The sequence below is a fragment of the Streptomyces sp. NBC_00353 genome (assembly GCF_036108815.1).
Classification (GTDB): domain Bacteria; phylum Actinomycetota; class Actinomycetes; order Streptomycetales; family Streptomycetaceae; genus Streptomyces.
The window spans coordinates 6,255,172-6,312,371 of record NZ_CP107985.1; the positions used below are offsets into that span (position 1 = coordinate 6,255,172).

51 protein-coding genes, 2 tRNA genes and 1 other RNA gene (2 of these 54 only partly in view) are annotated in these 57,200 nt (G+C 69.9%); 38 read left to right on the plus strand and 16 right to left on the minus strand.

What is annotated here, in order from left to right:
* Together prfB and OHA88_RS28240 are read left to right on the plus strand one after the other, a co-directional pair.
* A protein-coding gene (prfB, locus tag OHA88_RS28235; protein WP_328627559.1) for a peptide chain release factor 2 crosses the window boundary here: on the plus strand, positions 1 to 713 show its 3' portion. Its footprint begins 394 nt before the window's first position; the window shows 713 of its 1,107 coding nt (coding positions 395–1,107); the start codon falls outside the window, past its left edge; its stop codon occupies positions 711 to 713.
* A 407-nt stretch (positions 714 to 1,120) separates the two neighbouring features.
* Positions 1,121 to 1,972, plus strand: coding sequence for a hypothetical protein (locus OHA88_RS28240; RefSeq protein ID WP_328627560.1), 852 nt, complete (start codon positions 1,121 to 1,123; stop codon positions 1,970 to 1,972).
* Positions 1,973 to 2,113: 141 nt separating this feature from the next.
* On the opposite strand, the gene OHA88_RS28245 is transcribed toward OHA88_RS28240, so the two are convergent.
* Positions 2,114 to 2,317, minus strand: a complete 204-nt coding sequence (locus tag OHA88_RS28245; RefSeq protein WP_030922919.1) for a hypothetical protein — start codon at positions 2,315 to 2,317, stop codon at positions 2,114 to 2,116.
* A gap of 268 nt (positions 2,318 to 2,585) precedes the next feature.
* Between OHA88_RS28245 and ftsE the strand changes: the two genes are divergently transcribed.
* The 5 genes from ftsE to ssrA all read left to right on the plus strand — a co-directional run bounded on the left by ftsE (position 2,586) and on the right by ssrA (position 6,478).
* Positions 2,586 to 3,275: a cell division ATP-binding protein FtsE gene (gene ftsE / locus OHA88_RS28250; RefSeq protein WP_014046319.1), complete on the plus strand. Its 690-nt coding sequence runs from the start codon at positions 2,586 to 2,588 to the stop codon at positions 3,273 to 3,275.
* A gap of 51 nt (positions 3,276 to 3,326) precedes the next feature.
* The gene (gene ftsX / locus OHA88_RS28255; RefSeq protein WP_326604011.1) at positions 3,327 to 4,244 is read left to right on the plus strand and encodes a permease-like cell division protein FtsX; all 918 of its coding nucleotides are present in this window, start codon (positions 3,327 to 3,329) and stop codon (positions 4,242 to 4,244) included.
* A 68-nt stretch (positions 4,245 to 4,312) separates the two neighbouring features.
* Positions 4,313 to 5,506 (plus strand): S41 family peptidase, encoded by a 1,194-nt coding sequence (locus tag OHA88_RS28260; RefSeq protein WP_328627561.1) that lies wholly within the window; start codon positions 4,313 to 4,315, stop codon positions 5,504 to 5,506.
* An 18-nt stretch (positions 5,507 to 5,524) separates the two neighbouring features.
* A complete protein-coding gene (smpB, locus tag OHA88_RS28265) occupies positions 5,525 to 6,013 on the plus strand; it encodes an SsrA-binding protein SmpB (RefSeq protein ID WP_030922931.1) in 489 nt (162 codons plus the stop codon).
* 95 nt (positions 6,014 to 6,108) lie between these two features.
* Positions 6,109 to 6,478, plus strand: a transfer-messenger RNA (tmRNA) gene (ssrA, locus tag OHA88_RS28270).
* 61 nt (positions 6,479 to 6,539) lie between these two features.
* Here the strand turns inward: ssrA and OHA88_RS28275 are convergent.
* Positions 6,540 to 7,787 (minus strand): MFS transporter, encoded by a 1,248-nt coding sequence (locus OHA88_RS28275; protein ID WP_328627562.1) that lies wholly within the window; start codon positions 7,785 to 7,787, stop codon positions 6,540 to 6,542.
* 84 nt (positions 7,788 to 7,871) lie between these two features.
* Here OHA88_RS28275 and OHA88_RS28280 point away from each other — a divergent pair, with 84 nt between their 5' ends.
* From OHA88_RS28280 to OHA88_RS28310, 7 genes are all read left to right on the plus strand, one after another.
* Entirely contained in the window at positions 7,872 to 8,831 is a 960-nt protein-coding gene (locus OHA88_RS28280; protein ID WP_328627563.1) for a LysR family transcriptional regulator, read from the plus strand.
* Between the two features lie 322 nt (positions 8,832 to 9,153).
* Positions 9,154 to 9,819, plus strand: a complete 666-nt coding sequence (locus OHA88_RS28285) for a hypothetical protein (RefSeq protein WP_328627564.1) — start codon at positions 9,154 to 9,156, stop codon at positions 9,817 to 9,819.
* Positions 9,820 to 12,012: a bifunctional polysaccharide deacetylase/glycosyltransferase family 2 protein gene (locus OHA88_RS28290; protein WP_328627565.1), complete on the plus strand. Its 2,193-nt coding sequence runs from the start codon at positions 9,820 to 9,822 to the stop codon at positions 12,010 to 12,012.
* Positions 12,009 to 13,250: an acyltransferase family protein gene (locus OHA88_RS28295; RefSeq protein WP_328627566.1), complete on the plus strand. Its 1,242-nt coding sequence runs from the start codon at positions 12,009 to 12,011 to the stop codon at positions 13,248 to 13,250. Before OHA88_RS28290 ends, OHA88_RS28295 begins: the two co-directional genes overlap by 4 nt.
* Positions 13,251 to 13,395: 145 nt before the next feature.
* On the plus strand, positions 13,396 to 14,727 hold the full coding sequence (locus OHA88_RS28300; RefSeq protein ID WP_328627567.1) for a nitrate/nitrite transporter: 1,332 nt from the start codon (positions 13,396 to 13,398) through the stop codon (positions 14,725 to 14,727).
* Positions 14,728 to 14,853: 126 nt separating this feature from the next.
* Positions 14,854 to 15,999 (plus strand): uroporphyrinogen-III synthase, encoded by a 1,146-nt coding sequence (locus tag OHA88_RS28305; protein ID WP_326604002.1) that lies wholly within the window; start codon positions 14,854 to 14,856, stop codon positions 15,997 to 15,999.
* 17 nt (positions 16,000 to 16,016) lie between these two features.
* Positions 16,017 to 16,604 carry a GNAT family N-acetyltransferase gene (locus tag OHA88_RS28310; RefSeq protein WP_328627568.1) on the plus strand — a complete coding sequence of 196 codons (588 nt, stop codon included), beginning with the start codon at positions 16,017 to 16,019 and terminating at the stop codon, positions 16,602 to 16,604.
* 19 nt (positions 16,605 to 16,623) lie between these two features.
* On the opposite strand, the gene OHA88_RS28315 is transcribed toward OHA88_RS28310, so the two are convergent.
* Complete coding sequence (locus tag OHA88_RS28315) at positions 16,624 to 17,166, minus strand: GNAT family N-acetyltransferase (RefSeq protein WP_328627569.1); 543 nt, start codon at positions 17,164 to 17,166, stop codon at positions 16,624 to 16,626.
* 118 nt (positions 17,167 to 17,284) lie between these two features.
* Here OHA88_RS28315 and OHA88_RS28320 point away from each other — a divergent pair, with 118 nt between their 5' ends.
* The 6 genes from OHA88_RS28320 (at position 17,285) to OHA88_RS28345 (ending at position 24,581) form a co-directional block, all read left to right on the plus strand.
* Positions 17,285 to 17,896, plus strand: coding sequence for a CGNR zinc finger domain-containing protein (locus OHA88_RS28320; protein ID WP_328629817.1), 612 nt, complete (start codon positions 17,285 to 17,287; stop codon positions 17,894 to 17,896).
* 89 nt (positions 17,897 to 17,985) lie between these two features.
* A complete protein-coding gene (locus OHA88_RS28325; protein ID WP_078852676.1) occupies positions 17,986 to 18,573 on the plus strand; it encodes a sigma-70 family RNA polymerase sigma factor in 588 nt (195 codons plus the stop codon).
* Positions 18,570 to 19,499, plus strand: coding sequence for an anti-sigma factor family protein (locus OHA88_RS28330; RefSeq protein WP_328627570.1), 930 nt, complete (start codon positions 18,570 to 18,572; stop codon positions 19,497 to 19,499). Before OHA88_RS28325 ends, OHA88_RS28330 begins: the two co-directional genes overlap by 4 nt.
* A gap of 129 nt (positions 19,500 to 19,628) precedes the next feature.
* The gene (locus OHA88_RS28335) at positions 19,629 to 22,037 is read left to right on the plus strand and encodes a HelD family protein (protein WP_328627571.1); all 2,409 of its coding nucleotides are present in this window, start codon (positions 19,629 to 19,631) and stop codon (positions 22,035 to 22,037) included.
* 404 nt (positions 22,038 to 22,441) lie between these two features.
* Positions 22,442 to 23,878: an NAD-dependent malic enzyme gene (locus OHA88_RS28340; protein WP_267004905.1), complete on the plus strand. Its 1,437-nt coding sequence runs from the start codon at positions 22,442 to 22,444 to the stop codon at positions 23,876 to 23,878.
* 421 nt (positions 23,879 to 24,299) lie between these two features.
* Positions 24,300 to 24,581 carry an HU family DNA-binding protein gene (locus OHA88_RS28345; RefSeq protein ID WP_003968811.1) on the plus strand — a complete coding sequence of 94 codons (282 nt, stop codon included), beginning with the start codon at positions 24,300 to 24,302 and terminating at the stop codon, positions 24,579 to 24,581.
* Between the two features lie 258 nt (positions 24,582 to 24,839).
* Here OHA88_RS28345 and murA read toward each other — a convergent pair whose 3' ends face one another.
* A complete protein-coding gene (murA, locus tag OHA88_RS28350; RefSeq protein ID WP_030922987.1) occupies positions 24,840 to 26,180 on the minus strand; it encodes a UDP-N-acetylglucosamine 1-carboxyvinyltransferase in 1,341 nt (446 codons plus the stop codon).
* Between the two features lie 277 nt (positions 26,181 to 26,457).
* Between murA and OHA88_RS28355 the strand changes: the two genes are divergently transcribed.
* From OHA88_RS28355 to OHA88_RS28400, 10 genes are all read left to right on the plus strand, one after another.
* Complete coding sequence (locus tag OHA88_RS28355) at positions 26,458 to 27,018, plus strand: YqgE/AlgH family protein (protein WP_328627572.1); 561 nt, start codon at positions 26,458 to 26,460, stop codon at positions 27,016 to 27,018.
* A gap of 29 nt (positions 27,019 to 27,047) precedes the next feature.
* A complete protein-coding gene (locus OHA88_RS28360) occupies positions 27,048 to 27,341 on the plus strand; it encodes a DUF3039 domain-containing protein (protein WP_063756076.1) in 294 nt (97 codons plus the stop codon).
* 231 nt (positions 27,342 to 27,572) lie between these two features.
* Positions 27,573 to 28,877: an extracellular solute-binding protein gene (locus OHA88_RS28365; RefSeq protein WP_328627573.1), complete on the plus strand. Its 1,305-nt coding sequence runs from the start codon at positions 27,573 to 27,575 to the stop codon at positions 28,875 to 28,877.
* Positions 28,878 to 28,879: 2 nt separating this feature from the next.
* Positions 28,880 to 29,842 (plus strand): carbohydrate ABC transporter permease, encoded by a 963-nt coding sequence (locus OHA88_RS28370; RefSeq protein WP_327240225.1) that lies wholly within the window; start codon positions 28,880 to 28,882, stop codon positions 29,840 to 29,842.
* Positions 29,839 to 30,678 (plus strand): carbohydrate ABC transporter permease, encoded by an 840-nt coding sequence (locus tag OHA88_RS28375; RefSeq protein ID WP_328627574.1) that lies wholly within the window; start codon positions 29,839 to 29,841, stop codon positions 30,676 to 30,678. The genes OHA88_RS28370 and OHA88_RS28375 overlap by 4 nt, the downstream gene beginning before the upstream one ends.
* Before the next feature lie 4 nt (positions 30,679 to 30,682).
* Positions 30,683 to 32,317, plus strand: a complete 1,635-nt coding sequence (locus OHA88_RS28380; RefSeq protein ID WP_328627575.1) for a beta-N-acetylhexosaminidase — start codon at positions 30,683 to 30,685, stop codon at positions 32,315 to 32,317.
* Positions 32,318 to 32,612: 295 nt separating this feature from the next.
* Complete coding sequence (locus OHA88_RS28385; RefSeq protein WP_326629912.1) at positions 32,613 to 33,509, plus strand: FAD binding domain-containing protein; 897 nt, start codon at positions 32,613 to 32,615, stop codon at positions 33,507 to 33,509.
* Positions 33,506 to 35,122, plus strand: coding sequence for a 2Fe-2S iron-sulfur cluster-binding protein (locus OHA88_RS28390; RefSeq protein WP_328627576.1), 1,617 nt, complete (start codon positions 33,506 to 33,508; stop codon positions 35,120 to 35,122). Before OHA88_RS28385 ends, OHA88_RS28390 begins: the two co-directional genes overlap by 4 nt.
* Entirely contained in the window at positions 35,119 to 37,455 is a 2,337-nt protein-coding gene (locus OHA88_RS28395) for a xanthine dehydrogenase family protein molybdopterin-binding subunit (protein ID WP_328627577.1), read from the plus strand. The genes OHA88_RS28390 and OHA88_RS28395 overlap by 4 nt, the downstream gene beginning before the upstream one ends.
* A gap of 101 nt (positions 37,456 to 37,556) precedes the next feature.
* Complete coding sequence (locus tag OHA88_RS28400; protein ID WP_328627578.1) at positions 37,557 to 38,081, plus strand: hypothetical protein; 525 nt, start codon at positions 37,557 to 37,559, stop codon at positions 38,079 to 38,081.
* A 309-nt stretch (positions 38,082 to 38,390) separates the two neighbouring features.
* Here OHA88_RS28400 and OHA88_RS28405 read toward each other — a convergent pair whose 3' ends face one another.
* The gene (locus OHA88_RS28405) at positions 38,391 to 38,774 is read right to left on the minus strand and encodes a hypothetical protein (protein WP_328627579.1); all 384 of its coding nucleotides are present in this window, start codon (positions 38,772 to 38,774) and stop codon (positions 38,391 to 38,393) included.
* Positions 38,775 to 39,657: 883 nt separating this feature from the next.
* Here OHA88_RS28405 and mycP point away from each other — a divergent pair.
* Both mycP and OHA88_RS28415 read left to right on the plus strand, forming a co-directional pair.
* A complete protein-coding gene (mycP, locus tag OHA88_RS28410) occupies positions 39,658 to 41,031 on the plus strand; it encodes a type VII secretion-associated serine protease mycosin (protein WP_328627580.1) in 1,374 nt (457 codons plus the stop codon).
* A gap of 127 nt (positions 41,032 to 41,158) precedes the next feature.
* Complete coding sequence (locus OHA88_RS28415) at positions 41,159 to 41,857, plus strand: hypothetical protein (protein WP_328627581.1); 699 nt, start codon at positions 41,159 to 41,161, stop codon at positions 41,855 to 41,857.
* Between the two features lie 80 nt (positions 41,858 to 41,937).
* Here OHA88_RS28415 and OHA88_RS28420 read toward each other — a convergent pair.
* A tRNA-Cys gene (locus OHA88_RS28420) sits at positions 41,938 to 42,009 on the minus strand.
* A 19-nt stretch (positions 42,010 to 42,028) separates the two neighbouring features.
* Positions 42,029 to 43,201: an acyltransferase family protein gene (locus tag OHA88_RS28425; RefSeq protein WP_328627582.1), complete on the minus strand. Its 1,173-nt coding sequence runs from the start codon at positions 43,199 to 43,201 to the stop codon at positions 42,029 to 42,031.
* A 381-nt stretch (positions 43,202 to 43,582) separates the two neighbouring features.
* Here OHA88_RS28425 and OHA88_RS28430 point away from each other — a divergent pair, with 381 nt between their 5' ends.
* Complete coding sequence (locus tag OHA88_RS28430) at positions 43,583 to 43,822, plus strand: GntR family transcriptional regulator (protein WP_328627583.1); 240 nt, start codon at positions 43,583 to 43,585, stop codon at positions 43,820 to 43,822.
* Positions 43,823 to 43,947: 125 nt separating this feature from the next.
* Here OHA88_RS28430 and OHA88_RS28435 read toward each other — a convergent pair.
* Positions 43,948 to 44,019, minus strand: a tRNA-Cys gene (locus OHA88_RS28435).
* A 218-nt stretch (positions 44,020 to 44,237) separates the two neighbouring features.
* Between OHA88_RS28435 and OHA88_RS28440 the strand changes: the two genes are divergently transcribed.
* The 4 genes from OHA88_RS28440 to OHA88_RS28455 all read left to right on the plus strand — a co-directional run bounded on the left by OHA88_RS28440 (position 44,238) and on the right by OHA88_RS28455 (position 49,850).
* Entirely contained in the window at positions 44,238 to 45,701 is a 1,464-nt protein-coding gene (locus OHA88_RS28440; protein WP_328627584.1) for an MFS transporter, read from the plus strand.
* Positions 45,702 to 45,988: 287 nt separating this feature from the next.
* Positions 45,989 to 47,770, plus strand: a complete 1,782-nt coding sequence (locus OHA88_RS28445; protein WP_037822492.1) for a DEAD/DEAH box helicase — start codon at positions 45,989 to 45,991, stop codon at positions 47,768 to 47,770.
* Positions 47,771 to 48,265: 495 nt separating this feature from the next.
* Entirely contained in the window at positions 48,266 to 48,907 is a 642-nt protein-coding gene (locus tag OHA88_RS28450) for an IclR family transcriptional regulator (protein WP_030923018.1), read from the plus strand.
* 154 nt (positions 48,908 to 49,061) lie between these two features.
* Positions 49,062 to 49,850, plus strand: a complete 789-nt coding sequence (locus OHA88_RS28455; RefSeq protein ID WP_328627585.1) for a S16 family serine protease — start codon at positions 49,062 to 49,064, stop codon at positions 49,848 to 49,850.
* A 106-nt stretch (positions 49,851 to 49,956) separates the two neighbouring features.
* Here OHA88_RS28455 and OHA88_RS28460 read toward each other — a convergent pair whose 3' ends face one another.
* The 8 genes from OHA88_RS28460 to OHA88_RS28495 form a co-directional block, all read right to left on the minus strand.
* On the minus strand, positions 49,957 to 51,249 hold the full coding sequence (locus tag OHA88_RS28460; RefSeq protein ID WP_328627586.1) for an MFS transporter: 1,293 nt from the start codon (positions 51,247 to 51,249) through the stop codon (positions 49,957 to 49,959).
* A gap of 2 nt (positions 51,250 to 51,251) precedes the next feature.
* Positions 51,252 to 51,461 carry a hypothetical protein gene (locus tag OHA88_RS28465; protein WP_328627587.1) on the minus strand — a complete coding sequence of 70 codons (210 nt, stop codon included), beginning with the start codon at positions 51,459 to 51,461 and terminating at the stop codon, positions 51,252 to 51,254.
* Positions 51,462 to 51,538: 77 nt separating this feature from the next.
* Positions 51,539 to 52,147, minus strand: coding sequence for a winged helix-turn-helix domain-containing protein (locus OHA88_RS28470; RefSeq protein WP_328627588.1), 609 nt, complete (start codon positions 52,145 to 52,147; stop codon positions 51,539 to 51,541).
* Between the two features lie 83 nt (positions 52,148 to 52,230).
* Positions 52,231 to 53,223, minus strand: a complete 993-nt coding sequence (locus tag OHA88_RS28475) for a glycine betaine ABC transporter substrate-binding protein (RefSeq protein WP_328627589.1) — start codon at positions 53,221 to 53,223, stop codon at positions 52,231 to 52,233.
* Positions 53,223 to 54,050 carry an ABC transporter permease gene (locus tag OHA88_RS28480; RefSeq protein ID WP_328629818.1) on the minus strand — a complete coding sequence of 276 codons (828 nt, stop codon included), beginning with the start codon at positions 54,048 to 54,050 and terminating at the stop codon, positions 53,223 to 53,225. Before OHA88_RS28480 ends, OHA88_RS28475 begins: the two co-directional genes overlap by 1 nt.
* A gap of 95 nt (positions 54,051 to 54,145) precedes the next feature.
* Positions 54,146 to 55,402, minus strand: coding sequence for an ABC transporter ATP-binding protein (locus tag OHA88_RS28485; protein WP_328627590.1), 1,257 nt, complete (start codon positions 55,400 to 55,402; stop codon positions 54,146 to 54,148).
* Positions 55,395 to 56,042, minus strand: a complete 648-nt coding sequence (locus OHA88_RS28490) for an ABC transporter permease (RefSeq protein ID WP_328627591.1) — start codon at positions 56,040 to 56,042, stop codon at positions 55,395 to 55,397. Before OHA88_RS28490 ends, OHA88_RS28485 begins: the two co-directional genes overlap by 8 nt.
* Before the next feature lie 15 nt (positions 56,043 to 56,057).
* Positions 56,058 to 56,531 carry an Lrp/AsnC family transcriptional regulator gene (locus OHA88_RS28495; protein WP_030923048.1) on the minus strand — a complete coding sequence of 158 codons (474 nt, stop codon included), beginning with the start codon at positions 56,529 to 56,531 and terminating at the stop codon, positions 56,058 to 56,060.
* A gap of 122 nt (positions 56,532 to 56,653) precedes the next feature.
* On the opposite strand from OHA88_RS28495, the gene hppD reads away from it, so the two are divergent.
* Positions 56,654 to 57,200 carry the 5' portion of a 4-hydroxyphenylpyruvate dioxygenase gene (gene hppD / locus OHA88_RS28500; RefSeq protein ID WP_267004929.1) on the plus strand. 599 nt of this gene lie beyond the right edge of the window, so 547 of the gene's 1,146 nt are visible here — the first part of the coding sequence; the start codon lies at positions 56,654 to 56,656; its stop codon lies beyond the right edge, outside the window.

Here is a 57,200-nt window from a genome sequence, read left to right on the forward strand (position 1 = left end):
GGGCCGAGGCCGGTGGCGTCGACGCCGCCGACTTCGCCGAGAAGCTCCAGCGCATGTACATCCGCTGGGCCGAGCGGCACGGCTACAAGACCGAGGTCTACGAGACGTCGTACGCGGAAGAGGCCGGCATCAAGTCGACCACCTTCGCCGTGCAGGTTCCGTACGCCTACGGCACGCTCTCCGTCGAGCAGGGCACCCACCGGCTCGTCCGGATCTCGCCCTTCGACAACCAGGGCCGCCGCCAGACGTCCTTCGCGGGTGTCGAGGTGCTGCCGGTGGTCGAGACGACCGACCACATCGAGATCGACGAGTCCGAGCTGCGCGTCGACGTGTACCGCTCCTCCGGCCCCGGTGGCCAGGGCGTCAACACGACCGACTCCGCGGTGCGCCTGACCCACCTGCCGACCGGCATCGTCGTCTCCTGCCAGAACGAGCGCTCGCAGATCCAGAACAAGGCGTCCGCGATGAACGTCCTCCAGGCGAAGCTCCTCGAGCGCCGCCGCCAGGAGGAGCAGGCCAAGATGGACGCGCTCAAGGGCGACGGCGGCAACTCCTGGGGCAACCAGATGCGTTCGTACGTCCTCCACCCGTACCAGATGGTCAAGGACCTGCGTACGGAGTTCGAGATCGGCAACCCGGAAGCGGTCTTCAACGGCGAGATCGACGGCTTCCTGGAGGCGGGCATCCGCTGGCGCAAGCAGCGGGAGAAGTAGCAACCAGTTCGCGCGTACGGCGGTGCCGGGACCCCCACAGGGTTCCGGCACCGCCGTTTTCGGTACCCGGCGGCCGCCGTGGTGCGGGCGGAATTCCGTTGTCCGAAGGGGAGTTGGGGCCGCGAGTTGCGTAGGCCCCGTGGTGAGTGCGTCACAGTCGTGATTCTGATTGACGGTCAACTGCTCGCAAAACGGTGCACATTGCACGGAACAGGCTTGACGTAGTCCTTAACTCTGGACAGGGTGCTAGTGCAGCATGCGTATGTCTGGGACGGGTGTGGGCGGGGGAGAGCGGCTTGACCACGGCATTACGTGGCCCGGCAGGCCGAGAGCGCAACCCCCGGCAGAGCCGTGAGCCCGCATATGGCTGCTCCATTGACGAGAACAGCTACTGGGGGTAGCAGCAGATGACCAAGAAGACGCGAGTCCGCGTCGCGCGGATAGCCGCCGGTGCGGTAATCGCCGCGGGTGCCTCGCTGACCGCTGCCGGCGCGGCACAGGCCGTCGGCATCGGTATCGGCGTGGACGCCGGTGACAATGGCATCCACGCTGGTGTCGAGGTGAGCAACGGCGAGGGCGACGACGGCGGGCTGATCGGCGGCGTCGACGCCGGCACGGATGCGGGTACCGATGCCGGTACTGACGCCGGGACCGATGCGGGTACTGACGCCGGGACCGATGCGGGTACTGACGCCGGGACCGATGCCGGCACGGACGCGGGTACCGATGCCGGTACGGACGCGGGTACCGATGCCGGTACGGACGCGGGTACCGATGCCGGTACGGACGCGGGTACCGATGCCGGGACCGATGCAGGCACCGACGCCGGTACGGACGCGGGTACCGATGCCGGTACGGACGCTGGCACGGATGCGGGTACCGATGCGGGCACGGACGCCGGCACCGATGCGGGCGCCAACGGCAACGGTGGCAACGGCAACAACGGTGGCAACGGCAACGGCGGCACCGGGGACAACGGCGGCAACGGCAACGGCGGCGCCTCCGGCGACACCACCGGCGGCGACGACGGTGGTGCCAACACCTGCACCGTCGACCTCGACGGCGCCGAGTGCGCGGACAACACCGACACCGACAGTGTCGGCAACCAGCCGGTCGAGCAGGGCAAGGGCAAGGACGAGCTCGCCGAGACCGGTGCGGCCGAGACCACGTTCCTGCTGCTCGGTGCCGCGACGATGATCGCCGGCGGCATCGGCTTCCGGATCCTGCCGCGTCTGGTGAACGGCCGTACGGTCGCCTAAGGCCCCTGTGGCCGGTGGACGCGCCTGCGTACACAGAAGGGCCCGGGACAGCCGATCGGCGTCCCGGGCCCTTCTACGTACGCACACGGTCACGTATTCACTCCGCCATGCGGGCGGTGACGGTTACAGACAGCTACACGGTCATACGGTCTGGTGCGCCAGCAGTGCCAGCGTCGCCAGCAGCACCACCAGCAACGCGACCAGCATCGCCGGGCTCAGGCCCGCGAAGAGTCCCTGCTGCTCTTCCTGCTGCTGCAGCCGTGCGCGGCTGGCCCGGCATACCGGGCACCGGCCCTCGTTCACGGGCGCCGCGCAGTTTGCGCACACCAATCGGTCATAGGTCATGCGCTTTCCTCCTCCCGCGCGGCGGAGCCGCATACGCGTTCTCTCCGCACAACGCTCATGGAAACGCATCCGTTCCCCCTCCACTGTGCCAGCTCGCGCAGATTTCGGCGCGGCCCGCCGGAAACACCCGGTCCGTTCCGGCTCCGGTTGCGCCCCGGCACGGTTCCGTTCCGCCATAAATCGCCCATCAGCGGACGCGCGCCTGCACGCCTCAGCCCGGTTCGCGTATGGTCACGCACACCTACTCCCGGCCGACCGTGGTGCATCCGTGATCCGATTCGACAACGTCTCCAAGACATACCCGAAGCAGAGCCGTCCCGCTCTACGGGATGTGTCTCTCGATATCGAGAAGGGCGAGTTCGTCTTCCTGGTGGGCTCCTCCGGCTCCGGCAAGTCCACCTTCATGCGACTCATCCTCCGCGAGGAGCGTGCCAGCCAGGGCATGGTCCATGTCCTCGGCAAGGACCTCGCGCGCCTGTCCAACTGGAAGGTGCCGCAGATGCGGCGCCAGCTGGGCACGGTCTTCCAGGACTTCCGGCTGCTCCCCAACAAGACCGTCGCGGAGAACGTGGCGTTCGCCCAGGAAGTCATCGGCAAGCCGCGCGGCGAGATCCGCAAGGCCGTACCGCAGGTCCTCGACCTCGTCGGTCTCGGCGGCAAGGAGGACCGGATGCCCGGTGAGCTCTCCGGCGGTGAGCAGCAGCGCGTGGCGATCGCGCGGGCGTTCGTGAACCGTCCCATGCTGCTGATCGCGGACGAGCCGACCGGCAACCTCGACCCGCAGACCTCCGTGGGCATCATGAAGCTGCTGGACCGGATCAACCGGACCGGGACCACCGTCATCATGGCGACCCACGACCAGAACATCGTCGACCAGATGCGCAAGCGCGTCATCGAGCTCGAGCAGGGCCGTCTCGTACGCGACCAGGCCCGCGGCGTCTACGGCTACCAGCACTGAGCGGATCCGGCCGCGCCGGACCCGCTGAGCATCGAGTACTGAAAGGACGCCATGCGCGCCCAGTTCGTCCTGTCGGAGATCGGCGTCGGTCTCCGTCGCAATCTCACGATGACCTTCGCCGTCGTCGTCTCCGTCGCCCTCTCGCTCGCCCTGTTCGGCGGCGCGCTGCTGATGCGCGAGCAGGTCAGCACGATGAAGGACTACTGGTACGACAAGGTCAACGTCTCGATCTTCCTCTGCAGCAAGAACGACGCGGAGTCGGCGGCCAACTGCTCCAAGGGCGCCGTCACCGCTGAGCAGAAGAAGCAGATCGAGACCGACCTCGGGAAGATGAGCGCCGTCGAGAAGGTCGAATACGAGTCGGCCGACCAGGCGTACAAGCACTACCAGGAGCAGTTCGGCGACTCACCGATGGCCGGCAACATCACGCCGGACCAGATGCAGGAGTCGTTCCGCGTCAAGCTGCACGACCCGAAGAAGTACAAGGTCGTCGCCACCGCCTTCGCGGGCCGCGCCGGGGTGCAGTCCGTCCAGGACCAGAGATCCATCCTGGACAACCTCTTCGGGCTGATGAACGGCATGAACGTGGCCGCGCTCTTCGTGATGGCGCTGATGCTGGTCATTGCGCTGATGCTGATCGTGAACACCGTCCGCGTCTCGGCGTTCAGCCGGCGCCGCGAGACGGGCATCATGCGGCTCGTCGGTGCGTCCGGGTTCTACATCCAGATGCCGTTCATCATGGAGGCCGCGTTCGCCGGGCTCATCGGTGGCGTGCTCGCCTGCGTCATGCTGCTGGCCGGGCGGTACTTCCTGATCGACGGCGGTCTGGCCCTCCAGTCGAAGCTGAATCTGATCGACTTCATCGGCTGGGACGCGGTCTTCACCAAGCTGCCGCTGGTCCTTGCGATCGGGCTGCTGATGCCCGCCGTTGCCGCACTCTTCGCGCTGCGCAAGTACCTCAAGGTGTGACATGCGCCCCGTAGGGCGCGCGGTGAACCCGCCGTGCGCCCTCGGAGTGTTGTCCTAGACTCATCGCCATGTCGGGCCCCACGCACGCTGTCGGGCCCCGCGGCCTCTGCCGCGGGGCGGCCCTGACATTGGTCTTCGCGAGCGTCCTGGCCACCGGGGCGGCGACCGGATCTCTGCCGCACGGGCACGGGGCGAACGCCGCGATAAAGGCCGGTGCCGTCGCCTCCACCGCCGACCGCGACGAGGTCGCGCACGCGGCCGCCGAGGCGCTGGCCGACGGCAAGTCCGCTACGGAGGCGGCCGAGGAGGTCGTCAGCCGCAGCGGGGACCGCTGGGGCGCGGTGTACGACGAGCGGGAGTACGAGGAGTTCGAGCAGGCCCTCGACGGCTCGTACACGGGGGTCGGACTGGCCGCGAAGCGCTCGGCCGACGGGCTGGTCGCCGTGGCCCGGGTCCAGCCGGGCGGCCCCGCCGACCGGGCCGGCATCGAGCGGGACGACCTGCTCCGTACGATCGACGGCCACCGGGTCGACAAACGCCCCGTCGCCGAGGTCGTCGCCCTGCTGCGCGGGGACCGTACGAGCGCTGCCGCAGGCACCACCGTCGTGCTGGGCGTCCAGCGCGGCGCCACCGGCCGGACGAGGACGCTGACGCTGACCCGGGCCCGGCTCATCACCGAGGCCGTCACCGTCCAGAAGCTCGGACCGTACCGTTCCGATTCCTCCGCAGCTGTACTGATCAAGGTCGACTCGTTCACCAAGGGCGCCGGCGCCAAGGTCCGCGACGCGGTCCGGAGCGCACCCGCGGGCGCCGGGGTGCTGCTCGACCTCCGCGGCAATTCCGGCGGGCTGGTCACCGAGGCCGTGGTCGCCGCCTCCGCGTTCCTCGACGGCGGGCTCGTCGCCACGTACGACGTGCACGGCGAGCAGCGCGCCCTCTACGCCGAGCCGGGCGGCGACACCGTACGGCGCCTCGTCGTCCTCATCGACGGCGGCACCATGAGCGCGGCCGAGCTGCTCACCGGCGCCCTCCAGGACCGGGGCCGCGCCGTCACCGTCGGCTCGCGGACCTTCGGCAAGGGCTCCGTCCAGATGCCCAGCAAGCTCGCGGGCGGCTCGGTCGCCGAGCTGACCGTCGGCCACTACCGCACCCCGGCGGGGCGCAGCGTCGACGGGCACGGCATCACCCCGGACCTCGCGGTCTCCTCCAGGACCCTGCAGCGGGGCGAGACAGTATTGAGTGGCCTCGGGGGTGGGTCGTAGTGCGAAAATGGCCGCACTATGGCTAAGGAAAAGGACACAGGGCGCAAGCTCATCGCGCAGAACAAGAAGGCGCGGCACGACTACCACATCCTCGACACCTATGAGTGCGGTCTCGTGCTGATGGGCACCGAGGTCAAGTCGCTGCGGCTGGGCCGGGCCTCGCTGGTGGACGGCTTCGTCCAGATCGACCGGCACGAGGCGTGGCTGCACAACATCCATGTCCCCGAGTACGTGCAGGGGACCTGGACCAACCACTCCGCCAAGCGCAAGCGCAAGCTGCTGATGCACCGGGCCGAGATCGACAAGCTGGAGTCGAAGTCGCAGGAGACCGGGCACACGATCGTGCCGCTCGCGCTGTACTTCAAGGACGGCCGGGTCAAGGTCGAGATCGCGCTCGCCAAGGGCAAGAAGGAGTTCGACAAGCGGCAGACGCTGCGGGAGAAGCAGGACCTGCGGGAGACGAACCGTGCGATCTCGGCGGCCCGGCGGCGTCAGCGGAGCGCCTGAGCGCGCTCCGGCAGGAATAGGCTGGCACCGTCGTGCGTTGGTCACGTACGATGGCACTGCACCTCACAGCGGGTGCACCTTTGAAAAAACAACATGGGGATGATCGGTTTCGACAGCGGATGTCGAAGCAGGGGAAGCGTGTCGAGGAAGCGGCAATGATCTCGTAAACCATATGTCGCAACCAATAATCGCCGATTCCAAGCGCGATTCCTTCGCCCTCGCTGCCTAAGTAGCGACTTGCGAAGTGTCAGCCCGGGGGTGATCCCGACCCGGATCCTGGCATCATCAAGGGATCTAAACTTCTAGGCCCGGTCACGGGGCCTGGAAGGAAATCAAACAGTGGCTGGGCCTGTCGGAGGCTTGTTCGCGTGATCTCCGGGGCCGAGAAAAGCGCAGCGAACTGCACACGGAGAAGCCCTGATTCTGCACCGTTGGACGCGGGTTCGATTCCCGCCATCTCCACAATTCCCATGTGAACGAGGACCCCGTTGCCCACCGGCAGCGGGGTCCTCGTTCGTGTCCGGCTTCATGTCCGGCGGATTCCGACCGCCGCGACGGCCAGGGCGAGTCCTGCCGCGCAGACCGGGACGACGTACCCCGTCACCGCCCCCGTGTGCTCCACCATCCAGCCGCCGGCCGCCGAACCGGCCGCTATCCCGCCCAGCAGTGCGGTGACGGAGAGCGTCATGCCCTCGTTCAACTGACCCTCGGGTGTCAGCCGTTGCACCAGCGTCATTCCGGTGACCATCGTCGGCGCCGTGGCCGCGCCCGCCAGCAGCAGACTGCCGGCCAGCGTGAGCAGCGAACCGCTCGCGGAGGCGGCGAGCAGCGGCAGGGACATCAGCGTCGTCATCCCCGCCAGGCACCACAGCAGCCGGTGCCGGATGTCCGTGGCCGGGCGCAGCGATCCGTACAGCAGGCCCGCCACGCACGAGCCCCCTGCCTGGAGCGCCAGGATCGCGCCCCCGGCGTGCGCGATCGTGACGACCTCCATGGCGCCGAAGACCGCGCCGGTGGCGAGGAAGGTGGCGAGCAGTGCGGGCATGCCGTGGGTGCGCAGCGGGGAGCCGGCCCGGGTGTGCGGCGCCACCGGGGGCTCCGTGGCGCGCTGGGCGGCGAAGACCAGGACGCCGGTCATCAGCAGGATCGTGCCGATCAGCGTCCCGGCCTCGGGGAAGAGTGCCGCGCACAGGAGTGCGGCGAGGGCGGGGCCGAGCATGAAGCACAGTTCGTCGGCGGCCTGTTCGAAGGAGTTCGCGGTGTGCAGCGCGGCCGGGTCGCCGCGGTGCAGATGGGCCCAGCGGGCGCGGGACATGCCGCCGGTGTTGGGGGTGGTGGCGGTGGCGGCGTAGGCGGCGAAGAGCGTCCAGGCCGGGGCGTCGTAGTGCACGCAGAGCAGCAGCGCGAGCGAGCCGAGCGCGGCGATCGCGGTGGCGGGCACGGCGATCCTGGCCTGGCCGTACCGGTCGACGAGCCGGGCCGTCCAGGGCGCGACGACGGCGGTCGCGGCGAGCCCGGTCGCGGTGACCGCCCCGGCCAGGGCGTACGAGCCGCGCGACCCGGCGATCATGATCACGGCGCTGACGCTGAACATCCCCATCGGCAGCCGCGCGATCAGATTGCCGGTGGTGAAGGCGCGGGCGCCGGGGGTGGCGAGCAGGCGGCGGTACGGGTTGGTGGAGACCCGGCGGGCGGGGGCGCCGGTGCGCGGGGCGATCACCAGCAGGCCGCCGGAGACGGCGTGCAGCGGTGTGGTGGGCGTGTCGGACGGCATGGGTCAACCCTCGCGGCGCCCGGCCGGTGCGGTCCAACACCTGCTCCGCACCCATTCACGCACATCTGTTGTAAGTTCGGGCCCGTGACCTCCTCCGATACTGATCCCCGGCTGTTGCGCGCCTTCGTCACCGTCGCCGAGGAGCTGCACTTCACCCGCGCCGCCGCCCGGCTCTACGTCGCCCAGCAGGCACTCAGCCGCGACATCCGGCGGCTGGAGCGCGAGCTCGGTGCGGAACTGTTCGTGCGGACCACTCGGCAGGTCTCCCTCACGCCCGACGGCGAACGGCTGCTGCCGCACGCCCGCCGGGTGATCGCCGCCCATGGCGACCTCCGCGCCGCCTGGGCGGTCCAGACGCGCCCGCTGCTGGTCGACATCAGTGCCCCGGTCGGGACGGGCCACCGGCTGCTCGGGCTGGCCCGCAGCGAGGCGCCGGAGGTGGAGTTCGTGGCGCGCTATCTGAGCGGGCTGACGGGGGCGGCGGCGGAGATCCTGGCCGGGCGGCTCGATGTCTCCTTCGGCCGGGTGGCAGGGCTCGATCCGGCGGTACGGGCGGCGCTGGCGCATCAGCCGGTCTGTTTCGAGCGGCTGACCGTCCTGCTCCGCGACGACCATCGTCTGGCGTCGCTCGCCCGGGTCCCGATGGCGGCGCTGGCGGGGGAGCGGCTGTACGCGGCGGCGGGCAACCCGGCCACCGCGGAGTGGACCGACCTCGCGGAGCGGCTGTTCGCGGGGCGGGGGATCGAACTGGTGGCGCCCTTCCCGGAGATCGTGGGGGAGGAGGAGTTCGTACGGGTGGTGCGGAAACAGGGCTGGTCGGTGCTGGCGAGCACCGAGTTCATCGAGGTGCCGGGGATGGTCGTACGTCCGCTGGTCGACCCCGTGCCGCTGTCACCGGTGTCGCTGGTGTGGCGCAAGGGGCTGAAACACCCGGGGGTGGATGCGCTGCGGCGGGTCGCGGCGGGGGTGACGGCGGCGGAAGGGGGGCTGGAGGTGCCTGCCGGGAGCTGGCTTCCCGAGGGAGACCTGGCCTTCATGTCGTAGGCGTGCCGATGCCGCAGGTGTGCTGACGCGACAGGTTGGCCGATTGTTGGCCAACTTCGGCTCAACTCCGGAACAGATAAACGTGGATTGTGCATGTAAGGGTGGATCTTCATTTCGGTCGAGGCTGTGTGAAATCGGTGTATCCCCCATTCCTCGACATCACTCGTTCAGGGGCAATTTCGTCAGCTTCGTGCGCTACATTCATCCTCCGGGTGCAAGGTGCTGGGGGGGCGCACGGACCGGGTGGGGGCCCAGTCCGTCGGTACGTAACTGGCTCAAACGTGCGCACCCGTTTTTCTGAGTGGGGGATGTGCCTACACCTGTGGAAAATTGGCGTGAAGGTGCCCGTACCGGGCACACGCACGAGCCGAACGATGTCACCGTCCAGCTCGACGGTCTCGGACGTCAGCTCTCCGAACTAACTGCCGAACCAGGAGTCCCCGAAGGCTCCGACGGTCCGGTCTTCGTCGACGAGAGCGGCCGGCGCAGCAAGACGTTCAGGCGTCTGGGCTGGGTCCTTGCCGCGGTCTGCGCCTGCTACGCGGTGACGCTGGTCGTCGCCCTGCTCGGCGGCAATTCCAGCGCGCCGTGGCTGCCGCTCTCCGGTCAGAAACAGCACAAGAAGGCGGACGAGGCGCCGGCACCGTCCGTTCCGTCGGGCAGCGCCGACGCGGTCGTGCCGGTGGGCGCGACACCGGGTGCCGCGGAGACGGAGCAGGTGGTCGGCGGCAGCGCGACGCCATCGGCCGGAGCCACATCCGGCAGCGCGTCCGCGCCCGGCAAGGACCCGTCGAAGCCGACAACCGTCGTATCGCCGAAGGCCAGCAGCACCACCGGCGGGGGCAAGAAGCCGGAATCAGGGACCCCGACCCCCCGGCCGCCCGCCGCGACCACGACGCCGCCCGTCGATCCCGGTCCCACCGGGACGCCGACATCGCCCGTCGAGTCCCCGGATCCTCCTGTGCAAGAGCAAGAAGGCGCCCAGTAGATGACCACCCCCGCCTCGCGGGGCAGGCACAACAGACAGAAGCGGAACCAGCGCCGCAGGCTCCCCATGCGTTATCTGCTGCCCTCCGTGTTTCTCGTTGCCCTGCTCGCCATGCTGATGTTGCGCGGCTACGTGCACAGCGAAATCCTCGCCGACCACCGGGTCCAGGCCCCGGCACCCACCGACCAGGTGCCCGACGCGATCCTCGACGGCGGGCCGGTCATCGACGCCCGGAGTGCCACCGCGCCGGCCAAGACGCTGCGCATCCCCGATCACCGGATCGTGCTGACCTTCGACGACGGACCGGACCCGGTGTGGACCCCGCGGGTCCTCGACGCGCTGAAGAAGTACCACGCGCACGGCGTCTTCTTCGTCACCGGAACGATGGCCTCGCGCTACCCCGACCTGGTCCAGCGCATCGTCGACGAGGGGCACGAGGTCGGGCTGCACACCTTCAACCACCCGGATCTCTCCTACCAGTCGCACTCCCGTATCGACTGGGAGCTGTCCCAGAACCAGCTGGTACTGGCGGGTGCGGCAGGCATCCGTACGTCCCTGTTCCGGCCGCCGTACTCGTCGTTCGCCGACGCCATGGACAACAAGTCCTGGCCGGTCACCCAGTATGTCGGCACGCGCGGCTACCTCACCGTCGTCAACAACACCGACAGCGAGGACTGGAAGCGCCCCGGGGTCCCCGCGATCATCGAACAGGCCACCCCCAAGGGTGGCAAGGGCGCCGTCATCCTGATGCACGACTCCGGCGGCGACCGGTCCCAGACCGTGGCCGCCCTGGGTGAGTTCCTGCCGCAGATGCAGCAGCGGGGCTACACGTTCACCAACCTCACCACCGCCCTCGGCGCCCCCAGTGCGCACACCCCCGTGACCGGGTTCGCACTGTGGAAGGGCAAGGCGTTCGTCTTCACCGTCGACCTCTCCGAGAAACTCACCGACGTGCTGGTGGCCGGGCTCGCCGTCATCGGGGTGCTCGTCCTCGTCCGCTTCGGACTGATGCTGCTGCTGTCCTTCCTGCACTCCCGGAAGGTCCGCAGGAGGGACTTCAGCTGGGGGCCCGCGTTCCGCCGCCCCGTCTCGGTGCTCGTGCCCGCGTACAACGAACGCGAATGCATCGCCAACACCGTGCGTTCCCTGGTGGCGAGCGAGCATCCCATCGAGATCATCGTCATCGACGACGGCTCGACGGACGGCACGGCGGACATCGTCGAGGCGATGCGGCTGCCGAACGTCCGTGTCATCCGCCAGCGCAACGCCGGCAAGCCCGCCGCCCTCAACAACGGCATCGCGCACGCCCGCCACGACATCGTCGTGATGATGGACGGCGACACGGTCTTCGAACCGGCCACCGTCCGTGAACTGGTCCAGCCGTTCGCAGACCCGAAGGTCGGCGCCGTCGCCGGGAACGCCAAGGTCGGCAACCGCGACTCGCTGATCGGCGCCTGGCAGCACATCGAGTACGTGATGGGCTTCAACCTCGACCGCCGGATGTACGACATGCTGCGCTGCATGCCGACCATCCCCGGCGCGGTCGGCGCCTTCCGCCGCGACGCGCTGGACCGGATCGGCGGTATGAGCGAGGACACCCTCGCCGAGGACACCGACGTCACGATGGCGCTGCACCGCGACGGCTGGCAGGTCGTCTACGCGGAGAACGCCCGCGCCTGGACCGAGGCGCCGGAGACCGTGCAGCAGCTGTGGTCGCAGCGGTACCGGTGGTCGTACGGCACCATGCAGGCGATCTGGAAGCACCGCCGCGCCGTCGTCGAGCGCGGCCCGTCCGGCCGCTTCGGGCGCGTCGGACTGCCGTTCGTCGCCCTGTTCATGGTCGTCGCCCCGCTGCTCGCGCCCCTCATCGATGTCTTCCTGCTGTACGGACTGGTCTTCGGCCCCACCGAGAAGACCGTCGGCGCCTGGCTCGGCGTCCTCGCGGTGCAGGCCGTCTGCGCCGCGTACGCCTTCCGGCTCGACAAGGAACGCATGACGCATCTGATCTCGCTGCCCCTCCAGCAGATCCTCTACCGGCAGCTCATGTACGTGGTGCTGCTCCAGTCCTGGATCACCGCACTCACCGGCGGCCGGCTGCGCTGGCAGAAGCTTCGCCGTACGGGAGTGGTGGAGGCGCCCGGCGTGATGGTGAGCCAGCGCGGGCGCAGCAACGATCGGAGACCCGTCGCATGACGAGCAGTTACACCCCGGCGTTCCCCCCGCCCCGCCCGGCCCCGGTGCCCGCCCGGTCCGCCCCACCGGCACCGGAGGCGTCCGCGCCGGCCGCCCCGAAGAGGCCGGGCCGCGACCGCTACCTCGACCTGCTGCGCGCCGTCGCCCTCGTCCGCGTCGTCGTCTTCCACATCTTCGGCTGGGCCTGGCTGACGGTCGTGTTCCCCTCCATGGGCGTCATGTTCGCCCTCGCGGGTTCGCTGATGGCGCGCTCGCTGGACCGCCCTGCCCCGGCCGTCGTGCGGGCCCGGCTCCGCCGTCTGCTGCCCCCGATGTGGGCGTTCGCCGCGGTCGTCGTCCCGGTCATGTTCGTCCTCGGCTGGAAGCCCCTGAAGGAGGAGGGCATCTGGTGGTTCATCAAGCTGGGCTGCTACCTCCTCCCGGTCGGCGCCCCGCCCTACCCCTGGGAGAGCGGCTCGCGGGGCGGCTTGCTGGAGGTGTCCTGGGCGGACCAGGCCGTCGGACCGCTCTGGTACATCCGCGCCTACCTCTGGTTCGTGCTCGCCTCACCGCTGCTGCTGAGGGCCTTCCGCAGACTGCCCTGGGCGACGCTGCTCGCCCCGCTCGGTCTCACCGCCGTGATCGGCACCGGACTGGTCACCGTGCCAGGGGAGACCGGCGAGGGGCTCGTCGACTTCGCGGTGTTCGGCTCCTGCTGGGTCCTCGGCTTCGCCCACCACGACGGACTTCTGAAGAAGGTCCCGCGCTACCTGGCGGTCTCGCTCGCCGCGTTCCTGATGGCGTTCGGACTGTGGTGGGCCGCGGGACATCTGACGCAGGAGGGCTGGAACCTCGACGAGATCCCGCTGGCCCAGGCGGCCTGGTCGCTCGGCTTCTGCGCGATTCTGCTCCAGTACGCACCGTCCTGGCAGCAGCTCCCCGGCAGGCTGGCCCGGTGGGACAGCCTGATCACCCTCGCCAACAACCGCGCGGTGACGATCTACCTCTGGCACAACCTGCTGATCATGGCGACCTCGCCGCTCCTGGACCAGCTGTGGAACATCCCCTGGGTCGGTGACCGCATCGGTCCGTACGTCGACTCCTCGTACGCGGTGCTGATGCTGCTCCTGGTCTGGCCGCTGCTGGCGCTGATGATCCTTGCGGTCGGCTGGGTCGAGGACGTCGCCGCGAAGCGCAGCCCCCGGCTGTGGCCCACCGGCGCGTCCGCGAGACGGAAGAACGCACCGGCCCCGCAGTGACCGGCCTTCTCCTCACCGGGCCGCCCCCGGCCCGGTGAGAGCAAGGTTGCCCACCGGTCACCTCGCGGCACCGCACCGAAACGAGCGCTCCCTAGCGTCGAGGCAGACGACCCGACACCCGTGGAACGCGAACCGTGGAGGCGTGATGGCCGGCAGGTGGATCGAGCAGTGGGAGCCGGAGGACGAGATCTTCTGGCAGGAGAAGGGCGAGCGGATCGCCCGCCGGAATCTGTGGTTCTCCGTGCTCTCCGAGCACATCGGGTTCTCGATCTGGACCCTGTGGTCGGTGATGGTGCTGTTCATGGGGCCGGAGTACGGGATCGACCCGGCCGGGAAGTTCTTCCTGATCTCGACGGCGACGCTGGTCGGGGCCCTGGTCCGGGTCCCGTACACGTTCGCCGTCGCCAGGTTCGGCGGGCGGAACTGGACGGTGATCAGCGCCCTGACCCTCCTCGTGCCGACCGTCGCCGCGTATCTGGTGATGGAGCCCGGGACCTCGTACACCACCTTCCTCGTGGTGGCCGGGCTCGCCGGGATCGGCGGCGGGAACTTCGCCTCGTCGATGACGAACATCAACGCCTTCTTCCCGCTCCGCAAGAAGGGCTGGGCGCTCGGGCTCAACGCGGGCGGCGGCAACATCGGCGTACCCGTCGTGCAGCTCGTCGGGCTGCTGGTGATCGGCACGGCGGGCGCCACCCACCCGCGGTTCGTGCTCGCCGTGTACGTACCGCTGATCGTCGTCGCCGCGCTGTGCGCCGCGTCCTTCATGGACAACCTGGCGCCCGTGCAGAACGACACCGGGGCCGCGAAGGACGCCGTCCGTGACCCGCACACCTGGATCATGGCGGTGCTCTACATCGGCACCTTCGGCTCCTTCATCGGCTACAGCTTCGCCTTCGGGCTGGTCCTGCAGACCCAGTTCGGCCGGACCCCGCTGCAGGCCGCCTCGCTCACCTTCATCGGCCCGCTGCTCGGCTCGCTCATCCGGCCCGCGGGAGGGTGGCTCGCCGACCGGTACGGCGGCGCCCGGATCACCCTGTGGAACTTCGCCGCGATGGCCGCAGCGACCGGCGTCGTCGTGTACGCCTCCGGCATCGAGTCGCTCGCCGTGTTCCTCGTCGGGTTCATCGCCCTCTTCGTCCTGACCGGGCTGGGCAACGGATCGACGTACAAGATGATCCCCGGCATCTTCCACGCCAAGGCGATCGCCCAGGGGCTGCGCGGCGAGGAGGCCGCGGCCCACGGGCGACGGCTGTCCGGGGCGGCCATGGGACTCATCGGCGCCGTCGGCGCGCTCGGCGGGCTCGCCATCAACCTCGCGTTCCGGCAGTCCTTCCAGACCGCGGGCACGGGAACGGCGGCCTTCTGGACCTTCCTCGCCTTCTACGGGGTGTGTTTCACGGTCACTTGGGCGGTATACCTTCGCCGCGCCGCCGCCGTCCCCGCGAAGCCGCAGCTCAGCTACGCCGAAGTGTGATCATGACCGTCCGGCGTCGGTACGACGTAACGGGCGGGAAATACGGGTGAACCGAGCCTGTCACGCTTTATTGGCAGGCTCGGTCCTCCGCATCAACGAGCAGCGGGACGAGAGCCGGTAGACCACATGCGCGACGACGAACAGCACGGGCCACTCGCGGGTTTCACGGTCGGGGTGACCGCCGCACGCCGCGCGGACGAACTCGGCACCCTGTTGCAGCGACGGGGTGCCACCGTCGTACACGCGCCCGCCCTGCGGATCGTGCCGCTCGCCGACGACAGCGAACTCCTCGCCGCCACCGAGGAACTCATCGACCAGGTCCCCGACGTGGTCGTCGCGACCACCGCGATCGGCTTCCGCGGCTGGATCGAGGCCGCCGACGGCTGGGGCATCGGCGACCGGCTGTTGGACCGGCTGCGCACGGTCGAACTGCTGGCCCGCGGACCGAAGGTGAAGGGCGCAGTCCGGGCCGCCGGGCTCACCGAGGCCTGGTCGCCCGGCTCCGAGTCCATGGCCGAGGTCCTGGACCGTCTCCTCGACGAGGGCGTCGAGGGCCGCCGCATCGCACTCCAGCTGCACGGCGAACCACTGCCGGGCTTCGTCGAGTCGCTGCGGGCGGGCGGCGCCGAAGTCGTCGTCGTACCCGTCTACCGCTGGATGGAACCCGAGGACCTCGCCCCGCTCGACCGGCTGCTCGACGTCACCGCCGCCCGCGGCCTGGACGCGCTCACCTTCACCAGCGCCCCGGCCGCCGCCTCCTTCTTGAACCGGGCCGAGAAGCGCGGGCTGCTCCCGGAGATCCTGGGCGCCCTGCAGGGCGAAGTCGTCTCGGCCTGCGTCGGCCCGGTCACCGCGCTGCCGCTGCAGGCCCGTGGCATCGACACCATCCAGCCGGAACGCTTCCGGCTCGGCCCGCTCGTCCAGCTGCTCTGCCGTGAACTGCCCGGCGGCGCCCGTACGTTGCCGGTCGCCGGGCACCGGGTGGAGATCCGCGGTCACGCGGTGCTCGTCGACGACGAACTGCGCCCCGTGCCGCCCGCCGGCATGGCCCTGCTGCACAGCCTGGCCCGTCGGCCGGGCTGGGTGGTGGCCAGGGCCGACCTGCTGCGCGCGCTGCCCGGCAGCGGTACGGACGAACACGCGGTGGAGACCGCGATGGCCCGGCTGCGTACGGCACTCGGTGTGCCCCGGCTGATCCAGACGGTCGTCAAGCGCGGCTACCGGCTGGCGCTGGACCCGGCGGCGGCGGACGCCAAGTACGCGGACTCCTGAGGCGTTACCGTGCAGGGATGACCACCGACACCCACCTGCTCGGCACAGAGGTACGACTCCGTCCCGTCACCATGGCCGACGCCGCGTCTCTCGCCGACTCGCTGACCCGCAGCCGCGCGTACCTGCAGCCCTGGGAACCCGTGCGTCCCGACGTCTTCTACACCGAGAAGGGGCAGCAGGAGCGCCTGGCCGGTCTGCTGGCGGACCATGAGGCGGGGCGTGTGATGCCGTGGGTGCTCGCCGACGCCGACGACCGGGCGATAGGCGGGTTCACGCTCACCAGCATCGTGCTGGGGCCGTTCCGCAGCGCCAGTCTCGGCTACTGGGTCGATGTCGCGTACGCCGGTCGGGGCCTTGCCACCGCAGCCGTGGCGCAGGTCTGCGCGGCGGCCAGGGACGTGCTGCGGCTGCACCGGGTGGAGGCTTCGACCTTGCTCGACAACGCGGCGTCGCAGCGGGTGCTCGCCAAGTCCGGCTTCGAGGTGATCGGTATGGCTCCGCGCTATCTGCACATCAACGGTGAGTGGCGCGACTGTCGGCTGTTCCAGCGGATCCTGCACGACGGTCCGGTCGAAGGACCGGCCGACCGGCCGTCCGCCGGCTGACGGCCGGCCCGGACAGCCCTCAGTCCGCCTCGCGGACGTGGCGGTGCCCGTCGAGCGGCCACGGCGGGCGGGCCGGGAGGATCTCCGCCAAGGCGTACCCGCTCTTCACGGCGACCCGGCACGATGCGCGGTTGTCCTCCTGGTGGAGCAGATCGAGCCGCCGCAGACCGTCGTCGGCGAAGGTGGTGAACGCCCAGCCGGTGAGCGCTTCGACCGCCTGCGGGGCGAGCCCGCGGCCCCGGACCCGCGCCGCCGTCCAGTAGCCGACCTCGGCCGAACCCGAGCCGGGCGCCGGGTACTTCAGCGCCACATTGCCGACCGGTCGGCCGTCGAGGTCCGTGTCGACGACGGCGAAGCTGAACCGGGTGCCGGACTCCCGGCCCTCGGTCTGGACCCGCAGCCACCGTTCCGCGTCCGCCTCGTCCGTGACGAGATCCCGCAGCCGGTCGCGCATCGTGGGATCGCGGTAGGCCTCGACCAGCGCAGGTATGTCGTCCCGGGACCAGGGCCGCAGCAGCAGGGGGCCGGCCGAGAACGCGGCCTCCCGGAGATCGTCACTCATGTCCTGACCGTACGGGGAAGCCGGCCATGACCCGGACGGCGGGAGGGGTTCCGGGCCGGGCCGGCGACGGGCACTCTGGTGGTGGCTACCACCGGTGACCCGAGGCGGTGACATGCGCATGGCGGCGGGCAAGGGCTCGTACGACTGGCGGTTCGACTCCGGGCGGCTCTGCCTGGACCTGGTGGCGACGGGGATCGGCACCTCCGGCGCCTGCGAACTGCTCGACAGGGCGGACCGGCTCGCCGACTGGCTGGTGGCCACCGGACTCGTACCGGAGGACACCCGCCTCGACGCCGTCGACGACACCTGGCTGGCGAGCTTCCGGCAGCTGCGCACAGGCGTCGACCTGTTGCTGACCGCCGAGCTCGGCGGCCGCGACGCCGACGGCGCGCTGGAACGCGTCAATGAACTCGCCGCCGGGGCCCCGCCGGGGGTGCGGGCCGTGCGCGCCCGCAACGGTCTGCTGGTACGGGCACTGAGCGCCGACCTGGAATGCCGGGCGCTGCTGTCCGCCGTCGCCCGCGACGTCGTGGAGCTCCTGACCGACCCGGTCGCGCGGGCCGGGCTCCGCCGCTGCGAGGGCGACACCTGTCGGCGGCTCTACCTCGATACGTCACGGGGGCGGCGCCGCCGCTGGTGCTCCAGCGAGGTGTGCGGGAACCGGGAGCGGGTGGCCCGGCACCGGCGCCGGGCGGCGGAGGCCACGGTCCCGGCGGAGCTCACCTCGTAAAAAATCTCGGAACTGTGTTGAATGGATCGGGCCCCGCCTCCGTATTCGATGGCCAAGGAGCTCTACAGGGTCTCGACCGGGAGGTTCGGGTGCGCAAGGATGCGGCCGTGGCCGATGACCGTCCGCACAGGGCTCGACATCGCAGTGAACCGCCCCCGTCTCCCTCCGCCGTCCCCGACGAGGAGCTGATGCGGGCGCTCTACCGCGAACACGCCGGACCGCTGCTCGCGTACGTGCTCCGCCTCGTCGCCGGCGACCGTCAGCGTGCCGAGGACGTGGTGCAGGAAACGCTCATCCGTGCCTGGAAGAACGCCGGTCAGCTCAACCGGGCGACCGGCTCCGTCCGCCCCTGGCTGGTGACGGTCGCCCGGCGCATCGTCATCGACGGCCACCGCAGCCGGCAGGCCCGGCCGCACGAGGTCGATCCGTCGCCGCTGGAGGTCATTCCCGCGGAGGACGAGATTGACAAGGCGCTGTGGCTGATGACGCTCTCGGATGCGCTCGAGGACTTGACCCCCGCCCATCGGGAAGCATTGGTCGAGACCTACTTCAAGGGACGTACGGTCAATGAGGCTGCCGAGGTGCTCGGCATACCCAGCGGCACGGTGCGTTCCCGGGTCTTCTACGCACTGCGCTCGATGAAGCTCGCACTCGAAGAGAGGGGGATCACGGCATGAGCGACCACGAGTGGGAGCCTTTCGGGCCCCGGCCGACCGGTCCCTCCAGCCCCACCGGCCCCACAGGTCCGCGCGGCCGCCCGGGAATCCCCGACAGCTTCGGCGGGCCCAGCAGCTTCGGCGGCTTCGACGCAGCCCACGGCCCCGGCTCCGGTGGAGCCACCGAAGGGCCGGAGCACGACGCCGCCGGTGCGTACGTCCTGGGCATCCTGGACGCGACCGAGGCCTCCGCGTTCGAGGAGCATCTGGCCGACTGCGCGCTCTGCGCCGCCCATCTCGACGAGTTCGCCGGCATGGAACCCATGCTCGCGATGCTCGCCGAGGCCCCCGCCGCCGTACCGGGCGCCCGCCCCGTCCCGCACGTCCCCGAGCCGCCCGCCCCCCGGGTGCTCGACCGGCTGGTGGACGAGGTCGCGACCAGGCGGGCCAGGCGGCGCCGGCGCGGCATGTATCTGGTGGCGGCCGCCGCGGCGCTGATCATCGGCGGTCCGGTGGTCGCCGTCGTGGCCACCGGGGGCGGCGACAGCGGCCCGAGCCAGGCGGCGGACCCGCACCCCACCAGCCCCGCCGAGGACGCGTTCTTCCACCACATGACGGAGAAGGTGGGGGCCACCGATCCCGTCACCAAGGTCGTCGCCACGGTCGGCATGGAGAAGAAGGCGTGGGGCACGCATGCCGTACTGGAGCTCAAGAACGTCACGGGGCCGGAGAAGTGCAGCCTGATCGCCGTCTCGAAGACCGGCGAGGAGGAGGTCGTCACCTCCTGGTCCGTACCGAAGTGGGGCTACGGCATCGAGGACTCTCCGCACCCGACCGCGAAATATCCGCTCTATGTCCACGGCGGCGCGGCGATGGACCGTGCCGACATCGACCATTTCGAGGTGCGCACCTTCGACGGAAAGCGGCTGGTGGACATCGACGCATAACCGCCCGACCGGGCCCGACGCACAATCGAGACCTCCCACGAGCCATATCGGTGCTCGTGGCAGGTGCGCGGCGGGGCTTCCTTCGCATAGGGTTGACGGCTGCCCAATGCACGTCAGAAGGGGGCCTCGGTGGCCGCGCAGGATGCCGCTGTCGATTCGTTGCGGGACCGGGAAATCGGTGTCGAGCAGGAACATCTCGACCGTGTTTATCACCGCCTTGAGGAGAAGATCCACGAGGCGGAATTTCTCATGAACGATGCCGTCAAGCGCGGCCAGGTCGGTACGCCCGGCGCGCTCGCCGAGCGTGATGCCCAGGTGTTCCGGGCCGGGATCCACCTCAACCGGCTGAACAGCGAGTTCGAGGACTTCCTCTTCGGGAGGATCGATCTGCTGCTCGGCAAGGACGGCGAGCGCGGCCCGGACGGCGCGTTCACCTCCGTCGAACCGGCCGACAACGCCGTGCGCGACGACAGCACGGCCGATATCGCGGAGACGCTCCACATCGGCCGGATCGGGGTCCTCGACTCCGACTACGCGCCGCTGGTCATCGACTGGCGGGCACCGGCCGCCGCGCCGTTCTACCGGTCGACGCCGAAGGATCCGGGCCGGGTGGTACGCCGCCGGGTCATCCGCTCCAAGGGCCGCAAGGTCCTCGGGGTCGAGGACGACCTGATGCGCCCGGAGCTGACCTCGTACAAGGACGGCGACAAGCTGCCCGTCATCGGCGACGGCGCGCTGATGGCGGCGCTCGGCCAGGCCCGCAGCCACACCATGCGGGACATCGTCTCGTCCATCCAGGCCGAGCAGGACATGGTGATCCGGGCGCCCGCCGCCTCCGTCACCGAGGTCTCCGGCGGACCGGGCACCGGCAAGACCGCCGTCGCCCTGCACCGCGCCGCGTATCTGCTCTACCAGGACCGGCGGCGGTACGCGGGCGGCATCCTCGTCGTCTCGCCGACCCCGCTGCTCGTCGCGTACACCGAAGGCGTGCTGCCCTCGCTCGGCGAGGAGGGGCAGGTCGCGATCCGCGCGGTCGGCTCGCTCTCCGACGAGGCGGCGGGCGTCGAAGGTGCCACCACGTACGACGAACCGGCCGTCGCCCGGATCAAGGGCTCCTCCCGGATGCTCCAGGTGCTGCGCAAGGCGGCCCGCGGGGCGCTGGAGCAACCGCGGACCCCGGGCGCGCCCCAGGGCGGACAGGACGGCCAGCTGGCGTTCGGTGACGCGGACGGTACCGACGGCTCCGAGGACGGGACGGACGCGCCCCTCACCACCCCCACCCGCCTGCGTGTGGTCGCCTTCGGTGCCCGCGTCGAACTGAATGCCGACGAGCTCCACCGCATCCGGCAGTCCGTACTCGGCGGCACCACCCCGGTCAACCTGCTGCGCCCCCGCGCCCGCAGGCTGCTGCTGGACGCCCTGTGGAACAAGTCGTCGGGCCGGGGCCGCTACACCGACCCCGAGCTGGCCGCGGAACTGCGGTCGTCCTTCGACGAGGACGTCTCCACCGAGACGCCGTTCATCGACTTCCTGAACGCCTGGTGGCCCGAGCTCACCCCGCGCGGGGTGCTCGCCGCGATGGCCGACGAGAAGCGGCTCGGCCGCTGGGCGCGCCGGGTCCTCAACCAGGGCGAGGTGCGCCGCCTCGCCCGCTCGCTGAAGCGGCTCGACAGTGCGGGCCGGGGCCCCCTGTCCGTACACGACGTGGCGATCCTCGACGAGCTGCTCGCGCTGCTTGGTACTCCGCACCGGCCGAAGAAGAAGCGCGAGTTCGATCCGCTGGACCAGCTCTCGGGTCTGGAGGAGCTGATGCCGCAGCGCGAGGAGACCCAGCGCGAGCGGGCCGAACGGCTCGCGGCGGAGCGTACGGAGTACACGCACGTCATCGTCGACGAGGCGCAGGACCTGACGCCGATGCAGTGGCGCATGGTCGGCCGCCGCGGCCGTACCGCCACCTGGACGATCGTCGGCGACCCGGCCCAGTCCTCCTGGTCCGATCCCGACGAGGCGGCCGAGGCGCGCGACGAGGCGCTCGGCAACCGCCCGCGCCGCCGCTTCACCCTCACCGTCAACTACCGGAACCCGGCGGAGATCGCGGAGCTCGCGGCGAAGGTCCTGACGCTCGCGATGCCCGGGATGGAGTCCCCGGCCGCGGTCCGTTCGACGGGAGTGCAGCCCCGCTTCGAGGCCGTACGTGACGGCGATCTGGCCGGGGTCGTACGGGAGGAGGCGCGGCGGCTGCTCGGCGAGGTGGACGGCACGGTCGGTGTCGTCGTCGCGATGAACCGGCGCGCGCAGGCCCGCAAGTGGCTCGCGGAGCTCGGCGACCGGGTGGTGGCGCTCGGCAGCCTGGAGGCGAAGGGCCTGGAGTACGACGCCACGGTCGTCGTCTCGCCGGCGGAGATCGCCGACGAGTCACCGGCCGGTCTGCGGGTGCTGTACGTGGCGCTGACCCGCGCGACGCAGCAGCTCACGGTGGTGTCGGGGGAGCGGGACCTGCCCGACGAGGACGGCGTTCCGGATCTGCTCAGGGACTGACGGACAAGTCAACCTGCGATGCGGGAATCACTTGTCCCGGGGACTTTGTTAGCCTGGTGTCGGCACCGGCTCGATCCAAGCCCCCGGGCCCAACCTTCGTCGCTACGAGCGACCACTTGCCGCGAGGCGAGCATGGCGGGTCGGTGCCGCTCAAGTGAAAAAGACAGACCCGTGTCACCTTCCGGTGGCGCGGGTCTGTTTTTGTTGGTGGCCCGGTCCGGCAGCCGCGTCCGGGGCTGCCGGGGTTCCACGAAGAGATGGAATCTCGTATGGTGGAAAACTCTTTCCGAAGAGTGGCAGTCATTACCGGCTACCAGCCAGTAGGTGCGAACATCGGGAAGCGCGTCCGAGGCGAGGGCCCCGGCCACGCAGCAATGAAGCTAGGGAAAGCGAAGGACTCGGCCATGGCAACGGCGCCCAGCGTCTCGTACTCGATGACGGTCAGGCTGGAGGTGCCCGCGAGCGGTACCGCGGTCTCCCAGCTCACCACGGCCGTGGAGTCCTCCGGCGGGTCGGTCACCGGCCTCGATGTGACCGCTTCCGGTCACGAGAAGCTGCGGATCGACGTCACCATCGCGGCCTCGTCCACCGCGCACGCGGACGAGATCGTCGAAGGTCTGCGCGACATCGAAGGTGTCGTGCTGGGCAAGGTCTCCGACCGTACGTTCCTGATGCACCTCGGCGGCAAGATCGAGATGGCGTCCAAGCACCCCATCCGCAACCGTGACGACCTCTCGATGATCTACACCCCGGGTGTGGCGCGGGTCTGCATGGCGATTGCCGAGAACCCCGAGGACGCCCGCCGCCTCACCATCAAGCGCAACTCCGTCGCAGTTGTGACGGACGGCTCCGCCGTACTGGGCCTCGGCAACATCGGCCCGATGGCCGCCCTGCCGGTGATGGAGGGCAAGGCGGCCCTCTTCAAGCGGTTCGCCGGCATCGACGCCTGGCCGATCTGCCTGGACACCCAGGACACCGACGCGATCGTCGAAATCGTCAAGGCGATCGCCCCCGGCTTCGCGGGCATCAACCTGGAGGACATCTCCGCGCCCCGCTGCTTCGAGATCGAGGCACGGCTGCGCGAGGCCCTCGACATCCCCGTCTTCCACGACGACCAGCACGGCACCGCGATCGTCGTGCTGGCCGCCCTGACCAACGCACTGCGCGTGGTGGGCAAGGGAATTGGGGACGTGCGCGTCGTCATGTCCGGCGCCGGAGCGGCCGGTACGGCCATCCTGAAGCTGCTCATCGCCGCCGGTGTCAAGCACGCCGTCGTCGCCGACATCCACGGTGTGGTGCACGCGGGCCGCGAGGACCTGGTCTCCGCCGACCCCGACTCGCCGCTGCGCTGGATCGCCGACAACACCAACCCGGAATCGATGACCGGCACGCTCAAGGAGGCCGTCGTCGGCGCCGACGTCTTCATCGGCGTCTCCGCTCCGAACGTGCTGGACGGCAATGACGTCGCGGCGATGGCGGACGGCGCGATCGTGTTCGCGCTCGCGAACCCGGACCCCGAGGTGGACCCGGCAATCGCCCGCCAGACCGCGGCAGTTGTCGCCACCGGGCGCTCCGACTTCCCGAACCAGATCAACAATGTGCTGGTCTTCCCGGGTGTCTTCCGCGGCCTGCTGGACGCTCAGTCCCGCACGGTCAACACGGAGATGATGCTCGCCGCGGCCGGCGCCCTCGCCGAGACGGTTGCCGAGGACGAGCTGAACCGGAACTACATCATCCCGTCGGTCTTCAACGACAAGGTCGCGGGCGCGGTCGCCGGGGCCGTCCGCACGGCCGCGAAGGCCGCTGGAGGCGCTGTGACGGGCGCGGCGAACTCCATCTGAACCCAGCACTTCCCTTACCCGCCACGGCCCCTGTCGGGGGCTGTCCGGGGCTGTGGCGCCCCGCACGTTGGCCTGCCCCACGGCGCGTCGCGGGTCGCGGGGCCCCAAACGCCCCTTTAGGGTGGGCGGGCAGCGAGCCCCGCAGGACCCCGCACCCGCTGTGGACCCGCCGCGGGGCGCTCCAGCATCTGCTGAGGGCCGCTTCGGGGAGTCGATGGAACGTCACCACGACGAGGCAGTGGCGGCTTTCGTGTGACTCCGGAGGGTGCCGGATTGGCTTTCCCGCCGCAGGTGGGGGCAGGATGCGTATTCGGGCGCGAGGGTCTGACGTCAGACCCGGGTCCGGGGACTGTCCGAGGGCCCTGGCAGCATCGGCTTCGATCTCACGCCTCACAGGCAAGAAGAACACGGGAGTAACAACATGAACCGCAGTGAGCTGGTGGCCGCCCTGGCCGACCGCGCCGAGGTGACCCGCAAGGACGCCGACGCCGTGCTGGCCGCGCTCGCCGAGACCGTCGGTGAGATCGTCGCCAAGGGCGACGAGAAGGTCACCATCCCCGGCTTCCTGACCTTCGAGCGCACCCACCGTGCCGCTCGCACCGCTCGTAACCCGCAGACCGGCGACCCGATCAACATCCCGGCCGGCTACAGCGTGAAGGTCTCCGCGGGCTCGAAGCTCAAGGAAGCCGCCAAGGGCAAGTAAGCCCCGTAGGCACGACGGAGGGCGGTCACCCCGACCAAGGGTGGCCGCCCTTCGGCGTACGGACCGCAGAATCCGCCCCAAGGCCGCTCCAAGGCCGCTCCAAGGCCGCTGGAGGGCCGCTGTGAGGCCGCTGCAGGGCCGTGGCGAGGTTCTGGCGGCGAAGAGCCGTGTGCGGACGCCTCGCCGGCGAACGAGAAGCGGGGGCCCGGGGCAGTGCCCCGAACCCCCGCGTCGGTCCTGACCGTCGGGCGCCCGCCCTCAGACCAGTGACCCGCCCGGCAGCTCCACCTTCGCGCCCAGCTTCTCCAGCTTGTCCATGAAGTTCTCGTAGCCACGGTTGATCAGGTCGATGCCGTGCACCCGGGACGTGCCCTGCGCCGCCAGTGCGGCGATCAGGTACGAGAACCCGCCGCGCAGGTCCGGGATGACCAGATCCGCGCCCTGCAGCTTCGTCGGGCCGGACACGACCGCCGAGTGCAGGAAGTTCCGCTGGCCGAAGCGGCAGTCGGAGCCGCCCAGGCACTCGCGGTAGAGCTGGATGTGCGCCCCCATCTGGTTCAGCGCGGACGTGAAGCCGAGCCGGGACTCGTACACCGTCTCGTGGACGATGGACAGGCCCGCGGCCTGCGTCAGCGCCACCACCAGCGGCTGCTGCCAGTCGGTCTGGAAGCCGGGGTGCACGTCCGTCTCCAGGGCGATGGCGTTCAGCGCGCCGCCCGGGTGCCAGAAGCGGATGCCCTCGTCGTCGATCTCGAAGGCGCCGCCGACCCGGCGGAACGTGTTCAGGAACGTCATCATCGAGCGCTGCTGTGCGCCGCGCACGTAGATGTTGCCCTCGGTCGCCAGCGCCGCGGACGCCCAGGAGGCCGCCTCCAGGCGGTCCGGGATCGCCCGGTGCGTGTAACCGTCGAGCCGGTCGACACCGGTGATCCGGATCGTCCGGTCGGTGTCCATCGAGATGATCGCGCCCATCTTCTGCAGCACGCAGATGAGGTCCTCGATCTCCGGCTCCACGGCCGCGTTGGACAGCTCGGTGACACCCTCGGCGAGCACGGCCGTCAGCAGCACCTGCTCGGTGGAGCCCACCGACGGGTACGGCAGCCGGATCTTCGTACCGCGCAGCCGCTGAGGGGCCTCCAGGTACTGGCCGTCCGCCCGCTTCTCGATGGTCGCGCCGAACTGCCGCAGCACGTCGAAGTGGAAGTCGATCGGCCGTCCGCCGATGTCACAGCCGCCGAGTCCCGGAATGAACGCGTGGCCCAGCCGGTGCAGCAGCGGGCCGCAGAAGAGGATCGGGATGCGCGACGAGCCCGCGTGGGCGTCGATGTCGGCGACGTTCGCGCTCTCGACATGGGTGGGGTCCAGGATGAGCTCGCCAGGCTCGTCACCGGGGCGGACCGTCACACCGTGCAGCTGCAGCAGACCCCGCACGACCCGCACATCGCGGATGTCGGGCACATTGCGCAGCCGGCTGGGCCCGCTGCCGAGCAGCGCGGCGACCATCGCCTTCGGCACCAGGTTCTTGGCGCCTCGGACGCGGATCTCGCCCTCCAGCGGGGTTCCGCCGTGGACAAGCAGGACATCGTCTGTGCCGGTCATGAATCTCGCGTTCCGGAGTGGTCGGGCAGGGGGCCAACCGAAAGGGTAATGGGCAGGTACCCCCCTTCCATAAGGCTACGGGCGGTGTACGAACGTCATGAATCCGCCACAACACGCTCTGCTCGCCGAGCCTTGCGGAGGGTTACCGTCCGCAAGTGCCTCACGGACCGTGCGCTCTTCGTGCACCCGTGCGCCCTGAGCTGCGCTCGGGCCCCCTTCGGCACCCGGCGCACCACTTGGTCCCCACGGAGGGCGAAGATGCGGGATCATTTCTGCCATGACCGAGGTGTCCTCGCTCACAGGGCGACTGCTCGTGGCCACACCCGCCCTGTCGGACCCGAATTTCGACCGCGCGGTGGTGCTGCTCCTCGACCACGACGAGGAGGGCTCGCTCGGCGTGGTCCTGAACCGCCCGACCCCGGTCGGTGTCGGTGACATCCTCGTGTCCTGGGCCGACCTGACCGCTGAGCCGGACGTCGTCTTCCAGGGCGGCCCCGTCTCGCTCGACTCGGCGCTCGGCGTCGCGGTGATCCCCGGCGACGAGGGACCGCTCGGCTGGCGACGGGTGTACGGGGCGATCGGCCTGGTGGACCTGGAAGCGCCGCCGGAGCTGCTGGCCGCGGCGCTCGGCTCGCTGCGGATCTTCGCCGGGTACGCGGGCTGGGGACCCGGACAGCTGGAGACGGAGCTGACCGAGGGGGCCTGGTACGTGGTGGAGTCGGAGCCGGGAGACGTCTCCTCGCCGCGTCCGGAACAGCTGTGGCGGGCGGTCCTGCGCCGTCAGCGCAGCGAGCTCGCCATGATCGCCACCTATCCGGACGACCCTTCGCTCAACTGAAGCCCGGGCCTTTCAGTACCCTGGCTGTTATGAGCACTCTTGAGCCCGAGCGCGGGGCAGGTACGGGGACCCTCGTAGAGCCGACGCCGCAGGTGTCGAGCGGCGACGGCGACCACGAGCGCTACGCCCATTACGTCCAGAAGGACAAGATCATGGCGAGCGCCCTGGAGGGCACCCCCGTGGTCGCACTGTGCGGGAAGGTCTGGGTACCGGGGCGCGACCCCAAGAAGTATCCGGTCTGTCCCATGTGCAAGGAGATCTACGAGTCCATGGGCGCCGGTGGCGACAAGGACAAGGGCAAGGGCGGCAAGGACAAGAAGTAGTCCGTCCCCGACCGTTCGGGCCGAGGGGCCCCCGGGAGCGCGCTGACGCGTGCTCCCGGGGGCCTTTTCGTATGCCCTTTCGTAGGCCCTGGGTTGTTTGCCCGTGTCGCTCGGTCACAGATTGGTTGAGACCACTTGTCGGCGTCCGTGACCCCTCCTACTCTCCTGCCAGTTGTGCAGAACGAAACGCACGTTGCATATGTTGCAACGCTCAATCCGTAGGGGTTCCGGATGAAGCTTTCCGCCCGAATTGCCGCCCCGGTCGCGGCGCTTGTACTGGCCGGCCTGACCGCCACCGCCTGCGCGCCGCAGACCTCCGACACCGGCGCCAAGGGGGACGAAAAGAGCGGGACGCTGCGCGTGTGGCTGTTCCAGGAGGTCGGCAACAAGCCCAAGGAGCAGGTCGTCGACGCGGCGGTGGCCGACTTCGAGAAGACCCACAAGGGTGCGAAGGCGGAGATCGAGTACATCCCCGTCGACACCCGCGCCCAGCGCATCAAGGCCGCCTTCAACGACCCCAAGAGCGCCCCGGACCTCATCGAGTACGGCAACACGGACACGGCCGGCTACGTCAAGGACGGCGGACTCGCCGATGTGAGCAAGGAGTTCGCGGCCTGGGACGAGGCCAAGGACACCGACCCGACCGCGAAGCAGTCGGTGACGGTCGGCGGCAAGGTGTACGGGGCGCCGCTCTTCGTCGGCGTACGCGCGCTGTACTACCGCACCGACATCTTCGAGGACCTGGGCATCGAACCCCCCAAGTCGCAGGCCGAACTGATCTCCACCGCCAAGAAGATCCACAAGAAGAAGCCGCAGCTGTACGGCCTCGCCGTCGGTGGCGCGTACACGTACGGCGCGATGCCGTTCATCTGGGCGAACGGCGGCGAACTCGCCGACGAGAGCGGTGGTACGTACAAGGCGGCCATCAACAGCGACCGGGCCCGCAAGGGCATCGAGGCGTACACCTCGCTCTTCGGCGACAGCAACTGCCCGGCCGCCAAGTGCGCCGCGATGGGCGGCAACGCGACGGTCACCGCCTTCGCCTCCGGCAAGGCGGCCATGGCGATCGGCGGCGACTTCAGCCACGCCGCCGTCGAGGCGGGCTCGGTGAAGGGCAAGTGCGCGGTGGTTCCGCTGCCCGGCGCGTCCGAAGGATCGATCGCCCCCGCGTTCGCGGGCGGGAACAACATCGGTGTGCTGAAGAGCAGTTCGCACCGCACCCTCGCCGTGGACCTGATGAAGTCGCTGACCGGCAAGCAGACCCAGGAGAAGCTGTTCGACGCGATGGGCTTCCTGCCGACGTACACCGATGTGCGGGCCACGGTCGCGCGGAAGGAGCCGTTCGTCGAACCGTTCGTCAAGACGCTGGGCGCGGGCGCCAAGTTCGTCCCGGCCTCACCGGGCTGGGGCCAGATCGACTCCTCGCTGATCCTGCCGACGATGTTCCAGGAGATCGTCAGCGGCCGTAAGGACGTGGCACGGGCCTCGGACGACGCGGCGAAGAAGATGGACGCGGCGTTCGCCGACGCGGGCTGACGATGACGGCGAACAGTACGGCGTACAAGGCTCCTGCGGCGGCCGGGACGGGCAGCACACCCCGGCGCCGCATTTCCCGGGGACCGGCACGCCGCCCCGGCTGGACCCCCTGGCTCTACCTGCTGCCCGCGCTCGTCCTGCTCGGCGGGCTCCTCCTCTACCCGATCTACCAGCTCGGTCTGATCTCGTTCCTGGAGTACACCCAGGCCCAGGTCAGCGGCGGTGAACCGACCACCTTCCAGGGGTTCGGGAACTACGCGACGCTCTTCGGCGACAGCCAGTTCTGGCAGGTGCTCCTCGCGACCGTGGTCTTCGCCGCGGCCTGTGTGCTCGCCACCCTGCTGGTCGGCTGCGCGCTCGCCGTCCTGCTGACGCGCGTACGGGCCCTGCCCCGGCTCGCGCTGATGCTGGCGGCGCTCGGCGCCTGGGCGACGCCCGCGATCACCGGCTCCACCGTCTGGATGTTCCTTTTCGACCCGGACTTCGGACCGGTCAACAGGGTGCTGGGGCTGGGCGACTTCTCCTGGACGTACGGGCGCTACAGCGCCTTCGCCCTGGTGCTCCTCGAAGTGCTCTGGTGTTCGTTCCCGTTCGTGATGGTGACGGTGTACGCGGGCATCCGGGCGATCCCCGCCGAGGTGCTGGAGGCGGCCGCGCTGGACGGCGCCTCGCAGTGGCGGATCTGGCGGTCGGTCATGGCGCCGATGCTGCGGCCGATCCTCGTCGTCGTCACCATCCAGTCGATCATCTGGGACTTCAAGGTCTTCACGCAGATCTATGTGATGACGGGCGGCGGCGGCATCGCGGGCCAGAACCTGGTGCTCAACGTGTACGCGTACCAGAAGGCGTTCGCGTCCTCGCAGTACAGCCTGGGCTCGGCGATCGGGGTCGTGATGCTGGTGATCCTGCTGGCCGTCACGCTGGTCTATCTGCGCCTGGTACGGCGCCAGGGGGAGGAACTGTGAGCGTGCTGCGCATCCGTCGTCCGGGCAGGCTGGCCGCCGAGGCCGTCGCGCTGCTGATCGCCGCCGCGGTCGCCTTCCCGCTGTACTGGATGGTGCTCTCCGCACTCAAGCCGGCGGGAGAGATCCAGTCCACCGACCCCCGGCCGTGGACGCTGTCGCCGTCCCTGGACTCCTTCCGCCGGGTCCTCGAACAGCACGATTTCGGCCGCTACTTCCTCAACAGCCTGATCGTCGCCGGCACGGTCGTCGTCGCGTCCGCGCTGGTCGCCTTTCTGGCGGCGACGGCGGTGACCCGTTTCCGTTTCCGGTTCCGCACCACCCTGCTGATCATGTTCCTGATCGCGCAGATGGTGCCGGTGGAGGCGCTGACCATCCCGCTGTTCTTCCTGATGCGGGACTTCGGCCAGCTCAACACGCTCGGTTCGCTGATCCTGCCGCACCTCGCCTTCTCGCTGCCGTTCGCGATCTGGATGCTGCGCGGCTTCGTCAAGGCCGTCCCGGACGCCCTGGAGGAGGCCGCCTACATCGACGGCGCGAGCCGCACCCGCTTCCTGTGGCAGATCCTCTTCCCGCTGGTTCTCCCGGGGCTCGTGGCGACCAGCGTCTTCTCGTTCATCTCGACCTGGAACGACTTCCTGTTCGCCAAGTCCTTCCTCATCAGCGACACCTCGCAGTCGACGCTTCCGATGGCGCTGCTGGTCTTCTTCAAACCGGACGAGAACGACTGGGGAGGGATCATGGCAGCCTCGACGGTGATGACCGTCCCCGTGCTGGTCTTCTTCGTACTCGTACAGCGACGCCTGGTCTCGGGGCTGGGCGGAGCGGTTAAGGACTGACGACATGGACATGGAACTGATCCCGGCACCGGTGAGCGTCGGCGACCAGGGACGGTGCGGTTTCCTGATGGACCGGGCCACGAGCATCACCGCGCAGGACGGCACCGAGTCCACCGAACGCTGGCTGCGCTCCACGATCGGGGCCGCCTTCGGTCTGTCGCTCCCACCGGGAGTCGAGGGCAAGGACAACACCATCCTGCTGCGGATCGACCCGGCCCTGGAGCCCGAGGGCTACCGGCTGTCCACCGGGACCGGCCGGAGCGTCGTGATCACCGGCGGCAGCCCCGCCGGGGTCTTCTGGGGCGCTCAGACCCTCCGGCAGCTCCTGGGACCGGAAGCGTTCCGCCGGGCACCCGTCCCGACCGGCGTTCCCGCGCGCATTCCGTTCACGGACATCGAGGACCGGCCCCGCTTCTCCTGGCGCGGCCTGATGCTCGACGTCTCGCGGCACTTCCTGCCCAAGGACGATGTCCTGCGCTACCTCGACCTCCTCGCCGCCCACAAGCTGAACGTCTTCCACTTCCACCTCACCGACGACCAGGGCTGGCGCGTGGAGATCAAGCGCTACCCGAAGCTCACCGAGGTCGGCTCCTGGCGCTCCCGCACCAAGCACGGGCACCGGGCCTCGGAGCTGTGGGACGAGACCCCGTACGGCGGCCACTACACCCAGGACGACATCCGCGAGATCGTCGCGTACGCCGCAGAGCGGCATATCCGCGTCGTCCCCGAGATCGACATCCCGGGCCACTCGCAGGCCGCCATCAGCGCATACCCGGAACTGGGCAACACCGACGTCATCGACACCACCACCCTCTCCGTGTGGGACACCTGGGGCGTCAGTCCGAACGTACTCGCGCCCACCGACAACACCCTGCGCTTCTTCGAGGGCGTCTTCGAGGAGCTCCTCGACCTCTTCCCGGCCGCCACCTCGCCGTTCATCCACGTCGGCGGGGACGAGTGCCTCAAGGACCAGTGGAAGGAGTCCCCGACCGCCCAGGCCCGCATCAAGGAGCTCGGCCTGGCCGACGAGGACGAGCTGCAGTCCTGGTTCATCCGGCACTTCGACCGCTGGCTCACCGCGCGCGGCCGCCGCCTCATCGGCTGGGACGAGATCCTCGAAGGCGGCCTCCCGGACGGCGCGGCCGTGTCGTCGTGGCGCGGGTACGCGGGCGGCATCGCCGCAGCCGAGGCGGGGCACGACGTCGTGATGTGCCCGGAGCAGCAGGTGTATCTGGACCACCGTCAGGACGGCGGCCCCGACGAACCGATGCCCATCGGGTACGTCCGCACCCTCGAGGACGTCTTCCGCTTCGACCCCGTACCGCCGGGCCTGACCGAGGAGGCGGCCGGTCACATCCTCGGCACCCAGGCCAACGTGTGGACCGAGGTCATGCAGAACCGGTCCCGAGTCGACTACCAGGTCTTTCCGCGGCTCGCGGCCTTCGCGGAGGTCGCCTGGTCGGCACTGCCCGCCCCCGCCGACCGGGACTTCGCTGATTTCGAACGGCGAATGACGGCGCACTACGCCCGACTTGACGCGCTCGGCGTCGAGTACCGGCCGCCGGGCGGCCCGTTGCCGTGGCAGCGACGCCCCGGCGTTCTCGGACGTCCGATCGAGGGGGCGCCCCCGAACGTGTGAGCCCGGCCGCAGTGCGGGTCCGGCCACCACGGTTCCTGGGAACGTGGTGGCCGGTAAGCGTTCACCGCACGAACGGAACAAGTCGTACAAACATGGCTGAAGAGTGCCAATTCACACTCTGCGCCGAAGAGGTGCGAAACAGGACTATCTTCCAGGTCGGGGACAGATGCACCCTTCGCGGACCCTCGCGTCGGTCCGATCGGAAGATGTGCCAGAGTTGCCACGTCCGGGCTTCGAGCACGTACCGTACGGCGAAACAAGCCGGACGCCGGGACACCGGGAAGGGGCAGCTGGGTTGACCACGCACGCACCGCAGGCGGCGCAGTCCGTGACGCTGCCCGCCTCGCTCGACGAGGCCGTGGCGGCGCTCGGCGCCATGCCTGCCGCCGTTCCTGTGGCCGGTGGCACGGACTTGATGTCGGCCGTCAACAAGGGGCTCCTGCGTCCCTCCGGACTGGTCGGCCTCGGCCGGATCAGCGAGCTCCGCGGCTGGCACTACCAGGACGGTCACGCCCTGCTCGGCACCGGACTCACCCACGCCCGCATGGGGCGGCCCGACTTCGCCGCCCTGATCCCCGCCCTGGCCGCGTCCGCGCGCGCCGCGGGCCCGCCCCAGATCCGTAACGCCGGGACGCTCGGCGGCAACATCGCCACCGCCGCCCCGACCGGCGACGCCCTGCCGGTGCTCGCCGCCCTGGAGGCCGAGCTCGTCATCGCGGGCCCCGGCGGCGCCCGCCGCGAGATCCCCGTCTCGCACCTGCTGGCCGGCCGCGAGATGCTCGAACCCGCGGAGCTGATCGGCTTCGTCCGCGTACCGCTGCTGCACGCCCCGCAGGTCTTCCTGAAGGCGACCGGCCGCACCGGCCCCGGACGCGCCACCGCATCCGTCGCGATCGTCCTCGACCCGGCCCGGCGCGGGGTGCGCTGCGCGGTCGGCGCCATAGCGCCGATGCCGCTGCGCCCGCTGGAGGCCGAGCGGTGGATCGCCTCGCTGATCGACTGGGACGGTGAACGGGGCCTGGCACCCGACGCGCTGGCCGCGTTCGGCGAGTACGTCGCAGCGGCGTGCATCCCGGACCAGGCACCGCCCGCCGACGGGGGCGAGGCGCCACCGCTGCCCCCCGCCGTACTGCATCTGCGGCGCACGGTCGCCGCGCTCGCCCGACGCGCGCTGGGGAGGGCACTGTCGTGAGCAACAGCAACGCCAACCACGAGGACCACAACGAGCAGCACGGGGGCTGGCAGCCGACCCCGCAGGGCGGCGAGTACGACTCCGAGGCGACCGCCTTCGTCCACCTGCCGCCGGAGGACCTGGCGAACGCACCGCTGGCTGCCCCCGGCCATGGCTACGTACCGCCGATGATCCTGCCGCTGACCCCTGCGGCCGGGCTCGACCCGGCGGCGACGGGCAGCTGGGTGGTCCAGACGCAGGGCCTGCCGGAGGGCGGCGCGGAGCAGCCCGCGCAGGGCACGGTGCACTGGCCGGATCCGAACCAGCAGCACGGCTACCCGCAGCACGAGCAGCAGGCCCCGGGCGAGCAGTACCCCCAGCACCAGCAGCACTCCCCGGGCGAGCAGTACCCGCAGCACGAGCAGCACTCCGCGGGGGAGCAGTACCCGCAGCACGAGCAGCACTCCCAGCACGAGCAGCACGGTGAGCAGTCGGCCGCGACGGGCCAGTGGGACTTCGCCGAGGCGACGGCCCCGGAGCCCCTCGGCCACACCGGCCAGTGGACGATCCCGGTGGCCGAGGGCGACCTCCCGGACGAGTCCGGCGAGTTCACGACCTCGGCGCTGGCCTCCCAGTGGTACGGGGACCGGACGCCGCCGGCCACGCTGCCGGGCGGCGCGCCCGCGCCGTGGGCGACGGAGCCGGAGCCGGCCCCCGAGGCACCCGAAACGGCTGTGGGGACGCCGGCGCACGGCGTGGACGTCACGCAGGCGCCTGACCCGGAGTCCACGCGCGTCCACGTGCAGCGCGACGCGGACGCCGAGCTGCCGACGGAGCCTGCCGCCGACCCGACGGCGGACCTCGTGCCGGGCCCGGCCCCGGACCTGGTCCCCGACCTCTCCCCGGACCTGGTCCCCGGTGTCGGGACCGACGCCGACATCCCCGCCGCCACGCTCGCTGCGGAGGAGGCCCCGGCCGACGTACCGCCCCTCGACCCGGCACCCCTCGACACGTCGAGCGAGCACCCCGCCGCCTCCTACGTCCTGCATGTGAACGGCGCCGACCGCCCGGTCACCGACGCCTGGATCGGCGAGTCGCTGCTGTACGTGCTGCGCGAGCGGCTCGGCCTCGCCGGTGCCAAGGACGGCTGCTCGCAGGGCGAGTGCGGTGCCTGCAACGTCCAGGTCGACGGTCGGCTCGTCGCCTCCTGCCTGGTCCCCGCGGCCACGGCTGCGGGCAGCGAGGTCCGTACGGTCGAGGGCCTGGCCGTCGACGGCGAGCCGTCCGACGTCCAGCGGGCCCTGGCCAACTGCGGCGCCGTCCAGTGCGGCTTCTGCATCCCCGGCATGGCCATGACCGTCCATGACCTGCTGGAGGGTAACCACGCCCCCAGCGAGCTGGAGACCCGCCAGGCGCTCTGCGGCAACCTCTGCCGCTGCTCCGGCTACCGCGGCGTGCTCGACGCCGTGAGCGAGGTCATCGCGGGCCGCGAGGCCAGTGCCGAAGCCGCCGCCGTGCCCGGCCCCACGTCCGCATCCGCGGAAGCGCACGCCGACGAGGCGCGCATCCCGCACCAGGCAGCCCCGGGTGCCGGTAGTGTCCAGCCACATCTGCAGGACGGAGGCATGGCGTGAGCAACGACGCAGCCACCGCGGCCAACGCGACCCGCACGACGCTCACCACCCCGCCGGTCGACAGCCCCGACACCGAGCCGCCCGTGTTCGGCCTCGGCGCCTCGCTGCCGCCGGCCGACGCACGTGCCAAGTCCGAGGGCACCTTCCCGTACGCGGCCGACCTCTGGGCCGAGGGACTGTTGTGGGCGGCGGTGCTGCGTTCCCCGCACCCGCACGCCCGAATCCTGTCCATCGACACCACCGCCGCCGCCGGGATGCCGGGCGTGCGTGCGGTCGTCACGCACGAGGACGTCCCCGGCGACGGCGCGTACGGCCGCCGTGTGGTCGACCGCCCGGTCTTCGCGTCCGAACTGGTCCGCCACCACGGCGAGCCGATCGCCGCGGTCGCCGCCGACCACCCCGACACGGCCCGCCTTGCCGCGGCGGCGGTCGTCGTCGAGTACGAGATCCTGGAACCGGTCACCGACCCGGAGAAGGCCTTCGAGGCCGAGCCCCTGCACCCCGACGGCAACCTGATCCGTCACATCCCGCTGCGCTACGGCGACCCGGACGTCGCGGGCGAGGTCATCGTCGAGGGCCTGTACCGCATCGGCCGCCAGGACCCGGCCCCGATCGGTGCCGAGGCCGGACTCGCCGTGCCCCGCCCGGACGGCGGCGTGGAGATCTACACCGCCTCCACCGACCCGCACACCGACCGCGACCTCGCCGCCGCCTGCTTCGGTCTGGAACCGGACCGGGTGAAGATCGTCGTCACCGGTGTCCCCGGCGCGACCGGCGACCGCGAGGACCCGGGCTTCCAGCTGCCGCTCGGCCTGCTCGCCCTGCGCACCGGCTGCCCGGTCAAACTGGCCGCCACCCGCGAGGAGTCGTTCCTCGGCCACGCCCACCGCCACCCGACGCTGCTCCGCTACCGCCACCACGCGGACGCGGAGGGCCGGCTGGTGAAGGTGGAGGCGCAGATCCTCCTCGACGCGGGCGCGTACGCCGACGCCTCGTCCGAGTCCCTGGCCGCCGCGGTGGCCTTCGCCTGCGGTCCGTACGTCGTTCCGCACGCCTTCATCGAGGGCTGGGCGGTCCGTACGAACAACCCGCCGTCCGGCCATGTGCGCGGCGAGGGCGCGATGCAGGTCTGCGCCGCGTACGAGGGCCAGATGGACAAACTGGCGGCGAAGCTGGGCATCGAACCGGCCGAACTCCGCCTGCGCAACTCCCTCTCGACCGGCGACATCCTGCCCACCGGCCAGACCGTGACGTGCCCCGCCCCGGTCGCCGAACTTCTGCGAGCGGTACGGGACTTCCCGCTCCCCACACTCCCGAAGGACTCTCCCGAGGACGACTGGCTGCTGCCCGGCGGCCCGGAGGGCGCGGGCGAGCCGGGCGCGGTGCGCCGCGGCGTCGGCTATGCACTGGGCATGGTCCACATGCTCGGCGCCGAGGGAGCGGACGAGGTCTCCACGGCCACGGTCAAGGTCCACGACGGCGTCGCCACGGTCATCTGCGCGGCGGTCGAAACCGGCCAGGGTTTCTCGACCCTGGCCCGCCAGGTGGTCCAGGAGACCCTGGGCATCGAGGAGGTCCACGTGGCCTCGATCGACACCGACCAGCCCCCGGCCGGCCCCGCCACGCACGGCCGCCACACCTGGGTCTCCGCCGGAGCCGTCGAACGGGCCGCGAAGATGGTCCGTACACAGCTCCTCCAACCGCTGGCCCACAAGTTCGGCATGTCCACGGAGCTGCTCCAGATCGCCAACGGCAAGATCACCTCGTACGACGGAGTGCTGTCCACGACGGTCACAGAAGCGATGGACGGCAAAGAGCTCTGGGCCACCGCCCAGTGCCGCCCCCACCCCACCGAGCCGCTCGACGAGTCCGGCCAGGGCGACGCGTTCGTCGGCCTCGCCTTCTGCGCGGTCCGCGCGGTAGTGGACGTCGACATCGAACTCGGCTCGATCCGCGTGGTGGAGATGGCCGTCGCCCAGGACGTCGGCCGGGTCCTCAACCCGTCCCAGCTGGCGACCCGTATCGAAGCCGGCATCACCCAGGGCATCGGCACGGCACTGACCGAAAACCTCCGCACGGCCCGCGGTCTGATCCGCCACCCCGACCTAACGGGTTACGCACTGCCGACATCGCTTGACGCGCCGGACATTCGCATCGTCAAACTCGTCGAGGAGCGCGACGTGGTGGCCCCCTTCGGCGCCAAGCCCGTCTCGGCGGTCCCGGTGGTGACGTCCCCGGCAGCGGTGGCCGCGGCAGTCCGCGCGGCGACGGGCCGCCCGATAAACCGCCTCCCGATCCGACCGCAGGCGGCTGTGGCAGCGGCCAACTCCTGACCGATTTGCGTTGCACATGCAACACGGAGATGCGCGCTGTCCTCGCTGCTGACTACAGTGATCCCCAAAGCTGAAGACAGCTGCATACGGGGGAGGTTGCTGTGCTGCCGAGTGACGCCGGAGGGTCGGCGGAAACACCGGGCGGGCCGTTCGGGTCCGTCGTCGGTTTCGCGCAGAACGCGGTCGGTGAACTGGTCACCGAGCTTTCGTCGTTCACGAAGTTCCGCGACCGGATCGACGAACTCCTGCGCGACCTCAAGGCATCGCCGGCCGGACCGAAGAAGGTGGGCGAAGAGCCCATGGTCCGCACCCAGTTCGGCGGCGGCCACAACGGCTGGGCCGAGGCGGCCGACCTGTTTCTCTCGTACCAGACGGTCATCACCCAGCTCGAATCGCTCTCGAAGCTGCTGTCGGACTCGATAGAGGGCATGGGCATCGCGGTGCTCGCGTCCCACAAGGGCTACGAGAACCTCGACGTGGACATCCGGCGCCGCATGCTCGCGATCAACGACAACGCGCAGGAGCACTACGGGGGTTCGTACGACCCGACGGTGCCGGCCAAGCAGCATGCCGACCAGCGGGCGGCGGCGAAGCCGACGCCCGGCGAGTCCACCGGGACCATCTGACCGATGCAGACGACGATCAGCGGCTTGGCACGGGCATAGACGGGGGCACGAGATGGACCACGGGGAAAGCGGCTCGGGTACGCCGTTCGAGAGCATGTCCCACGAGGAGATGCTGGCGTGGCTGGACCAGGCCAACAGCGGGGCGATACAGGGTGCGGCCGACCGACTGGTGAGCGCGGCCAAAGAGATCCGCAAGATCGCGGAAGACCTGAAGGTGCGCCCGCAGTGGGTCGAATGGAAGGGCGAGGGCGCCGACGCATTCCGCACATGGAGCGCGGACCTGGCCAACTCCACGCTGCGCCTGGGCGATTACAGCGAGGGCGCGTCGAAGTGGCTGACGCAGGCTTCGAACGCGGTCGCGTCGGCCCAGGCGGCGATCCCGCGCACCCAGGCGGGTGCACATGCCAACCTGGACGCGGCGTTGGCGGCGCGCAATGACCCGGATGCGTCGGCGGTTGCGCAGAAGTCGGCGGAGACGCTGATCGCAACCCAGGAGGCGAACCGCCAGGAGGCGGCTGCGCAGATGCGGAAGCTGGCGCAGACGTACTCGTTGTCTGCTTCGCAGATGGACGGACTGGAGAAGCCGGCGTTTCCGCCCCCGCCGCAGGCGATTGTGCCGAAGGACGAGGTCGGCCGTGGCCAGGACGAGTCTGTCGCGGGCGGTACCGGGAGCGGTGTCTCTTCCGATCGCACCGGATACACGTCGGTGACACAGGGACCGGGCGCGGATTCATCGGGCCGTGTGTCTGCACCCTCAGGAAACATGATCGGGTCCCAGCCTGCGGGAAGCACCCCCATCTCGAGGCCGGTAGACATGGGGATTGACGGAGTCGCCACGCTGCCGGACGCTCCGTCAGTTCCGTCCGTGACCCCGTCAGGTCTTCCGGGAGGAGGCAGGCCTGAAAGCGTCCTCCCTTCCACGGGAGTTCCCGTACCTCCCGCCTTCGGCGGCGGACCTGTGATGCCATCCGGTCCAAGTGGCGGGGGCAAGGCGACGGGGATCTCGCGTCCATCGATGCCGGGCACCGGGGTAGGTCCACTCGGTTCTGGTCCTATCGGTCGCCCCTCTGGAGGCGGCGGAATCACCGGGGGACGTGCAGTTCCCCAGACTTCAGGGCGCCCGGCGGGTGGAATTCCTCGTGGGACGGTGATCGGTGGCGAGGGAACACAGGGACGTGCGCCGATGGGCCGTGCCATGGGTGCAGGAGGCGTGGGTTCCGGCATCGGTCCTGGCCAAAGCGGGATGAGCGGCGGCCGTCGTCTCGCAGGCGAAACGGGCGGCATTGTAGGTGGTCGTTCTCAGCAGCCCGGCCGCACTGGCATGCGCCCATTCACACCTGGGGGGTCTGGCCTGGTGAGGGCCGCCAGGCCAGCCGAGGGCGCGCACGGTGTTGGTCCGGTGGGGAGGGGCGCACCGATGTCTCCGCACAGTTCTCGGACGGGGGATCCGCGTCGCGATGAGGGAGGCGAGCGACCGGATTACCTCACTGAAGACCAGGAGACCTGGCAGCAGGGTGCCAGACGTGTTGTGCCTCCGGTCATCGACTGATCAGCGAGAGAACGGCAGAGGAAGCAGATGAGTACCAGTAGTAGCAGTACGGAACTCTTTCGTCGTCGAGTCGTGGTCTCCGCGATGTTGGGGCTGCTACTTGCAGGCTCTGCTGTCGGGCCCGCGCATGCGGACTCCGTGCGCTCCAGACAGTGGCATCTCACCGCCATGAGGGCCGAGGAGATGTGGGAGACGAGCACGGGTGAGAACGTTACTGTTGCTGTTATTGACTCAGGCGTCGACTCTTCAAATCCGGATCTTCAAGGCCAGGTGCTCAAGGGTAAGGATCTGGCGCCGAATTCTCCTGGAGATGAACGCACCGATTACAACGGCCATGGCACTGGAATGGCCGGATTGATCGCCGGAACGGGGAAGTCTGGTGGAGGAGATGGTGCGTTCGGCCTCGCTCCTGGATCCAAGATTCTCCCCATTCGGATGAGGGACGATGCTGGTCGCGTCAATGGCGCTACCGGTGATGCAAACTTCAATAGAGACTTGCCCATTGCTATCCGCTTCGCGGTGGACCATGGGGCAAAGGTCATTAACATTTCTCTGGGGAATGGCACCGGATCGCGACAGGTCTCGGATGCCGTTAAATATGCGCTCGAAAATGGCTCGCTCATCTTTTCCGCCGTTGGAAATAGCGGCGATGAAGCCAATGCTGTTGAGTATCCGGCCGGTACGCCTGGCGTCGTGGGAGTGGGGGCGATCGGTGAGGACCTCCGCAAGGCTGGCTGGTCTCAGTACGGGCCACAGGTAGACCTCTCAGCGCCGGGCGTCAACATGATCCACGCCTGCGGCGGAGAGACTGGTGTGTGTAAAGGCAAGGGGACCAGCGACGCGACCGCCATCGCCTCCGCTTCTGCCGCGCTCATCTGGTCCAAGCACCCGGACTGGACGAACAATCAGGTCCTGCGCGTCATGCTCAACACGGCAGGCGGCCCGACCAGCGGCGCCGAGCGTACTGACTACATCGGCTACGGCGTCGTCCGCCCCCGCATCGCGCTGAAAACCCCCGGCGACCCCGGCCCGGCCGACGAGTACCCACTCCCCGATCTCGCGGCAGCCGAGAGCGCTCAGCCCTCAGCCAAGCCCTCCCAGGCGACCGGAAGTTCAGAGAGCGACGACAAGCCGGCCACCGCAGCCCCGGCATCCGGTACCGACAGCAACACTGGCCTCTGGATCGGCCTCGGTATCGGTGTCGCCGCTCTTATCGGCGCAGCGGTCACCGCCTTGGCCATCCGCTCCCGCCGCCGCAGGTCCGCCGCACTTGTGCCGCAGCCCTATGGGCCTCCGCACCCGTATCAGCAGCCTCCGTACCCGGCCTATGGACCCCCACCGGGTGCTCCTGGCTCCAATTCTCCGTATGGAGGCGCGCCCGGGCAAGGGCCGAACTTCTGAGGACGGGGATGGCGGCCAGGTGGTCGAGGCCACGGTCAAGTGGTCCGTTCTGACGGTGAAGTCGACGAGCGAGCCGAAGTACGCCCGGTGGTGAGTGGGGCAATGACACGGAAGAATGCTGATGTTCATGAGTGGTAGGCGTATCTGCAGAGGGCTCTCCCGCGCGGTTGTCGCAGCCGCCCTGCTGGCCGGTGCCGTCGGCTGCGGAGGGGATGAGGACGACCCCGCGAAGGCGGCCCGGGAGCAGTCTGTGGCCCCTGAGCGGCTCTGTGGAGGTGCCGCCGTGTCCGCCGGGGCGGGGAAGGCGCTGAAGGCCATCACCGGCTCGTCGCGGTTCGAGGCGTCCGCCGAGAAGTCCACGGTGGCCCACGCCGCAGAGGAGCTGGTCGGCATTGTCTCCGGCCGTATCCCCGAGCCCGTCGGCAACAAGGGCGACGTCTGCCGCATCTATACCCCGGTCGGGACGCCTGGCTACGAACTCCGTGTCACCTGGAGATTGTCCAACGAGGCCACGGGGGCGGACACCAAGCCACCCTCGGGGTTTACTCGGCTGGAGATCGGGGAGTGGGCGGCTGCCGCCCACGACGAGGCCTATGTCCGGTTCATCTGCCGGAGCCAGAAGCTGCCCGGGTCCGTGCAGAACCCTGCGTACGTCGAGATGAACGTCGAGCGGATGGGGATGCCGAAGGAGCCCGAGGGCGACGTCGAGGCACTGAAGAGGGCCTACGCGACCGTGGCGCACTCCGTGTCGCTGGCCATGGCGAAGCAGCTGGACTGCGAGGGGGACGGCGGACTCGAGGCGCAGCCGTCACTGGACCCCGCGTAACGCAGGGAGCACAAGGGACGGCCGAAATGGCGGCACCCCACCGGGGTGCCGCCATTTCGTTTCGCCTGGTCAGGCGCCAGAGGCCGCGACCGGAATCGAACCCGCGTAACTCGCTTTGCAGGCGAGTCCCTCAACCACTCGGGCACATGGCCGAGTGTGCGCGTCGCGCGATCAAGTCGCCGTGGTCGGCTGCTCGGCGGCACTGCGGGGCGCCGGAACTGTCGCCGTCACCGTGGACGGGGCGGGCGCAGTGAACGTCTCCGTGAACACCGGCTGCGCACGTGGCGGGGCAGGGGCGAACATCCAGCCGATGGACGGTCGGGTCAGTGGCCGAACCAGTCGGCGGACCGGCGGAGAGCCGAGCGTCATCGTCAGCAGGACCGCGCAAAGCACCAGACCGGCGATCTCGACGGGGGTATTCACCCGGGAGATCCAGCCCTGTTCCCGGAACGGCATGATGACCAACGGGTGCAGCAGATAGATGGTGAAGCCGCCCGCCCCCAACGCGGAGATCAGCGGCAGCCGCCGTCGGGGCATCAGCCTCAGCAGGCAGAGCACCAGGGCCGCGGCCGAGGCCAGCACCAGCAGCCGGATGACCCAGGCCCATTCGAGGCTCATCGGATCGGCGACGGAGTAGGGGTGGCGCATCGACAGCCAGTTGCCCTTGATGTCCCGGTGCCACAGCCAGCCGGCGACACAGGAGGCCAGAATGCCGGCGATCGCCACGGGCAGGCTCCAGCGGCTGGTGAACCAGGTGTGCAGATAGCCCTGGCCGATCCGCCAGCCGAGGTAGAACAACGGCATATAGACAAGGGTCCGACTGGCGGAGAAGGCCATCCCGAACTCGTCGATGTATCCCACCGCGAGGGCGACGCCGGTGGTGATCACCAGCGGGTGGCGCAGCTGCACCACCAGCGGCAGCAGCAGCCGCCAGAAGAAGAGGGACATCAGGAACCACAAGGTCCACGGCAGTTGGACGACATGCAGGGTGAACTCGGCGCCCAGCCAACGGCTCTCCAGCGAGAAGAGCAGACTGAACACCAGGGCGGGCAGCACGATGCTCTGCAGCAGGGAGCGCAGGGGGCGGGGACCGAGCGGACCCGGGCTGCTGAACACACCGGCCAACATGACGAAGGCCGGCACTCGGAAGGCCCAGCTTGCGATGTGGAAGGAGTGCAGCACGTCCTCCCGTTCCATGATGCTGCCCACGGTGTGCAGAACCACGATCAGTGTGGCGGAGACGAACCGAGTGTTGTCCCACCATGGATCCCTGGCCCGTTCGGCCCGCGCAGTCCCTTGGGGATTGCCGGTGACGGCGGCGGATCTCGGGAGTGGCTTGTCCATCGCGGCGAGGCTCCTGACAGCGGGCCGGCCGTGACATGGGCTGCCGCACTGGTGATCGAATCGGGTGGATGGGCACACTGTGCCCGACCGTCGCGAAGGAGCCGGTTGCCGCTTCAGGTTCATACGGTGAACCCCGCATGTACATCAGGGGCAAGGGGTGCCGAGAGCGTGACGATGCCTGCGCCGGAGTATGAGAGGGCCGTGTCGGTCCTGGGGCCCGCGCCCGGCTTACGCCCCCGCCACCGCTCCTGCCGGCTCCAACTCGCCTTACGGAGCCCCCGGCGCAAGGCCCGTACTCTTGAATTCGCAAACGGGACCTTGCGGACAAGGTGCGGTAAACTGCGGTCGCGCGGTGTACCGCGGATATCTAGCGTCAACTGCATGAGTGAGGATCTTGACCGAACGCGCCCTGTGTGGCGCCAGGTGGCGGCAGTGATCACTGCTCGCATCGCGGACGGCGCTTACCCGGTGGGCGGGAAGGTCCCCAGCGTGGTGGAGCTGTCGACGGAGTTCGGGATTGCGGCCTCGACGGCTCAGAAGGCGTTGACCCATCTGAAGGCCGAAGGGCTCATCCGTACCGAGGTCGGTCTCGGTTCGTTCGTTGCCGATGGGCCGTCGTAGCTCCGGTTGTGGCTTCGGGCCGACCCGGCCGCGGGGCGGGCCCTGGGCGGGAAATGAAGGTGGGGAAGCGGCCCCGAACGGGCCGCTTCCCCACCTTCAGCAGATCCGCGTGACTCCCGGACCGGAGACCGTGACCGGATTCGAACCGGTGTAACTCGAGTTGCAGTCGAGCCCCTGAACCACTCGGGCACACGGTCGTGCACTTCTTGCGTTTTCTGCGTGTCCTGCTGATGTGTCGACCGTAGGGGCGGTGGAGGCGGGCGCTCAAGGGTGCGGGGCGGGGTGCAATGCGACTGCCATACGCCGTTCATGGTCGGCGCCCCGTTCCGCGCCCCCGGTCCTACGACCAAGGGACCAGTGCGCGACCGACTCGCGCCAGGGGTCAAAGCGGATCTTGCCCCTTACTCTTGGGCTCATGACCGCCCTCGAACCGCGTGACGCCGATGTCTCGCCCCATGCTGTGGACACTCCCGTCGTCGCCGAATCCGAAGGGCTGCTGGGCCGGACCTATCGGGCGCTCAGCATCGGCATCGTCTCCGTCGTGTTCCTGATCGCCTTCGAGGCGACCGCCGTCGGGACCGCGATGCCGGTCGCCGCCCGTGAGCTGCACGGCATTCCCTTGTACGCGTTCGCGTTCTCCGCGTACTTCACGACCAGTCTCTTCGCCATGGTGCTCTCCGGGCAGTGGGCGGACCGGCGCGGGCCGCTGGCGCCGCTGGCCGCCGGGATCAGTGCTTTCGGGGCCGGGCTGCTGCTGTCGGGGACGGCGGGCAGCATGTGGATGTTCATCGCCGGGCGGGCCGTGCAGGGGCTCGGTGGCGGGCTGGTGATCGTGGCGTTGTACGTGGTGGTCAGCCGGGCCTATCCGGAGCGGATCCGGCCGGCGATCATGGCCGCTTTCGCCGCGAGCTGGGTCGTCCCGTCCGTCGTCGGGCCGCTCGCCTCCGGCAGCGTGACCGAGCATCTGGGCTGGCGCTGGGTCTTCGTCGGGATTCCGGTGCTGGTGGTCTTCCCGCTGGCCCTCGCGCTGCCCGCGATCCGGCGCATGGCGTCCGGGCCTGCCGATCCGTCGGCGCCCGTCGAACCGTACGACCGCCGGCGCATCGGTCTGGCGCTCGGTATTTCGGTGGGGGCCGGTCTGCTCCAGTACGCGGGGCAGGAGCGGAACTGGTTCGCGCTGGTTCCGGCCGCCGCGGGCGTCGCTCTGCTCATTCCCGCCGTACGGGGGCTGCTGCCCACGGGCACCGGGCGGGCGGCGCGCGGACTGCCGTCGGTGGTGCTGCTGCGCGGGATCGCCGCCGGGTCGTTCATCGCCGCCGAGTCCTTCGTGCCGCTGATGCTGGTGACGCAGCGCGGACTGTCCCCGACGATGGCCGGGCTGTCGCTGGCCGCCGGGGGCGGGACCTGGGCGCTCGGCTCGTACGTCCAGGCCCGGCCGCGCCTGGAGCCGTACCGGGAGCGGCTGATGGTGGGCGGCATGGTGCTGGTCGTGGCGGCGATCGCGGGCGCACCGTCGGTGCTGATCGCGTCGGTGCCGGTGTGGACGGTGGCCGTCGCCTGGGCCGTCGGGTGCTTCGGCATGGGCATGGTGATCGCTTCGACGAGCGTGCTGCTGCTGAAACTGTCGGCGCCGGAGGAGGCGGGGGCCAACTCCGCCGCGCTGCAGATCTCCGACGGGCTGTCGAACGTGCTGCTGCTGGCCGCGGGCGGCGCGGCGTTCGCCGCGCTCGGCGGCGGCGCGGTGGGGGCGGCGCACGACGCCGTGGAGGCGGGGGCGTCCGGGGCGCATCCGGGGGCGTTCGCGGTGGTGTTCCTGCCGATGGCGGGGGTGGCGCTGGTGGGGGCGTGGGTGGCGGGCCGGGTGCGGGAAAAGGCGTAGTACCGCGTGATCGCACGGCATACCGCTCACGCACGGCTGGTCTGAATCCACGGTTCACCGACGAGGAGCCGGCCGTCTCGACATGCCCGGGATCGCTGCGGAACTGCCCGTGTTCGCTGCGTGGAACTCCCTGTGAAGAGGGTCTCAACGGAGCCGAACCATGGTTCGTCCATACGGGGTTCCGGCCGGGCCCCCGGTAGGGTGGCCCGGTTGTCGTATCGCGTGCGAGCCCGTCCCGGCCCGTGCGGACAGCGCCCCACGTACCCGAGAGCCCCGAACCGGAGACCGTGACTACTACCGCCTCCCACCACCTCTCACCCGCCTTTCCCGGCCGCGCCCCCTGGGGCACGGCCGGCAAGCTGCGAGCCTGGCAGCAGGGCGCCATGGAGAAGTACATCCAGGAGCAGCCGCGTGACTTCCTCGCGGTTGCCACGCCCGGCGCAGGGAAGACCACCTTCGCGCTGACCCTCGCGTCATGGCTGCTGCACCACCATGTCGTGCAGCAGATCACCGTCGTCGCGCCGACCGAGCATCTGAAGAAGCAGTGGGCGGAGGCGGCCGCCCGGATAGGGATCAAGCTCGACCCCGAGTACAGCGCGGGACCCGTGAGCAAGGAGTACCACGGGGTCGCGGTCACGTACGCGGGTGTCGGCGTCCGTCCGATGCTGCACCGCAACCGGTGCGAGCAGCGCAAGACCCTCGTGATCCTCGACGAGATCCACCACGCCGGTGACTCGAAGTCGTGGGGTGAGGCCTGCCAGGAGGCGTTCGACCCGGCGACCCGGCGGCTCGCGCTCACCGGTACGCCGTTCCGGTCCGACACGAACCCGATCCCGTTCGTCGCGTACGAGGAGGGGAACGACGGGATCCGGCGGTCCTCGGCCGACTACACGTACGGGTACGGGAACGCTCTCGCCGACGGCGTCGTCCGCCCCGTGATCTTCCTCAGCTACAGCGGCAACATGCGCTGGCGCACCAAGGCCGGTGACGAGATCGCCGCCCGCCTCGGCGAGCCCATGACCAAGGACGCGATCGGGCAGGCCTGGCGGACCGCGCTGTCGCCCACCGGTGACTGGATCCCGAACGTCCTCTCGGCCGCCGACAAGCGGCTGACCGAAGTGCGCAAGGGCATTCCGGACGCGGGCGGTCTCGTCATCGCGACCGACCAGGAGTCGGCACGCGAATACGCCAAGATCCTCAAGAAGGTCACCGGTGAGAAGGTGACCGTGGTCCTCTCCGACGAGAAGGCCGCGTCGAAGAAGATCGACAAGTTCAGCGAGGACGACTCGCGCTGGATGGTCGCGGTCCGGATGGTGTCGGAGGGCGTCGACGTGCCGCGCCTCGCGGTCGGTGTGTACGCCACCACCATCTCGACCCCGCTCTTCTTCGCCCAGGCCGTCGGGCGTTTCGTACGGTCGCGCCGGCGCGGCGAGACCGCTTCCGTTTTCGTGCCGACCATCCCGATGCTCCTCGACTTCGCCAACGAGATGGAGGTCGAGCGGGACCACGTCCTCGACAAGCCCAAGAAGGGCAGCGACGAGGAGAACCCGTTCTCGGAGGAGGACAAGCTCCTCGCCGACGCGGAGCGGCTGGAGGACGAGGAGACCGAGGAGCAGCTGCCGTTCGAGGCGCTGGAGTCCGACGCGGTCTTCGACCGGGTGCTGTACGACGGTGCCGAGTTCGGCATGCAGGCGCACCCGGGCAGCGAGGAGGAGCAGGACTACCTGGGCATCCCCGGGCTGCTCGAACCCGACCAGGTGCAGCTGCTGCTCCAGAAGCGGCAGACCCGGCAGATCGCGCACAGCAGGCAGAAGCCGGCCGGGGAGGCCGACCTGCTGGAGAAGCCGGCCGAGGCCCGGCCGGTGGTCACCCACAAGCAGCTGCTGGGGCTGCGCAAGCAGCTCAACACGATGGTGTCGGCGTACACGCACCAGAGCGGCAAGCCGCACGGTGTGATCCACACCGAGCTGCGGCGGGTCTGCGGCGGGCCGCCGAGCGCGGAGGCGACGGCCGGGCAGATCCAGCAGCGGATCAAGAAGGTGCAGGAGTGGGCCACGCGCATGACGTGAGGCCGTGAGGCCGCGCGGTGACGGGTGTCGGGTGTCGGTCGGGGCGGGGCTGCGGGCCCCGGACCGACCCCGGCTCTGCCGTCCGGGGCCCGGCGAGGCGGTGATCCGGGCCGGCGAGGTCCTGGCGGACAGAAAAATTGCGCCACATTCGTTTACGGTGAGTTAACGATGGTTCACTTCCGCACACGGAGCGTCGCGGAGGCGTTGGCCGACCTGGACGCGCGTAGATGCTCGAAATCCGGTCGGCGCCGCGCTGACCGGCACTTATGCTTCCGAGGCACAACCGCATTTCCGCGGACGCCCGGATTCTGGACGAGGTCTTCCGCTGAGCGGACCGGCTCGCTACTGTCCCAAAAAAGTGAACGCCCCGTGGCAACGCCGCCGCGGAGCGCAGCCGGTGCCTTGGCCGCCGGCGGCCTCTCCGTGCGTCGCCGCTGGGACCGGCGACGCAACCTCCGTGAGAGTGCCGCCACTCACCAAAGAGGAGAGGGCGTCGTGACCGCGGAGACCTCCCAGACGCTCGACCGGGGACTACGCGTCCTCAAGCTGCTTGCCGACACCGACCACGGTCTGACTGTCACCGAGTTGTCCAACAAACTCGGCGTGAACCGCACCGTCGTATACCGTCTGCTCGCGACACTGGAACAACACGCCCTGGTACGCCGCGACTTGGGCGGCCGGGCCAGAGTCGGCCTGGGCGTGCTGCGCCTGGGCCGCCAAGTGCATCCGCTCGTACGGGAGGCAGCGCTGCCCGCGCTGCGGTCCCTCGCCGAGGACATCGGAGCCACCGCCCACCTGACCCTGGTCGACGGCACCGACGCGCTGGCGGTCGCGGTCGTCGAACCGACCTGGACCGACTACCACGTGGCGTACCGGGCCGGCTTCCGTCATCCCCTCGACCGCGGGGCAGCGGGCCGGGCGATCCTTGCCGCCCGGGCGAAGCCGGTGGCCGAGCCCGCCTTCACCCTCACCCACGGCGAACTCGAAGCGGGTGCGAGCGGCGCTGCGGCCGCGCTGATGGGCGTGACGGGGGTCGAGGGCAGCGTGGGTGTGGTGATGCTCGCGGACGCGGTACCGGAGCGGGTCGGCCCGCGGGTCGTCGACGCGGCCCGTGAGGTGGCGGACGCGCTGCGGTAGTGACCGGGTCCGTCCGGTGGCTGTGCTGTCCTCAAGCGCCGGACGGGGCCTCGAGCATCTGACGGGCCGGTCCGGCCGGTCGGGTGTCCTGGGGCGCCGGCCGGGCCGGGGGTGGCCGCACCCGCCCTCCGCCCCCGGCGGCTAGATTGGGCGGGTGGTCACTCGTCTCTCGCGCCCCCGCACCCTCGCCCTCTGCGCCCTGCCCGTCGTCGCGCTGTTCGGCGTGGCCGCCTTCGCGCCGCTGCCGTTCACGCTGGCGCAGCCCGGTACGACCGCGAACGTGCTCGGGGACGTGCGCGGCACGCCCGTGATCAGCATCGAGGGCACGCCGACCCGGTCCACCAGCGGTCAGCTGCGGATGACGACGATCATCGCGACCGGGCCGAAGGCGGACGTCGGTCTGGGAGATGTGATCGACAGCTGGTTCCGGACGGACCGTGCGGTCCTGCCCCGCGACTCGGTCTACCCGACCGGCGGCTCCGAGAAGGAGATCGAGAAGCACAACCTCGAGGACATGGAGAAGTCGCAGAACGCCGCCGTCGACGCGGCCCTGACGTACCTCGGAAAGCCCCCCGGCTCGGTGGACGTCACCTTGCATCTCGCCAATGTGGGCGGGCCCAGCGCCGGCCTGTTCTTCGCGCTCGGCATTGTCGACAAGCTCGACGGCAACGGCTCCGGCGGCGATCTCACCGGGGGCCGCACCGTCGCCGGCACGGGCACGATCGAGGCGAACGGCAATGTCGGCGCCGTCGGCGGGGTCTCGCTGAAGACCCAGGCGGCCAAGCGCGACGGGGCGACCGTCTTCCTCGTCCCGAGGGCCGAGTGCAAGGAGGCGGGCGCCGAGCTCCCGAAGGGGCTCAAGCTGATCCCCGTCACGACGCTGAAGAGCGCGGTGTCCTCGCTGCAGGCGCTGGAGCAGGGCCACAAGGTCCCGAGCTGCTGACGGCCGGGCCGTGATCCGGCCCGGCGCGACTCGGTCAGTGCCGCCCCGACCTGACCTGACCTGACCCGACCTGACCCGACCCGGTCGGTGCGTGCGGGCCGCCCGCCTACTCGCGTGAGACGTCTGCCTTCACCGCGGCGGCCGCGTCACCGCCCCGCACTCCCTCGGACGGCCTGTCGTCCATCGTGCGCCACACGGGGAAGACCATCGGGCTCACCGTCGCCAGCAGGTACACCCCGCCCAGCGCCAGCAGCGCCCCGTCCACACCCACGCTCTCGACCAGCAGCCCCGCCACCAGCCCGCCCACCGGCAGTGCCAGCTCGCAGCCCGCGGTGATCGCCCCGGAGACCCGGCTGCGGAGCCGTTGCGGTACGCGTTCGTACATCACCGTGGTCAGGATCGGGTTCAGTACCCCGCCCGCGAGACCGCCGAGCAGCATCGTCACGGCGAGCGGCAGCGTCGTGTCCGTCAGCGCGGCCACCACGAACCTCGGCCCGCCGCAGAGCACCACACACACCGTGAACACCGCCCGCCGTGAGAACCGGTGCCCCACCGCCCCGTACACCAGCGCGCCGGTCAGGCCGCCCGCCCCGAACAGTGCGGTGAGCAGCCCCAGTTGGGTCGCGCCGCCCAGTTCACGCTCGGCGTGCACCGGCAGCAGTACGGCGTTCCAGCCCTGGTCGGTGCCGTTCATGAACAGCACCATCACCACGACGGCCAGCAGCAGCCGGTTGCCGAACAAGTAGGTATAGCCCTCGCGCAGTTCGGCGCGGTACGTACGCAGCGAGACCAGCGCGGTTGACTTGCGTGGCTCGGCCGACCGTACCCCTCGTACGCCTGCCGCGATCAGCAGTGCGGACGCGCCGAACGTCGCGGCGTCCAGCAGCAGTACGGTCTCCGCGCCCACGAACGCGATCAGCACCCCGGCCAGCGCCGCCCCGGTCATCCTGGCGCCGCGCGAGGTGGCGTCGAAGAGGCTGGCGGCGCGGGTGATCGTGGTCCCGGCGTGTTCGGCGAGATCCGGCAGGAGGACGTAGCGCGCGGTGTTTCCGGGTGTGTGGACGAGTCCGTTGAGCGCCATCAGCGCGCAGAGCATCCAGAACTCGAGCGCCCCCGCGTAGTGCAGGAGCGGGACGGCGGCGATGGCGAGACCGCACACCGTGTCTGAGGCGACGGAGACCCGCCGCCGTCCTGCCCGGTCGATGACGGGCCCGCCGATCACCGCGGAGACGACGATCGGCAGCGTGGCGCAGAAGGCGACGAGGCCGGCCCGGCCGGCGCTGCCGGTGGTCTGCAGGACGAACCACGGGACCCCGATCAGGGTGAGCGAAGTACCCGCAGTAGATATGGAGTTGGCTGCGAGAAGAGCGGCGAGCGGCTTGCGGTTCCCCCCGTCCATGGCTAAGCCGTGCGAGGGGTGCTGGGGGCGGGCAGGCCATGGCGGTTCGGTAGGACGTGCAGGCCCAACTCGACCAGGGCCCATCCCAGGCGCATGCGGAGGCTCTGCCGCGGTGACTGGCGGGGCCGGCGGGACAGGCGGAACTCGGAGGCCTGCTGCTGCAGTTCGGCGGAGCGGAGGTGGTGCAGCGGCAGGTGCGTGTCGGGGTGCATGGCGAAGTCCTCTCGGGCGGTGAGGTCAGGCGGTGCGGCCGGGTGGTGGGGTCGGGCGGCGCGGCTGGGCCGTGCGGTCAGTCGGTGGGGCGCGGGAAGACGTGCAGATGGGTGCGGACGACGGCCGAGCCCTCGGTGTCCTCGGCGACCCGGCCCCGGTAGCTTTCGACCAGGTCGTGGATCTTCTCGGCGAGCTCCAGCGAGAGCTCCGGGGTGAGCCGCACCTTGAAGTCGCTCACGTCCCACGAGTGCTGCCACTCCTCGGACCACTCGTGCATGGTGCCGAGCCAGGTGTTCAGCTCCTGCGTGTGCGAGCCGGCGATCTCGTGCAGGACGACTCCCATGGCGCCGCGCACTTCGGGGTTCGGGTCGCGCAGGAACTCCGCCGTCCGGTCGAACGCCGTACCCATGTGCACGGCCCGCCACCACCGCTCGCGGCCCTTGCCGAGCGTCGGGTCGTCCTCGACGAAGCCGTACGTGGCCAGTTGGCGCAGGTGGTAGCTGGTGGCGCCGCTGGACTCGCCGAGCCGGTCCGCCAGTCCCGACGCAGTGGCGGGGCCGAACTCCCGGAGGGTGTTGAGCAGGCGGAGCCGCAGGGGGTGGGCGAGGCCGCGCAGGGTTCGGGCGTCGACGCGGTGGATGTTCGGGTCGAGCGGCTTCTCGCCGTCGGCTTCGTTCGCTGCCATGCTTCGACGATAGACATGCAAAGGTCTCTTTGCAACGCTTCTTTGCAACGAATTCTTTGTAACTTCTCGGCGGGCGGGCGCCCCTAGCCGTTCTTGATGAAGCCTTCCTGGATCAGCCAGTCCTTCGCCACGATGTGCGGGTCCTGCCCGTCCACGTCCACCTTCGCGTTCAGCTCCTGCGCGACCTCCGTGGTCAGCCGTCGGCTGACCGGATCCAGCAGCCCCGCGATCTCCGGGTACTTGTCGAAGGTCGCGGTGTGGATGACGGGCGCCGCGTTGTAGTTGGGGAAGAAGTGCTTGTCGTCCGCGAGGACGTCGAGGTCCATCGCCTTGATCCGGCCGTCCGTGGTGAACACCTCGCCCAGCAGGCAGGAGTTGGACTTCGACACCTGCGTGTAGATGATCCCGGCGTCCATCTTCTTGATGTTGCCGGGCGGGATCGACATCCCGTACGCCTTCTCCATGCCCGGCAGCCCGTCGTCGCGCGAGGCGAATTCGTTCTCCACGCAGATCGTCACCGCCGACGGGTTCCTCTTCGCCAGCGCGGCGACGTCGGAGAGCGTCCTCAGGTGGTACTTCGCGTTGTTCTTCCTGCTGATGGCCAGGGCGTAGGTGTTGTTGAGGGTGGACTGCGGCAGCCAGGTCACCCCGTTCTTCCGGTCCTCGTCCCGGACCGCCTCCCACTGCTTCAGCGGGTCGGTGATCGGCTTCGCATGGCCGAGGTAGGTGATCCAGGCGGTGCCCGTGTATTCGTACATCGCATCGGCGTCGCCCTTGATGATGGCCTCGCGCGCGCTGATCGACCCGGGCAGGTTCGTCCGGTCCAGGACCTCGGCACCGGCGGCCTTGAAGACCAGGCCGATCATCTGGCCGAGGATGATGTTCTCGCTGAAGTTCTTCGAGGTGACGGTCAGCGAGGCGCCGTCCAGCGGCCGGCCCTGGCCGACGGAGCCCGGCACGACGTCGTCGGCCATCGGCGAACCGCTCTTGAGCCCGCAGCCGGCGAGCACGGGGGTGAGCACCAGCACACCGACGAGACCGGCCCGGATCGTGCGTGACGCCCCCGCCGTACGCATCACCCCACCTCCAGTCCGCGTGGCGTCAGCGCCACCTCGACCAGGGAGGCCATCCAGTCCACCAGCAGCGCCAGCACCACCGTCAGCACGGAACCGAGCACCAGCACCGGCATCCGCTGCGTCTGGATGCCCGAGGTGATCAGGTCCCCGAGCCCGCCACCGCCGCCGAACGTCGCCAGGGTCGCCGTGCCGACGTTGAGCACCAGCGCCGTCCGTACGCCCGCCAGGATCAGCGGGACGGCGAGCGGCAGTTCGACCTTCGCGAGCGTTCCCATCGCCGACATGCCGATGCCGCGCGAGGCCTCGACCAGGTTCGGTTCGATCGCCTTCAGGCCGGCCACCGTATTGGAGAGCACCGGCAGCACCGCGTAGATCACCATGCCGATGATCGCCGTCCGCGGGCCGATGCCCAGCCAGATCACCAGCAGCGCCAGCAGCCCGATCGCCGGGGTGGCCTGCCCGACGTTGGCGACCACCGTGACCAACGGGGCACCCTTGCGGAACCTGCGCCGGGTGAGCGCGATCCCGAGCGGGATGGCGATGATCAGCACCCAGAAAGTGGAGATCGCGGTCAGTTTGACGTGCTGCCACCAGCGCAGTTGCACATTGCCGCCGGAGAGCGAGTTCCTTGCGATCGAGTCGAGAGGGACGTTGGTGATCCACAGGTACGTGGCGACGAGGACGATCGCCAGGGCGGCCGGTACCAGCACCAGCTTGCGCCAGGTGATCCGGCGCGGCGGTCCTGCGGGCGGCGGTGCGGGCTCCTCCTCCTCGTCGTGGAAGGCTCGGCCCCTGACCTCGAGCTCGCCGGGCGGCCGGGCGGGCATCGACTGCTCACCGGTCTTGGGAGGCACCGGAACGATGGGGGGAATCGAACCGTTGGGGGGAATCGGCTGGTCGGGCGGGACCGGCTGGTTGGGATTCATTCGCCTGCACCGCCCTCCTGGTCCCGCTCGGCCTGATGGGCGCGCAGCTCCTCCAGGTCGTGCTGGTGCTCCATGGCGGTGAGCCGGTCGGCCTCCAGGAGTTCATGGACGGAGTTCATCAGGGTCTGCATGTCGACGACGCCGATGAACTCGCCGCGCCGCCCGGTCACCGCGACCCGCCCGCCGCTGTCGATGAGCACGGCCTCCAGCGCGTCGTGCAGCGTGCCGTCCCGCGTCACCGTGTCGTGGACCAGCTGCCCGGCACGCGCCAGCGAGCCACGGGCCCGCATCAGGTCACCGCGCCGCAGCCACTTGTACGGACGGTTCCTGCGGTCCAGCATCAGCAGCTCGTTGTGCGGGCCGGAGCGCAGCTTGTTGAAGATCTCCTGGAGCGGGTCGTCGACCGTCACCGTCGGGAAGTCGGCGATCTCCACTTCCCGTACGCGGGTGAGGTTGAGCCGCTTCAGGGCCGCGCCCGCGCCGACGAACCCGGACACGAAATCGTCCGTCGGGTTGGTGAGGATCGCCTCCGGGGTGTCGAACTGCGCGATGTGCGAACGCTCCCGCAACACGGCGATCCGGTCGCCCAGCTTGATCGCCTCGTCGAAGTCGTGGGTGACGAAGACGATTGTCTTGTGCAGCTCGTGCTGGAGCCGGATCAGCTCGTCCTGGAGATGGTCGCGGGTGATCGGGTCGACGGCGCCGAACGGCTCGTCCATCAGCAGCACCGGCGGATCAGCGGCCAGCGCCCGCGCCACGCCCACCCGCTGCTGCTGACCGCCGGACAGCTGGCGCGGGTAGCGCCCGTGGAACTCCCGCGGGTCCAGCCCGACCAGGTCGAGCATCTCCTCGACGCGGTCCTTCACCTTCGACTTCGACCAGCCGACCATCTTCGGTACGAGGGCGATGTTCTCCGCGACCGTCATGTGCGGGAAGAGCCCGGACGACTGGATCGCGTACCCGACCTTGCGGCGCAGCTTCACCGGGTCGATGTCGGTGACGTCCTCGTCGTTGATCCTGATCCGGCCGGACGTCGGCTCGATCAGCCGGTTGATCATCTTCAGGGTGGTGGACTTCCCGCAGCCGGACGGACCGACGAAGATCACCGTCTCGCCGGCCTTGATGTCCATGGAGACGCTGTCCACGGCCGGGTTCGGGTTGCCGGGATAGCGCTTGGTCAGTTCCTCCAGCTGGATGGTTGCCCCGGAGGTGGCGGCGGGCTTGTCGGCGGCCCCGGCGACGGTCTCAGGCACGGATCCCCCTGGGGATGGTGAGCCTCCCGAGCAGGACGTACGCGGCGTCGAAGAGCAGGGCGAGGATGACGATGCCGAGCGTGCCGGCGAGGACCTGATTGATCGCGTTGGCGCTGCCCAGCGAGGCGATGCCACGGAAGATCTCGTTGCCGAGGCCGGGGCCGGAGGCGTACGCGGCGATGGCGGCGATCCCCATCAGCATCTGCGTCGACACCCGGATGCCGGTGAGGATCGGCGGCCAGGCGAGCGGCAGCTCCACCCTGCAGAGCCGGGCGATCCGCGACATCCCGATGCCTTTGGCCGCGTCGACGAGCGCGGGATCGACGCCGCGCAGTCCGACGATGGAGTTACGGACGACGGGCAGCAGCCCGTACAGCGTCAGCGTGATCACGGTGGGCGGGACCCCCAGCCCGACGAGCGGGATCAGCAGACCGATCGCGGCGAGGGACGGGATGGTGAGGATCGCCGCCGTCGAGGTGATGGCCAGTGAGCCGCCCCAGTTGCTGCGATAGGTGACGATCCCGATCAGGATGCCGAGCACGGTGGCGATGACCATGCACTGGAACACGGCGCTGACATGCTGGTACGCGTCGGTGAGCAGCTGCTGGTGCCGATTGACCAGGTACTCCCAGAAGCTCACGCGCCACTCCTTGACTCAGTCGCTGTCCTCCGCGGCCTGCTGGACGAGCGGGATGATGCGCAGAGGCACCGGGTTCTCCATGACGATCGCCGTGGAGGCCCGGACAATGCCATCAAAACCGACAACACGGTCGATCACCCGCTGGAGGTCGGCGTTGGAGCGGGCAACGAGCCGGCAGAGCATGTCGCCGTGCCCGGTTGTGGTGTGCAGCTCCAGAACTTCGGGAACGCCGTCCAAATGGGCCCGTACATCGGCGCCTTGACCCTGCTTGATCTCCAGCGTGGCGAAGGCGGTGACGGGGTAGCCGAGCGCTGCCGGATCGACGTCCGGGCCGAATCCGCGGATGACGCCATTCGACTGAAGCCGGTCGAGCCGCGCCTGCACGGTCCCGCGGGCCACCCCGAGCCGGCGGGACGCTTCCAGTACGCCTATCCGCGGTTCGCGGGCGAGCAGCACGATGAGCCGCCCGTCCAGATGATCGATCGCCACGTGCGACTCCCTATGGTCACCCTGTACAGATAGTCCGCCCATCCAAGCAAACGGCTGTACAGACTGCCCAGTGGATACGTGAACTATTGCGCACCTTGCGATGCGGGGGAGAGTCTTCGAGCATGACTGAGACGCTGCACAACACCCCCGTTACCGCCAGGCAGGCCGATCCCTTCCCGGTCAAGGGAATGGACGCCGTCGTCTTCGCCGTGGGCAATGCCAAGCAGGCCGCGCACTACTACTCGACCGCCTTCGGCATGAAGCTCGTCGCCTACTCCGGACCGGAGAACGGCAGCCGCGAGACCGCCAGTTATGTGCTGACCAACGGTTCGGCACGCTTTGTATTCACCTCCGTCATCAAGGCATCCACCGACCACGGCCGCTTCCTCGCCGGCCATGTCGCCGAGCACGGCGACGGCGTGGTCGACCTGGCCATCGAGGTGCCGGACGCGCGGGCGGCCTACGCGTACGCCGTCGAACACGGTGCGCTGGGTCTCGCCGAGCCGCACGAGATCAAGGACGAGTACGGCACGGTCGTGCTGGCCGCGATCGCCACGTACGGCCAGACCCGTCACACCCTCGTCGACCGCAGCGGCTACGACGGCCCGTACCTCCCCGGCTTCGCAGCAGCCGCGCCGATCGTCGAACCGCCCGCCAAGCGCACCTTCC

What these genes read in the sequence shown, in the direction of transcription:
- OHA88_RS28240 (WP_328627560.1), top strand. Translation starts at nt 1,121, where the DNA reads ATGACCAAGAAGACGCGAGTCCGCGTCGCGCGGATAGCCGCCGGTGCG.
- OHA88_RS28245 (WP_030922919.1), bottom strand. Translation starts at nt 2,317, where the DNA reads ATGACCTATGACCGATTGGTGTGCGCAAACTGCGCGGCGCCCGTGAAC.
- ftsX (WP_326604011.1), top strand. Translation starts at nt 3,327, where the DNA reads ATGCGCGCCCAGTTCGTCCTGTCGGAGATCGGCGTCGGTCTCCGTCGC.
- OHA88_RS28260 (WP_328627561.1), top strand. Translation starts at nt 4,313, where the DNA reads ATGTCGGGCCCCACGCACGCTGTCGGGCCCCGCGGCCTCTGCCGCGGG.
- smpB (WP_030922931.1), top strand. Translation starts at nt 5,525, where the DNA reads ATGGCTAAGGAAAAGGACACAGGGCGCAAGCTCATCGCGCAGAACAAG.
- OHA88_RS28275 (WP_328627562.1), bottom strand. Translation starts at nt 7,787, where the DNA reads ATGCCGTCCGACACGCCCACCACACCGCTGCACGCCGTCTCCGGCGGC.
- OHA88_RS28290 (WP_328627565.1), top strand. Translation starts at nt 9,820, where the DNA reads ATGACCACCCCCGCCTCGCGGGGCAGGCACAACAGACAGAAGCGGAAC.
- OHA88_RS28295 (WP_328627566.1), top strand. Translation starts at nt 12,009, where the DNA reads ATGACGAGCAGTTACACCCCGGCGTTCCCCCCGCCCCGCCCGGCCCCG.
- OHA88_RS28300 (WP_328627567.1), top strand. Translation starts at nt 13,396, where the DNA reads ATGGCCGGCAGGTGGATCGAGCAGTGGGAGCCGGAGGACGAGATCTTC.
- OHA88_RS28305 (WP_326604002.1), top strand. Translation starts at nt 14,854, where the DNA reads ATGCGCGACGACGAACAGCACGGGCCACTCGCGGGTTTCACGGTCGGG.
- OHA88_RS28310 (WP_328627568.1), top strand. Translation starts at nt 16,017, where the DNA reads ATGACCACCGACACCCACCTGCTCGGCACAGAGGTACGACTCCGTCCC.
- OHA88_RS28315 (WP_328627569.1), bottom strand. Translation starts at nt 17,166, where the DNA reads ATGAGTGACGATCTCCGGGAGGCCGCGTTCTCGGCCGGCCCCCTGCTG.
- OHA88_RS28320 (WP_328629817.1), top strand. Translation starts at nt 17,285, where the DNA reads ATGGCGGCGGGCAAGGGCTCGTACGACTGGCGGTTCGACTCCGGGCGG.
- OHA88_RS28330 (WP_328627570.1), top strand. Translation starts at nt 18,570, where the DNA reads ATGAGCGACCACGAGTGGGAGCCTTTCGGGCCCCGGCCGACCGGTCCC.
- OHA88_RS28340 (WP_267004905.1), top strand. Translation starts at nt 22,442, where the DNA reads ATGGCAACGGCGCCCAGCGTCTCGTACTCGATGACGGTCAGGCTGGAG.
- OHA88_RS28345 (WP_003968811.1), top strand. Translation starts at nt 24,300, where the DNA reads ATGAACCGCAGTGAGCTGGTGGCCGCCCTGGCCGACCGCGCCGAGGTG.
- murA (WP_030922987.1), bottom strand. Translation starts at nt 26,180, where the DNA reads ATGACCGGCACAGACGATGTCCTGCTTGTCCACGGCGGAACCCCGCTG.
- OHA88_RS28355 (WP_328627572.1), top strand. Translation starts at nt 26,458, where the DNA reads ATGACCGAGGTGTCCTCGCTCACAGGGCGACTGCTCGTGGCCACACCC.
- OHA88_RS28360 (WP_063756076.1), top strand. Translation starts at nt 27,048, where the DNA reads ATGAGCACTCTTGAGCCCGAGCGCGGGGCAGGTACGGGGACCCTCGTA.
- OHA88_RS28365 (WP_328627573.1), top strand. Translation starts at nt 27,573, where the DNA reads ATGAAGCTTTCCGCCCGAATTGCCGCCCCGGTCGCGGCGCTTGTACTG.
- OHA88_RS28370 (WP_327240225.1), top strand. Translation starts at nt 28,880, where the DNA reads ATGACGGCGAACAGTACGGCGTACAAGGCTCCTGCGGCGGCCGGGACG.
- OHA88_RS28380 (WP_328627575.1), top strand. Translation starts at nt 30,683, where the DNA reads ATGGACATGGAACTGATCCCGGCACCGGTGAGCGTCGGCGACCAGGGA.
- mycP (WP_328627580.1), top strand. Translation starts at nt 39,658, where the DNA reads ATGAGTACCAGTAGTAGCAGTACGGAACTCTTTCGTCGTCGAGTCGTG.
- OHA88_RS28415 (WP_328627581.1), top strand. Translation starts at nt 41,159, where the DNA reads ATGAGTGGTAGGCGTATCTGCAGAGGGCTCTCCCGCGCGGTTGTCGCA.
- OHA88_RS28425 (WP_328627582.1), bottom strand. Translation starts at nt 43,201, where the DNA reads ATGGACAAGCCACTCCCGAGATCCGCCGCCGTCACCGGCAATCCCCAA.
- OHA88_RS28430 (WP_328627583.1), top strand. Translation starts at nt 43,583, where the DNA reads ATGAGTGAGGATCTTGACCGAACGCGCCCTGTGTGGCGCCAGGTGGCG.
- OHA88_RS28440 (WP_328627584.1), top strand. Translation starts at nt 44,238, where the DNA reads ATGACCGCCCTCGAACCGCGTGACGCCGATGTCTCGCCCCATGCTGTG.
- OHA88_RS28460 (WP_328627586.1), bottom strand. Translation starts at nt 51,249, where the DNA reads ATGGACGGGGGGAACCGCAAGCCGCTCGCCGCTCTTCTCGCAGCCAAC.
- OHA88_RS28465 (WP_328627587.1), bottom strand. Translation starts at nt 51,461, where the DNA reads ATGCACCCCGACACGCACCTGCCGCTGCACCACCTCCGCTCCGCCGAA.
- OHA88_RS28470 (WP_328627588.1), bottom strand. Translation starts at nt 52,147, where the DNA reads ATGGCAGCGAACGAAGCCGACGGCGAGAAGCCGCTCGACCCGAACATC.
- OHA88_RS28475 (WP_328627589.1), bottom strand. Translation starts at nt 53,223, where the DNA reads ATGCGTACGGCGGGGGCGTCACGCACGATCCGGGCCGGTCTCGTCGGT.
- OHA88_RS28480 (WP_328629818.1), bottom strand. Translation starts at nt 54,050, where the DNA reads ATGCCCGCCCGGCCGCCCGGCGAGCTCGAGGTCAGGGGCCGAGCCTTC.